The organism is Nonomuraea salmonea, assembly GCF_042428605.1.
Taxonomy (GTDB): domain Bacteria; phylum Actinomycetota; class Actinomycetes; order Streptosporangiales; family Streptosporangiaceae; genus Nonomuraea; species Nonomuraea salmonea.
Genome location: NZ_JBHMCF010000056.1, coordinates 1 through 54,386 on the forward strand (window position 1 = coordinate 1; position 54,386 = coordinate 54,386).

The window sequence follows — 54,386 nt, forward strand, 5'->3', positions numbered from 1 at the left end:
CGACCGGCTGTGAAGCAGGAAGCCTCACGGGCGACCGTGGGAATCCCCCTCGTTCACGAGGGGGAGGAGGTCAATGCAGGCTCACCTTGCCGCTCGCGGGGCGGGAGCTGACCAGGTCGTACAGCGCCGCCGCCACCTTGGCCGGGTCGGCGGCGCCCGCGGCCTCGTGGGCGCCGACGGCGTCGGCCAGCATGCGGGTGTTCATCTCGCCGGGATCGACCCACCAGACGCGCAGGCCGGGCTCCTCGGCGGCCAGCACGTTGGACAGCTGCTCCAGCGCGGCCTTGGTGGCGCCGTAGCCGCCCCAGCCCTCGTACGCGCCGGTGGCGGCGTCGGAGGTGACGTTCACGATCGAGCCGCCGGACGCCCGCAGCGCCGGCAGCGTGGCCTGGATGAGCGCGAGCGGCGCGGTGACGTTCGTCTCCAGCAGCCCTCTGAACGCCTCCAGCGGGTGGTCCGCGAGGTGCGGCAGCGGCGTCACGCCGAGGTCGCTCGCGTTGTTGACCAGCAGGTCCAGCGAGGGCGCCGCGGCGGCCAGACGGGCCACGTGCGCGGGGTCGGTCACGTCGCCGGCGATCGCGGTCGCGCCCAGCTCGGCGGCGGCCCTGTCGAGGTCCTCGGCGCCGCGCGCGGTGAGGACGAGGCGCCAGCCCGCCGCGCCGAGCGCCCTGGCCAGGGCCAGGCCGAGACCTCGTGAAGCTCCGGTGATGAGTGCGGTGTTCGTCATGACACCGACGCTAGGAACGGACGGCCGCGCGGACATCGGGCCGAGGACCGGCCGGTGCCTGGGCACTTCGTCCTAGGACCATAGAGTGGGTCGCGTGCCCTCCGACGTGCCTTCCGATCGAGACGAGATCATGCAGGCGGTGAGCTCGGCCGTGCTCGCGGTCACCCGCCACCTGTCGGTGCGCGAGGTGCTGCAGGTCATCGTACGCTCGGCGCAGCGCCTGCTCGACGCCCGCTACGCCGCGCTCGGCGTGCCCGACGACGACGGCTCGTTCGCCGAGTTCGTCGCCGAGGGCCTGACCGACAAGCAGTGGGACGCGATCGGCCCGCTGCCCCGCCAGCACGGCATGCTCGGCGCGATGCTGCGCGACGGCACCCCGGTCAGGCTGCCCGACCTGCGCAAGGACGAGCGGTTCGAGTGGTGGCCGAAGGCCCACCCGGTGATGAAGGACTTCCTCGGGGTGCCGATCCGCGACGGCGACCGGGTGCTCGGCATCATCTTCCTGGCCAACAAGCGGCGCGGCGGCGGGTTCACCGACGCCGACCAGGAGTTGCTCACGCTGTTCGCCGCGCACGCGGCCATCGCGCTGACCAACGCCAGGCTCTATGAGCACAGCCGCGAGCTGGCCATGCTGGAGGAGCGCAACCGCATGGCGAGGGAGCTGCACGACGCGGTCAGCCAGAAGCTGTTCTCGCTGCGGCTGTCCGCGCAGGCCGCCGGCGCCCTGCTGGACAAGGACACCGGCAAGGCCGCCGCCGAGCTCGACCGGGTGCAGCGGCTGGCCGGCGAGGCGATCTCCGAGCTGCGCGCGGTCATCGTGGAGCTGCGGCCGGCCGAGCTCGACCGCCACGGGCTGACGGAGACGCTGCGCAAGCACGTACGCCTGCTCGACCGGCTGCACCCGCCCCTGGTGGCGTTCGAGTGCGGCGAGCTGCCGGCGCTGGCGCCCGAGACCGAGGTGGCGGTGCTGCGGGTGGCCCAGGAGGCGCTGCACAACGCGCTGCGGCACTCGGGGGCGGCGAACGTGCGGGTGCGGCTGGCGGACGAGGACGGCCGGCTGGTGCTGAGCGTGCACGACGACGGCAAGGGCTTCGACCCGGCGGACCCGCGGCGGGGGCTCGGGCTGGTGTCGATGCGCGACAGGGCCGAATCCGTCGGAGGCGTGATGACAGTGGTGTCGGCCCCCGGTGCGGGGACGACCGTCCGCATGGAGGTGAGCGCGTGATCCGGGTGCTGATCGCCGACGACCATCCGGTGGTGCGGCAGGGGCTGCGCACGTTCCTCGACCTCCAGGACGACATCACGGTCGTCGGCGAGACGGGCGACGGCGCGCAGGCCGTCGAGCTGGTCGGCGAGCTCTCGCCCGACGTGCTGCTGCTCGACCTGAAGATGCCGGTGCTCGACGGGCTCGGCGCGCTCGAACGGCTCACCGGCACGCCCACCCGCGTGGTCGTGCTGACCTCGGTGAGCGACCCGGCCGACGTCGGGCCCGCGATGCGGGCGGGCGCGGCCGGCTTCCTCTACAAGGACGTCGATCCGCAGGCGCTGGTCCAGGCCGTTCGCGCGGTGCACGGCGGTCAGGTGCTGCTCGCGCCGGAGGCGGCAGGGGCGATGCTGGCCATGCCGGGCAACGGACAGGCGCCGGGTCCCGTGCCGCTGACCGAGCGCGAGCGTGAGGTGCTGGCGCTCATCGCCGCGGGCCGGTCCAACAGGGAGATCGCGCGCAGCCTGGCCGTGGCGGAGAAGACGGTGAAGACCCACGTCTCGAACGTGCTGATGAAGCTGGGCGTCCAGGACCGCACCCAGGCGGCGCTCTACGCCGTGCGCCATGGGCTGGGCTGAGCTACTGGTGGCGTACGGGTTCGAAGATCGCGTGGTGGGCGGCGACCAGCGCGCGGCGCACGGCGCGGTCGAGCTCGCGCAGCGCGTTCTCGCGTACGGCGACCTGCCCGGTGGTGAGCCCGCGCGAGTCGGCCAGGCGCAGCACGGCGGCCAGCCGCGTGGCGAGGGTGGAGACCCGGTGGGCCCGCCCCGGGTAGCCGGGCGCCAGCTCGCCGCCGCGCACGGGACGGCCCGGCCGGTCGCCCACGGGGCCGTCGACCGAGGTGAGCGCTTCGGTGGCGGCGCGCATCGCGTCGGACAGGTCACGCTCCGCCTCGGCCAGCGAGGGCAGGTCATGGCGTACGGGGCCGGCGTCGTGCACGTCGAACCGCACGCCGACGTACGACGACCCGCGCCGGTCGAGCGAGGGCACCAGGCCGAGGTTGCGGTCGGCGAGCACCGCGATGACGGCCTGACCGGCGTCGACCGCCGCCGAGTTGAACGCGGGAGGACCCGACAGGCCGAGCGGGTCGCCCGGCGCGGGCAGCGCGAGCCGCAACTCGCGCAGGCCGTCGGAGCGCAGGTTCGCGAGATGCCTTCGCAGCGGCAGCTCGCCCACGACGGCGGGCCCGCCTGCGGCTTCTACGTGGTCAGCCGCCTCGTCGAGGCCCACGTGACCGGACAGCCACGCGTTGCCCCAGGCGACCAGGGATGGGCAGACAGTCGATTCAGGGAGCACCGGTCCACGATAAGCGCTCGCCCTGCAATAGGTTTGTCCCGAGGGTGACTCCTAAGGAGGTATCGGGGATGGGTGGTCAGGTGCTGCGGCTCCAGGACGTCGCCGTCAGGCGCGACGGAGCGGCCCTGCTGCGCGGCATCGACTGGACGGTCAACGAGGACGAGCGGTGGGTCGTCATCGGGCCCAACGGCGCGGGCAAGACGACCTTGCTGCAGGTCGCCGCCACGCTGCTCTATCCGAGTGAGGGCCTGGTCGAGGTGCTGGGCGAGCGGCTGGGGCAGGCCGACGTGTTCGATCTGCGGCCGCGCATCGGCCTGGCGAGCGCCGCGCTGGCCGAGCGCATCCCGCCGGAGGAGAAGGTCATCGACCTCGTGCTGACGGCCTCCTACGCGATCATGGGCCGCTGGACGGAGGAGTACGACTCCAACGACGTGACCAGGGCCGTCGAGCTGATCGACATGATGGGCGCGGCCCACCTGATCAGGCGCAGGTTCGGCACGCTGTCCGAGGGCGAGCGCAAGCGCGTGCAGATCGCCCGCGCGCTCATGCCCGACCCCGAGATGCTGCTGCTCGACGAGCCGGCCGCGGGCCTCGACCTGGGCGGCAGGGAAGACCTCGTGCGCCGGCTCTCGCTGCTCGCCGGCGACTACCGCGCGCCGACGCTGGTGCTGGTGACGCACCACGTGGAGGAGGTGCCCGCCGGCTTCACCCACGGGCTGCTGCTGCGGCACGGCTCGGTGGTGGCGCAGGGGCCGCTCGAGCACGTGATGACGGCCGAGAACCTGTCGGAGACGTTCGGGGTGCCGCTGTCGCTTGAGCGCAGCGCGGAGGGCCGCTGGTACGCCAGAGCCCACTGATCACCGTTTCGTTCGGTAAGGGACGGGCCAAGCGAAGGGCGAATAGGATCTACGGAGTCGGTTCCCTCGGCTTCGGAGCGTCGCCATGTCCGTCGAGCAGCTCGTCGTCGCCATCGTCGTGGTCGCGGCGGTCGGCTTCGGAGTGGCCCGTACGATCCGCATCATCCCGCAGGCCACGGCCGCCATCATCGAGCGGCTCGGCCGCTATCACCGCACGCTCTCGCCGGGGCTCAACCTGGTGGTGCCGTTCATCGACCGGGTTAAGGACATGATCGACCTGCGCGAGCAGGTGGTCTCGTTCCCGCCGCAGCCGGTGATCACCTCCGACAACCTCGTGGTGTCCATCGACACCGTCATCTACTTCCAGGTCACCAATCCCAAGGCGGCCACGTACGAGATCGCGAACTTCCTCATCGGCGTCGAGCAGCTCACGGTCACCACGCTGCGCAACGTCGTCGGCGGCATGGACCTCGAGCGCACGCTGACCTCGCGCGAGGACATCAACACCGCGCTGCGCGGCGTGCTGGACGACGCGACCGGCAAGTGGGGCATCCGGGTCAACCGGGTCGAGCTCAAGGCCATCGACCCGCCCGTCTCCATCCAGGACTCGATGGAGAAGCAGATGCGCGCCGACCGCGACAAGCGGGCCGCCGTGCTGACCGCCGAGGGGCAGCGCCAGGCGGCGATCCTGGCCGCCGAGGGCGAGAAGCAGGCGGCGGTGCTGCGGGCGCGCGGCGAGGCGGAGGCGGCGGTGCTGCGCGCGCAGGCCGAGGCGGAGGCGCAGGCGATGCGGGCCAAGGGGCAGGCCGACGCGATCGGCATGGTGTTCAGGGCCATCCATGAGGGCAACCCGAGCCAGCAGCTGCTCGCCTACCAATATCTGCAGACCCTCCCCGAGATCGCCAAAGGCGACGCCAATAAAATCTGGATCGTCCCATCCGAAATGGGAAAGGTCCTGGAAAGCCTGGGCGGCCTCTTCACCACACCCCCCAAGGGCCCGGACGCCCGGTGAGCGTTCTGACCGGGAGCAAGTGACGGCGGTCTCGGGAGGAACGCGTGACGGGGTGGGAGCTGGCCGTCGTCTGCGGCGTCGGCGTGATCGCCGGTGCCATCAACGCCGTGGTGGGGTCGGGCTCGCTGATCACGTTCCCGACGCTGGTGGCGCTCGGCGTCGATCCCGTCGTGGCGAACGTCTCCAACACCGTCGGCCTGGTGCCCGGCTCCTTCACCGCCGCGTACGGCTACCGCGCGGAGCTGCGCGGCCAGCGTGACCGCCTGCTGCGGCTGGGCATGGCCTCGGCGCTGGGCGCGCTGATCGGCGGGATCCTGCTGCTGTTCCTCGATCCGGCGGTCTTCGAGGTCGTGGTGGTGGCGCTGATCGCGCTGGCCTGCGTGCTGGTCATGGTGCAGCCGCGGCTCAACATATGGATGGCCGCCCGCCGCGACCGGCCGCATCCGCACGGCGGCCCCATGCTGTGGCTGGGCGTGCTGGGCGCGGGCATCTACGGCGGCTACTTCGGCGCGGCGCAGGGCGTGCTGCTGATCGGGCTGCTCGGCATCTTCCTCGACGATGGCCTGCAGCGCGTCAACGCGGCAAAGAACGTGCTCGCGCTGCTGGTCAACGGGGTGGCCGCGGTGCTGTTCCTGTTCGTGGCCGACATCGACTGGCAGGCGGCGGCCGGGGTGGCGCTGGGCGCGATCGTGGGTGGCTTCGCAGGCGCCCGGCTGGGCCGGCGCATCCCGGCGCCGATCCTGCGGGGGGTCATCGTCTGCGTCGGCATTGTCGCGATTATCGTACTGGTGTACGGATAAGTCGTGATGGGTATGACCTGGTCATGAAAGGTGACCGGGTGGAGATCGTCATCGACGCAGGTGGGTCATCACCGCGCATCTACGAGATCACGGCCACCCGCGCCGGCCGGCGGGTCGAGGTGGCCACCCGGCGCGGGTTCGTCGAGGTGAGCGAGGTCACCAGGAGCGGCACGCCGGTGCGTACCGCGAGGTTCATGTCCAGCCGCATCCTCGCGCTGGTCGAGCACCCCGCCGACGCGGCCTAACGGAAGTCCGCCGCGTGGTCCTCGGCCCACTGCCTGAACGTCAGGGCAGGGCGGCCGAGCAGCCGCTGCACGGTGTCGACGGCCCGCTCGGGCGCGGCCACGAAGGAGCCCCAGGCCGTCAGCGCCTGCTCCACGAACGCCGGCTCGCCCCAGGCGGCCAGCAGCTGCTCGCGGGCCTCCTCGATCGGCTGCTCCGCCCAGCGCACCTCGCGGCCGACCACCTCGCCGATCGTGCGGACCTGCTCGATCTGGGTCAGCTCGGCGGGCCCGGTCAGGTGGTACGCGGCGCCGTTGTGCCCCGCCGAGGTGAGTGCGTGCACGGCCACGGCCGCGATGTCCTTCTCGTGGATGAGCGCCCTGGACGCCTGCCCGTACGGCCAGCGCACCACGCCCTGCCTGATCTGCTCCGCCCAGCCCAGGGTGTTGACCGCGAAGCCGCCGGGCCGCAGGAACGTCCAGTTGAGCGGCGTGCGCCGGATCAGCCGCTCGATCGCGGCGTAGTGCGTGTCATCGGCGCCCGGCACGTTCGCCGACAGGTAGACCACCCGCCGCGCGTGCCGGGCGACGGCCTCCACCACCTCCTCCGCGTTGCCCACGGAGAAGCCGGGCCAGAGCAGGAAGACGCTCTCCACGTCCTTCAGCGCGGGCTCCAGGCTCTCAGGGGCCGTCAGGTCTCCCTGAACGGCCTCGACGCCCGCCGGCGCCCGCTCGGGCCGCCTCGCGAACGCGCGTACGTCCAGCCCCGCCTCGGCGAGCCGGGACACCACATGACTGCCGACATTGCCGGTCGCACCGGTCACCAGGATCTTTCCCATGCCTGCGACCGTAGGACCTCAAGCAAACTTCAGGTCAACCCAGGACGCACCTGGACGGTGCCGTCCCTCCTGATCCGCGTCTCGAACACCGGCGCGGGCGCCGTCGCGGGCCCGTGCTTGACCGAGCCGTCCGACAGCCGGAACGTGCTGCTGTGCCACGGGCACACCACGCACGCCTCGCCGTCCTGCATGACCAGGCGGCCCTGGTGCAGCGGGCCCGCCAGGTGCGGGCAGCGGTCGCCGAGCACGGTGACGCCCTCGCCCTGGCGAAGCACGAAGAGCTGGATGTAGCCGAGCCGCCGCGCGACAGGCCGGCCCTCCGGCAGGTCCTTGATCGGGCACAGGTCGTGCCAGCCCAGCGGCACCAGGTGCGTCACCTGCGGCGCGTGGTTGGCGCCGGCCGCCTGCCGGTGCGCGAGATGCCCGCCGAGGTACGCCCCGAGCCCGCCGACGGCGAGCCCCGCGTACGACAGCAGCCGTCCTGGCCGCTCGCGCCCGCGCAGCCGGGCCAGCAGGGACGCGCTGAACAGGCCGAGCGCGGCCGTGTTGGCCACCATGTGGACGAACCCCACCCGCTGCTGCTCCCGATGCAGCATCGACCAGTCGGTCACCCCTGACGCCGCCGTGGGCAGCGCGTTGATGATGCCGGTGGTCAGCAGCAGGCGGGAGGCCCTGGGGTCGGCGTCCGCGAGGTCCAGCACGGCGGTGGAGAGCCAGCAGCCGAGGCTCACCGTGGCCAGCGACGGGTGCACGGGCTCGCCCAGCGGCACGCCGTGCAGCATGTCGCGCAGCCTGCCCTGGCGCAGCCGCCGGCGGACGACCTTGGCGAGCGCCCTGATCGGCCGGTCCATGCCTTTCGATTTCTCGAGCCGATCGGCTAGCGCAACCGGCCCGGCGAACCCCCGCAACTGCCGACGCTTCGCGCGTACTGTCTCTTTCACGACAAGTCCCCTACCCCGGCCATGTGGGGATCACTCGGACAGGTGTCCCCTGGCCACGGAGAGTTCGACCAGCTCCAGGGCGTACGCGCCGAGCGAGGGCGAGCCCTCCTCGATGATCCGCACCTTCTCCCTGACCTGTCCCGCCGTCACTTTGAACAGCGGCCAGGTGCCGCCCTCGGTGTGGTGATTAGCCAGGATCGGGGCGAACCGGTCGAGCGCCTTGGCGAAGCGCGCCTCCGGCGTCTTGCGCTCCTCGAACTCGTCCCACAACTCCCGCAGCCACGCCCCCTGCTCGGCGGGCAGCAGGCCGAAGATGCGGTCGGCGGCGGCCCGCTCGACCTCCGCCTGCGCGGCCACCTCCACCGGGTCGTAGATGAACGTGTCGCCCGCGTCGATCTCCACCAGGTCGTGCACCAGCAGCATGGCGACGACCCGTTGCAGGTCCGTACCGGGTGGGGCGTGCTCGCCGAGGACCATCGCCAGCGTGCCCACGTACCAGGAGTGCTCGGCGGTGTTCTCCCGTCGCGAGCCGTCGATGAGATGGTTGCGGCGGATGATCCGCTTCAACTTGTCGATCTCGATGGCGAAGGCGATCTGGGCGTTCAGGCGGTCCTCTTCTGGCACGATAGTCACGCGCGACACCCTAATGTGCGGTGATCACCCCGGTTGGTGAAATCGTGACCGGAACTCCGTTGAACACTGCGTTACCACTTGGTGCATCGATCGCCGTTTCGTCCGTGAGCGCGTTGGCGCTGACGCCCGCGTGCCCGGCCGCCACGCGCTGCGCGCTCCCCGCGTGTCCCCAGCCGTGCGGCAGGCTGACCACGCCCGGCATGATCGTGTCGGTCGGCTCCAGCGCCACCGTGACCGCGCCCTTCGCCGAACGCACCACCGCCTCGCCGGCCAGCCCGAGCCGGGCCACGTCCTCGGGGTGGATCTGCAGCGTGCACGTGTTGCTGCCGCCCACCAGCGGCTCGACGTTGTGCATCCAGCTGTTGTTGGAGCGCAGGTGGCGCCGGCCAATGAGGACGATCTCCGCCGGCTCGTCCGCGAGCCTGGCGCGCAGCCGCTCGACGTCCTCGACCAGCCGCGGGGGAGCCAGCTCGACCAGCCCGGACGCCGTCCGGAGCACCTCCTCCAGCCGGGGCTGCAGCGGCCCCAGGTCCAGGCCGTGCGGGTTGTCCCGCAGCGTGCGCAGCGACAGGTCGCCCTTTCCCGACCACTCGCCGTACGGGCCGAGCCGCAGCATCATGTCGAGCCGCCGCTCCGCGCCCGTGTCGCCGTCCAGCAGCGCGCGCAGCTCCGCCACGTCCCGCCCCTCGACGCCGGAGCCGGGCGTCTCCGCCGCCTTGCGCAGCGTCTCGTCGATGACGTACGCGTCCAGGTCCCCTTCGAGCCCCGAGGCGATGCCCGCCAGCCTGGCCAGGATCTCCGCCTCCGACGGCCGCCCGTCCAGCGGCAGCAGCGGCGGCGAGTACCGCGCGTAGTTGCGCACCGCGAAGCCGGTCAGCGCGAAGTCGTAGTGTCCCGCCTGCAGGATGCGCGGCGGCGGCAGGATGACGTTCGCGTGCCTGGTGGTCTCGTTCAGGTACGGATCCACGCTCACCATGAAGTCGAGCCGCTCGAACGCCCTGTCCAGCCGGGCCCCGTTGGGCGCCGACAGCACGGGGTTGCCGGCGATGGTCAGCAGGAACCTGACCTGCCCCTCGCCCGGCGTCTCGATCTCGTCGGCCAGCGTGGCGACCGGCAGCTCGCCGTTCGCCTCCGGCAGCCCGCGCACCCGGCTGCGCCAGCGCCCCACCTGGTACGGCCGGCGCCGCCCCGGCGACTCCGTCGCGGCCTTGGGGAACATCACGCCGCCCGGCCTGTCGAGGTTGCCGGTCAGCACGTTGAGCACGTCGACCAGCCACTGGGCCAGCGTGCCGAACTCGGCCGTGCAGGTGCCGATCCTGGCGTACACGGCCGCCCGCGGCGCCGCCGCCAGCTCCCTGGCCAGCCGGGTCACCACCTCGGCGGGCACGCCCGTCCTGCGCGCGACCGCGTCGGGCGGGAAGTGCTTGGCCGCCTCGCGCACCTCGGCCAGCCCGTTCACCTCGTGCCGCAGACTGACCAGGTCCTCGGCGAACAACGTGTGCACGATGCCGAACAGCAGGTACGCGTCCGTGCCCGGCCTGACGAACACGTGCTCGTCGGCCAGCGCCGCGGTCCGCGTACGGCGGGGGTCCACCACGACCAGCCGGCCGCCGCGCCGCCGCAGGGCCTTGAGCCGGCCAGGGAAGTCGGGCGCGGTGCACAGCGAGCCGTTGGACTCCAGCGGGTTGGCGCCCAGCATCAGCAGGTAGCCGGTCCTGTCCAGGTCGGGCACCGGGATCGTCATCGGATGGCCGAACATCAGCCCGGCCGCCACGTGCTTCGGCATCTGGTCGGCGGTGCTGGCGGAGAAGACGTTGCGGGTGCCGAGCGACTTGATGAGCGGGGTGGCGTACAGGGCGCCCGCCATGGTGTGGGCGCTGGGGTTGCCCAGGTAGACGGCCACCTCGCGGCGGTCCGCCACGCGCTCCAGGCCCGCCCGTACGGCGGCGAACGCCTCCTCCCAGCTCGCCTCGCGCCACCGGTCGCCCTCCCTGATGAGCGGCGCGCTCAGCCGGTCGGGGTCCTCGTCGAGCCGGCCGAGGCTGGCGCCCTTCGGGCAGATGAACCCCTTGCTGAACGGGTCGTCCTTGTCGCCGCGCACGCCGGTCACGTGCCCGGTCGCGTCGAGGGTGAGCGTCAGGCCGCAGACGGCTTCGCAGAGGGGGCAGGTCCGGTGCACGGTCGACGTCATCGTCACTCCTGAGTTCGCCAGATGAACTCATCTTCGCGCGGACCGCGCGCATGGGGAAGCCCCCGCGTCCTCCGGCGGCGATCGTCGTCGGGCCCGCACAGGCCGGCCCCCGCCCGTTCGACGGCGGGGGCCGGTGACGATGGTCTCTCAGTCGGCGCAGATGGCGAAGACGCTGATACCGACGTCGTTGTAGCCGATTTGGCGGCCGAGGCCGATCCAGCCGCGTCCGTCGCTGGTGGGGAACGACCCCACCAGGATGGCGGCGTTGCCGCGAGCTTCGGCTCCGCCGCCGAGGACGCGCTTGGAGCCCGGGCAGTACAGCGTACGGCGCTGGAAGTTGGGGACGTTCGCGTTGGGCAGAGTGACGAGTTGGTAGCCGGGGGGCAGCGCGGCGTGGCGGGTTGCCGCCGCGACGGGGGCGGGTGCTTGAAGGGTTACGACGGTGGCCGTCACGCAGGCTGCCGTGGTGAGAGCGGCGATGGAAAGGAGCAGGGACTTCTTGAACCGCATGGTCTCTCCTTGTCCTGTTCCCCTGACAGGCACGATGTCCGGGCGACACGCGCCGGCCGGCGTATGCGTGTTCCGAGGACATGTGACAGGGGAGAAGAGGGCTGACACGAGGAGTATCTGCTCCGTCGCACTCCGTGTCCATATGAGACCTGTGTTCGAGTAGTCACGGATCACCGGCTCCGTTCCGCTGATCCCGGTGACGGGCCTATCGCCGCCGGTCGCATCGCCTTGTCCCAGGTGATGGGGAAGCCCCGGAGCCCCCGCGGTCTCCGGGGCTTCGCCCCCCAGGGAATGTCCCGGTTCCCTAGGTCTTCATGCCGCCCTCGGCAGCACCACCTCGGTGCGCAGATCAGGCGGCTCCTCGAGGTCGGGCCGCAGGGCGACCCAGGAGCGGCGGCCGTACAGGCGGTCCAGGCCGGGGGAGGCCGCGCCGGGCGTCACGTCCCTGCGCACGATCTCCACGATGAGGAACTGGCTGCGGGTGCGGTGCCGGTAGACGTTCACGCCCCGGGCCCAGCAGGCCGCGGCGATCTCCTCGGCGTACGCCTCGAACTCCTCGGCGCTGATGCCCGCCCTGACCATGATCAGGGCCTTCTCGCCGGCCGCCGTCGGCGTGATCCACAGCACCAGCGGGATCCGTCCCGCCCGGGTGTGCATGGTCGTCTCCATGCACACCCGGTGCAGGCGGTGGCGGGAGAACACGCACCAGAAGTGCGCGGCGACCCAGCTGCGGCCCCGCCTGGTGGCGGCCGGCACCGACACGGCGCTGGTCAGCAGGACGACCGGCACCCACTGGCCGTCTCTGGTCGCGCCCAGGAGCGCGAGCACGAACAGCGTCGTGGCGGCGAGCAGCAGCAGCTCGGCCCTGGCCCGCCACAGTCTGACCAGCGGGCCGCCCCCGCGGGCGGCCGGGAGGTCCTCGTAGGCGGGGTAGATCTGGTTACGCGGGTTCCTCGCCATCAGGACACCTCCTCGGTCACCTTGCGTGGGAGGCGGAGCTGGTCGAAGCGCGGGTCGCGGTAGCGACGGGAGCCGAAGCCCGTCCTGGTGACCGTCCAGCCCATCCGGAACGCGAACTCGTCGGGCTCTACGCAGATCTCGTAATCCGCCGAGGCGACGAGGTCCTGAATCCAGGACTTGATTCGGCTGAGTCCCTTGGTACCTTGTGAGTACATAGAAGACCCCTTTCGCGGCATTTTAGAGGTGGCTTCTTGGCCGGTCCGACGGCTGATGACCGGTTTCGCCGCAGGGTGGCAGCCCTTAATGCGGCGTACTGGTGGTCAGCCTCGGCCCGGCTTTTTTCGTGCTCGAACGAGCGAATGCGCGCTACGCGCTTCAGGCGATGACGAAGTCCTTCCGGCAAGTGGCCTCCCTGGGGAAGATGTTCGTTTCCGGGACGGCGACGTTGCCGGGGATGCGCCCGCCGTGCGAGCGCGTGATCATGAGCGAGAGTCCCGATGCGTACGGCCGTGTCGTCATGTCCGGCCTCCTCACCTCTCGAGAACCCTCCTGGTTCTGATCGTCCCCCTCGCTCGGCGATGCTGCAATACCAGGAGCAAGGGAACATTTAATTTTCTTCGCCGGTTGCCCTGCAACTTGCACAGAAACTGTCGTCGTCGGGGTGCGAGGAGGAAGATCTATGCCCGGCTCCGGCGCACTTGCGAAGGTTGTCCTTGCCCCTACGCTCTCCCCGTGAAAGCCTTCTGGCGAGGCTGTGCGGCACTACACATGCAACTTGCAGTGTAAGATTGGGCGAACGGCCCAAAAAGCCGGGCTCCAAACGGTCCCTTCCGGCTACACCTTCATTCCCGAGAAGGAGTGTGGACGGTGCCATCGCAGCAGGGCAGTCCAACAGTACGGCGACTCCGGTTGGGCCAGGAGCTCCGCCTCCTTCGCGAGCGCCGCAAGCTCACCGGCGCCAGGGCGGCCAGAGACCTCGGCTGGAGCGCCAGCAAGGTCAGCCGCATCGAAGCCGCCAAGACCATGCCCAGCACCGACGACATCAAGGCCCTGGCCAAGCTGTACCGGCTCGAGGGTGACAAAGTTGATGAACTCTTCGGCCTGTTGCGTGATGCGGAGCAGCGAGGGTGGTGGGAAGATTACGAAGACGCCCTCCCTGAGGAGTACACGACATTCCTTGGGCTGGAGGCGGAGGCGACATTCCAGCGCGACTGGGAACCCCAGGTCGTGCCTGGCCTGCTACAGACCGAGGACTACGCCAGAGAAGTGATCCTGGCGACCCGGGGCATCGCCCGCATCACGCACAGCGGTGTCAGGAGCCGGGTCGAGGCCCGGCTCGACAGGCAGGAACGCGTGCTGCACAGGCCCGATCCCTGCGTGCTCACCGTGGTGCTCGACGAGTCGGCCCTGACGCGCCGCTTCGGTGAGCCCTCGGTCATGCGTGAGCAGATGGAGCATCTCCTGGAGATGTCCGTCCTGCCGCACGTGAGCGTCCATGTCCTGCCACTGGATGCACTTCATCCGGTTAACACGGGTGCGTTTATTCACCTGAAGTTTTCCGCTTTCGACGATGTTGTGTATCTGGAACAGTTGTATACTGCTCATTTCGTCGATGACCTCGAACGGGTAGCTGGATACGAAATGGCCTTCGACCACATCAAGTCGGAGGCCTTGGATGAGGACGAGTCGCGTGTTCTCATCCAGCGTAAAGCCATGCTCTGGCGTCGATAGCGACGACGGAAAAGCCTCAGAAAGGGGCAACGGTGCCCCTTTACGCATTTGGGGAGAAAATGTACAACCACCTAAAGACGGCAGCCTGGCGGAAGAGCACCTTCTGCAACGGCGCGGCGACGTGCGTCGAGGTTGCCCCTCTGGCCGACGGGAACGTCGCGCTGCGGGACAGCAAGGAGCAGGACGGTCCCGTCCTGGTCTTCACGCCGGAGGAGTGGGCCGCCTTCACCGCCGGGGTGCGCAGCGGCGAGTTCGACCTTGCCACGCCCGTAGGCAGGGGATAAGCGAACGGCCCTGGCACCCATCGGAGACGCAGGGCCGTTCGTGTGGAGGCATGGCAGTGCCTCCCGGCTTTCCGGCTCTCCCCACAGGTCGAGCAGAGAAGACGTGCTCATCATGGCACACCAGCCGCCAACTTGATCAACCTCCGGCGCGCCGTTTCCTGAACCGGCCCAGCCAGGAGATTCCCGCCACGGCGACCGCCGCCGCAGCAGCCACGAGCAGCGCGGCAGGCCGACCGGATCGGGCGGCGGGAACCACGGCATCGGAGGGCGGCGCGGGCCGTTCCTCCAGGCTCCGGCGGTAGGCCAGATCGAGCGCCGCCACGAACCGCACGGCCCGCCGGCTCTTCGCCACCGCCCGGCGGTGCTCACGAGTGCGCACCCAGAACCGCCGGCCGGTCTCCGTACTGAAGATGTCGGCCTGCGCGTATTTCACGAGGACCGGCTCCGGCATGTCGCCGACGTTGAAAAGCATCTCCCAGTAGGAGAGCACCAGATTGAGATAAAGGTGCGTCGCCGGATCGAGCCCGCTGTCCACCCTGCCCAAAGCATTGTGCAGCGCAGGATTTTCGATCTGCAGCTGCATGAGCTGGAAATGATGCGATCGAGAGGCGTCCTCACGCGCGAATCGCATTTCCCTGGCCTGCAGGAAAAGAGAGACCCCGATGGCCACGAGCGCGAAGGCGGACAACACCGCCGACGCGGCGCCGTACGTCTCGCCGACCGCGCTCAATTCCTGCCAGCGCGGGCTCGCGGGCACCAGGAGGTCCAGCAGGAGCGGTGAGAACAGCGTCGCGGCGGCGCACACCGCCGCGATCGTCAGGAGGAGGGGCATCAGCAGGCTCGGCGTGCGCCGGTTGCGGGGGGTCATGTGCCTCACCGTGCCATGCGAGCGGCCCGCGTCCGTGGAAGGACGCGGGTTCACCCGTCATGAGGGGATCGGCTTGGGGCGGCGTACGAGGAAGAGGGAGCTGAGGCCGGCCAGGACGGCGAGGGCGGCCATGGCGGCGGCCGTGGTCATGGAGGCCGTGGAAGAGGATGCGGTGTCCAGGGAGATGAACAGGGTGCCGATGGCGGCGACTCCGATGACCTGGCCGATCTGCATCACCGTCAGGAGGGCGCCGCTGGCGTCCGCCGCGTAGGCGCCGTCCACCTTTTCTGTGGCCATGTTCGTCACCGCGACCTGTACGCCGAGTCCCGCGCCGACGAGGGCGCCCATCAGGGCGTACAGGAAGCCGCCTCCCGCGGCGAGGCCGAGGCCGATGTACGCGGGGGCGGCCAGGACGTAGCCGAACGGGACCAGCGGGCGCTGCAGGCGCAGCGGCAGGCGAGGCCAGGCGAGGCCGACCAGGCCGAAGGCCAGCGCGCACGGCACCAGCATCATGCCGGAGGCGAGCGGCGTCATGTGCAGGTCGCCTTGCAGGTGCAGGGCGGAGGTGAACAGGAACGCGCCCCAGGTGGCGGGGCCGAACAGCAGGACGGCGAGACCGGGACGCATGCCCGGTGCGCGCAGCACCCTGGCGTCCACCAGCGGGCGCCCGCCGCGACCTGTCACCCAGCGCTCGACGCGGACGAACACCGCGAACATCACCACGCTCAGCCCCATCGAGATCCAGCCCCACAACGGCCAGCCCAGGTCGCGGCCGAGCACCAGCGGCACCACGAACAGCAGCACGGCCGCCGACAACGTCACCAGGCCCAAGGGGTCGAGCCCGCCACGGCCGCCGCCGTGGTCGGCGGGCAGCAGGCGGGCGCCGGCGACCAGCAGCAGCAACGCGATCGGCACCACCGCCAGGAACACGACCCGCCAGCCCAGGCCGAGGCCCAGCAGGATGCCGCCGAGCGCCTGACCGGCCACGATGCCGCCGCTGATCATCAGGGACCACAGGCCGATGGCCCGGCCACGGGCAGCGCCCTGGAAGTTGCGCTGGATCAAGGTCAGCACCTGCGGCATCATCATCGCGGCCCCGGCGCCTTGCAGCAGCCGGGCCGCCACCAGCCAGCCCGTCGTGGGCGCGAGGCCGGCGGCGAGCGTGGTCACGGTGAAGGCCGCCAATCCGCCCAGAAACGCTCGGCGGTAGCCGAACAGGTCGCCGATCCTGGCTCCGGTGATCAACAGGACGGCATAGACAATGGTGTAACCAGCAATGATCATCTGCAGCCCGGCGCCCGACGAGTGCAGGTCGGACTCGATGGTCGGGGTGGCCACGTTGACGATGTTGACGTTCAGGATGGCCAGGAACTGCCCCACGAGGATCGTCGCCAGGAGCAGCCCGCCGGCCTTGGGGCTCTCCTGTGAGGTGGTGCCCACAGGGGAGGGAACAGCGGTGGTTTGGGACATGATGAGAAGTCTGCCGCTTTCCCAGTACCAGTAACGAGAGCCCCTTTATCCTGGTATCAGGAGTAACTGGCTGAGCATCACTTTTGTCACGCATAGTGGATGCATGCAGGTGGTTGAGGCAAGACGTACGGATCTGTCAGCGTTCCTGCGCTCCCGGCGTGCGCGCATCACGCCCGAGATGGTCGATCTCCCGCCGGGACCCCGCAGGCGCACCCCCGGGCTGCGACGAGAAGAGGTCGCCCAGCTCGCCGGGGTCGGCGTCACCTGGTACACGTGGCTTGAGCAGGGGCGGCCGATCAACGCCAGCCCGCAGGTGCTCGACGCCATCGCCCGCACGCTGCGCATGGACGGCGCCGAGCGGCAGCACCTCTACCGGCTGGCCGGCCACGTGGCCGATCCGGTGCCGGCCGCGTCCGGGCAGGTGACGCCCGAGATGCAGATCATCCTCGACCGGCTCGGCGAGCTGCCCGCCGTCATCTCCAACGGCCGGTGCGACGCGCTGGCCTGGAACGACGCGTACGCGCGGCTCTTCCCCGAACTGGTCGCCGCGCCCGAGGGGGAGCGCAACCACCTCTGGCAGCTCTGCGTCGGGCCGCAGCCCTCGATGCTGCTGGTCGACCGCGACCAGGAGGTGGCGCGGCTGGTGGCCGTCTTCCGCGGCGCCTACAGCCGGCACTCCGACGACCCGTGCTGGCAGGACTTCCTGCGCCGGCTCAGCGAGGAGAGCCCCGAGTTCGCGCGGCTGTGGGCCCGGCAGGACGTGGCGGAGCCGGGGTCGCGGGTGAAGGCGTACAAGCACCCGGAGTACGGGCTGCTGCGCTTCAGCTCGACCGGTTTCACCGCGATGCCGGAGATCCGGATGGTCGTCTCCACGCCGATGGACGACCCGACTCGTACGGCAATGTCCAAGCTCATGGGGTCTGCCCGGTAAACCGCCCTACATGGCATGCTCGATGGCTGAAAGTCAGGTTTCGAGCGGAAGTGGCGGCATATGAGACTCCCCCATGCCCTCCCGGTTCTCGCTGCGCTCGTATCGGTGGCCGCCTGTTCGGCCCTCCCCGGGCAGGAGCCGGAGCGGCAGCCGCAGCGCAAGGAAGTCCAGCGGCAGGCCGCCGAGGAGCCGACGAGCGAGCCCACCAAGAAGCCGAAGCCGAAGCGCCGGCCGTTCACCATCGCGTTCGGCGGCGACGTGCACTTCGAGGGGATCCTGCGCCCGCGCCTCGCCAACCCGCGCACCGCGCTCGGCCCGATCGCGAGCGTGCTGCGCAAGGCCGACCTCGCGATGGTGAACCTGGAGACCGCCATCACGACGGGCGGGACGCCGGCGCCCGGCAAGCAGTACACGTTCAGGGCGCCGTCCAGCGCGCTCACCGCGCTCAAGGCGGCCGGGGTGGACGTCGCGTCCATGGCCAACAACCACGGCATGGACTACATGGAGAGCGGGCTCGCCGACTCGCTCAAGGCGGTCAAGCGCGCCAAGTTCCCCGTGGTGGGGATCGGGGCGGACGCGGCGCAGGCGTACCGGCCGTACCGCAGGACGGTGAACGGCAACCGCGTCGCGATCATCGGCGCCACGCAGGTGATGGACGCGGAGTTCATCCAGGCGTGGACGGCAACGTCCGGCAAGGGCGGCCTGGCCTCGGCCAAGAACGAGACCGCGCTGCTCAAGGCCGTCCGGCAGGCGCGCAAGAACTCCGACACCGTGATCGTCCACCTGCACTGGGGCACCGAGCTGCAGAAGTGCCCGAACGAGGCGCAGCGCTCGCTCGCGCCGAAGCTGGTCAAGGCAGGCGCCGACGTGGTGGTCGGCGGCCACGCGCACATCCTGCTCGGCTCAGGCTACCTGGACGACGCCTATGTCAACTACGGCATGGGCAACTTCGTCTTCTACAACTCCGACCCGGCCACCACCGGCAGGACCGGGGTGCTGACGCTGACCATCAACGGCCGGCGGATCATCAAGGACACCTGGACGCCGGCCACCATCCAGGGGGGAGTTCCGGTGCCGATGACGGGCTCCGCCAGGACCCGCGCGGTGGCCGACTGGAAGGCGCTGCGCTCCTGCACGGGCCTGACCGCCCGGCCCGACCAGGAGTAGCCTGACGCCGCCCGGCGATCTATTGTTCTGGACAGATCGTCCAATAGGAGGCCGGCATGGGTCGGGTGCGGTCAGGTTTCGGTGGACGGCTGGTCGTGGTGACCGGCGCGGGTGCGGGGATCGGGCGGGCGACCGCGCGGGCGTTCGCGGCGCACGGGGGACGGGTCATCTGCGCGGATATCGACATCGGCGCGGCGAAGCAGACGGCCGACGCTATTGCGAAGGATATTCACGGTACGGCTTACGCCATGCGGGTGGACGTGGCGAATAGCGATCAGGTGGAAGACTTCGCGCGAAATATCATCGCCCAATATGCAGTACCGGACATTGTGGTGAACAATGCCGGGATCGCGGTCGTCGGGCCGTTCCTGGATCACACCGTCGCCGACTGGCGCAGGACCCTCGACGTCAATCTGTGGGGCGTCGTGCACGGCTGCCGCCTCTTCGGGGCCGCCATGGCCGATCGCGGTACGGGCGGGCACATCGTGAACGTGGCGTCGCTTGCGGCGTTCGTGCCGACGCGGCTGCTGCCTGCGTACACGGTGTCCAAGGCGGCGGTGAAGGCGCTCAGCGACTGCCTCAGAGCCGAGCTGGCCGGTCGGGGCATCGGGGTCAGCGTGGTCTGCCCCGGGTTCGTCTCGACGGGGATCGCGGGGCACGCCACGTACACCGATGAGGGGCTGCGCGGTGCTGCCGTACGGGCGCTGGCGCGGCGTGGGTACCCGCCCGAGCGGGTGGCGGCGTACATATTGCGGGCCGTCCATCGAAATCAAGCAGTCGTTCCCGTGAACATGGAGGGAAAAATCGGGTATGCCCTCTCGCGGATTTCGCCTCGCGCCCTGCGCGGGTTCGCCCGCTTGAGCGCTCCTTCGAGGATTCCGGAATTCGGCAGGTAACGATCGCCTCAACGGGAGAAGATGAATCCGTGTCTTCGCCGCAGCAAATGGACGACGTGTGCGTCCAGCCGAAAGCTCTCAGGCGGCAGCCCTCGCAGCGCCGCAGCGCCCGACGTGTCGAGCGGATGCTCGACGCGTGTGCCGAACTGCTCGACGAGCTCGGCTACGAAACCCTGTCGACCACCCGCATCGCCGAACGCGCCGGGGTGGCGATCGGATCGGTCTACCAGTTCTTCCCCGACAAGCGCGCCATCACCCAGGAGCTCACCCGGCGCAACGTCGAGGAGTTCGTCCGCCGAGTCGATCGCAGGTTCCTCGAAGAGGACTACCGCGGTTGGTGGGAGGCCGTCGACGCGATCATCGACATCTACGTCGACATGCACAGGACCGTGGCCGGCTTCAAGAGCCTCCACTTCGGCGACGCCGTCGATCTCAACCTGCTCGACTCCGACTCCGACAACAACGCGGTGATCGCCGGGCGGTTGCGCGGGTTGTTCCTCAAGGAGTTCGGGCTGGCCGACAGCCCGTCGCTCGACCTCGCCGTGCTCGTCGCGGTCGAGGCCGGTGACGCGGTGCTGAAGCTCGCCTTCCGCCGCGACCCCCAGGGCTCACCCGAGATCATCGACGCCGCCAAGCACCTCATCAGAGGATTCCTGTCCCGGCAGCTGAGATCCTGGTCGCCCCCGGTGGCGGCCGGTCAATAGCGGATCATCCCCGGGCGGGCAGGCAGGTCGGGCAGCCGGCGCTCGGCCTCCTCCTGCTCGCCCAGCGCCGTCGCGGGCACGTCCTGGAGGCGGGGCGGGGCCGGCGTGCTCTCGCACGCGCCCGGCAGGGCGGCAGGACGGGCCTCTCTGGCCTCGCGGATCTGCAGCCGGGTCTCCAGGGCCCGCAGGTTGCGTTCGGCCGCCTCGATGGACTCCAGACGGGCCGACAGATAGCCGGCCACACCTGGCCCGAGGGCCGACAACACCACGGCACAGGCCAGCGTGAAGGTCATCTGCTTGGACATGCCCATCACGGTCCCTCCGCTCGCGTGGCGGCTGAGTGCCTCCTATATGCCCTGTGACCTGGGCAGATACGCATTGCGTACACGGGATTGGACGAGACGTTACCGAATTTGCACGTGACCGGCGATGCGGATTGACCGGGCAAACAGCCGGGTGGCTCGGTAGTCTCGCGGTGTGGCGCATGTGACCCGTGAGCACCTTGATCGTCTGCTCGAGCAGGCCCTGCTGGCCGACGACCACGATTCGCTGGCCAGTCGGCTCTACGACGTCGCGCTCGACTATTCGTCCGGCGACGTCTCCAGGGCATCCATCCTGGTCCTCGCCGCCGAGGAATGGCGAGCGGCCGGACAGCCCGCCCGTGCGATGGAGTGTTTCCAGCGCGCGGTCGAGGACGGCGGAGACGCGGGCTTCGACGCGCGTGCCGGCATCGCCGACACGCTCTTCGAGCTCGACCGGCCAGACGAGGCCAGGGAGGTCATCGAGACGATACGCGCGGAAGGCAACGTCTCCACGGCGACCGCTCACACGATCGCCGAGACGCTCGTGGCCTACGGCGACCTGCAAGGGGGGCTCGAATGGGCCACCCAGGCCGCCCTCGGCTGCGATGAGAACGATCCGGAGCAGGTGGCGGTGCTGCGCACGCGCTACCGCATCAGGGTCGATCTCGGGCTGCCGGAAGACGAGCTCGACGAGCTCGTCTCCTGACGACCGCGCGTCCAGAGGAGCCCGCCGCACCGGCAGGGCTCCCTGACCCGTGCCCGCATCCGCCCGACTGACGCGCTCCCACATCTTCGCGCCCCTTCGCGCCTTCGCCCCTTCGCGTCTTCGCGTCTTCGCCCCTTCGCGTCTTCGCGTCTTCGCCCCTTCGCGTCTCCGCGCTTTCCCGTCTTCGCGTCTCCGCGCTTCCCCGTCTTCGCGTCTTCGCGCTTCCCCGTCTTCGCGTGGGTCGGGTGGGCCCCATGGGTCAGGTGGGTCGCGTGGCGCGCTGTGGTGTGCGGCTTGTGTGGTGGTGAGGGGCGGCCGGAGGGCCGGGTGGTCCCGGTCCCTCCGGCCTGGAGGCCGGGCGCGGCAGGCACGACCCACGCCCGGACAAGTGGCCCGGCGCTCTCCGCGGCCCCCGGCTTCGGCTCAGCCGCGCCGCCGCGTCGGCGACGCGGCTGAAGGCGCTGAGGGCGCAAGGCGCCGGTCAGCTCAGGATGCCGGTCAGCCCCAGGGTGCCGGTCAGCCCCAGGGTGCCGGTCAGCCCAGGGGAAGAGGGAGGCCCTGGGTGAGGCCGGACAGGCTGCTGAAGCCGCTGACGATGGAGCCGCCGCCGGGCGCGAACTTCGTGCCCTGCAGAGCCTCGAACGCCTTCGGCAGCACCTCGCTGATGACCTGCGAGCCGACCTGGCGTACCGGCTCCTGGAGCTTCATCGGCGAGTCGAGGCCGGTGCCGGCGATGGTGCCCTGCGGGGGCGCGTTGCGCGCCTTCTTGTTCACGGGCGGCTTGCCCGCCAGCGGCACCTTGGGCAGCTCGGGCAGCGCCGGCACGCCGCGCATGGTGGTGACGTCCTTCATCGTGAGCGGCTCCGGCACCAGGGGAAGCAGCGCGGGCGAGCCCACCAGGGGCGGCATGCCCCACGTCGCCGCCACCCCGCCGAGGTCGCTCATGCCGAGTGCCTGCTTGCCGGTCGCCAGGCCGGTCAGGCCGAGCCGCCTGGCCGTGTCGCCGGCCGCCATGGCCAGCTTGGCCGTCTCCGACGCCACCACTCGGGTGGCGCCGATGCCGGGGTCGTCGAGCTGGATGCCCGTGTGGCCGCCGCATTGGGCCAGGGCGGGCGTCAGGAGCGCCCCTTCTGTGCGGGCGCACGTCCGGGCCGTCGCGGGAACCGCGCACAGCCAGCTGACGCCCACGGCCACCGCGGCCACCGCGATCGTGCTCCGGATCTTCTGGAATGACACCGCACGTCCCCCTCATCGATGTCGGTGCACTGACGAACGCACAACGTAGTCAGCGATCATGAGCGGGGGAGGCGGCTTGTCCGAAGAGTGGGGCGAACCTTACCGAACGCCGGGCCCGATGACCCTGGCATGACACGCCGAAGCCCGGAGATCTCGTGAGATCTCCGGGCTCGAACCTCTGCAGCCCGTCGTGCGCGGCGCCCAGCCGACTTGCCCAGCCGGCCTGCTCGGCCTACGGGAGCGGGTCCAAACGGCCCCCCTGCGGTCCCCGAGCGGTCCCCGAGCGGTCCCCGAGCGGTCCCCGAGCGGGCTCCCGAGCGGGTTCGCGTCATCCGGGTGCGGGCCGCAGGGGTGCGCCGGCCGTGGTCAGGCGGCGCGCTGGATGAGGAGCTCGTCGTCGCCCAGCTCGACCTTGACCTCGTCGCCGTCCACGACCTCGCCCGACAGCACGGCCTTGGCGAGCTTGTCGCCGATGGCCGACTGCACCAGGCGGCGCAGCGGGCGGGCGCCGTAGAGCGGGTCGTAGCCGGTCAGGGCCAGCCACTCGCGGGCGGCGGGCGTGACCTCCAGCCGCAGCCGGCGGTCGGCCAGGCGTCGTGCCAGCCGCTCGACCTGGAGGTCGACGATCTGGGCCAGCTCCTCGGAGCCGAGCGCGTCGAACAGGATCACGTCGTCGAGCCGGTTGAGGAACTCCGGCTTGAACGAGCTGCGCACCGCCCCCATGACGGCCTCGCGCTTGGCGCCGTTCTCCAGGCTGGGATCGACCAGGAACTGCGAGCCGATGTTGGAGGTCAGGATGAGGATGGTGTTGCGGAAGTCGACCGTACGGCCCTGGCCGTCGGTCAGCCGCCCGTCGTCGAGCACCTGCAGCAGGATGTCGAACACCTCGGGATGCGCCTTCTCGACCTCGTCGAGCAGCACCACGGTGTACGGGCGCCGCCTGACGGCCTCGGTGAGCTGGCCGCCCTCCTCATAGCCGACGTAGCCGGGAGGCGCGCCGACGAGCCTGGCCACGCTGTGCTTCTCGGAGTATTCGCTCATGTCGATGCGGGTCATCGCCCGCTCGTCGTCGAACAGGAACTCCGCGAGCGCCTTGGCCAGCTCGGTCTTGCCCACGCCCGTGGGGCCGAGGAACAGGAACGAGCCGGTGGGCCTGTCGGGGTCGGCGATGCCGGCCCTGCTGCGGCGTACGGCGTCGGAGACCGCCTGGACGGCCGGCCGCTGCCCGATGAGCCGCCTGCCCAGCTCCTCCTCCATGCGCAGCAGCTTGGTCGTCTCGGCCTCGAGAAGCCGCCCGGCGGGGATGCCGGTCCACGACGAGATCACTTCGGCGATGTCGTCGGCCCCGACCTCCTCCTTGACCATGGCGTTCTCCGGCGGCGCGGCCTCGGAGGCGGCCTTGAGCGCCTGTTCCAGCCGGGGCACCTCGGCGTACATCAGCCGCGACGCCGCCTCGAAGTCGCCGTCGCGCTGGGCCCGCTCGGCCGCGCCGCGCGCCTCGTCGAGTTGCTTCTTCAGCTCACCGACCTTGTTGAGCCCGGCCTTCTCGTGCTCCCAGCGGCCGACGAGGGCGTTGAGCTCCTCCTGGCGGTCGGCGAGCTCTTGACGCAGGCGTTCGAGCCGCTGGACGGAGGCCTCGTCGGTCTCCTTCGACAGCGCCAGCTCCTCCATCTTCAGCCGGTCGACGCTGCGCTGGAGCTGGTCGATCTCCACGGGACGCGAGTCGATCTCCATGCGCAGCCGCGAGGCGGCCTCGTCGACGAGGTCGATGGCCTTGTCGGGCAGGAAGCGGTTGGTGATGTAGCGGTCGGACAGCGCGGCGGCGGCGACCAGCGCGCTGTCGGCGATCTGGACCTGGTGGTGTGCCTCGTAGCGGCCCTTGAGCCCGCGCAGGATCGCGATGGTGTCCTCGACCGTGGGCTCGCCGACGTAGACCTGCTGGAAGCGGCGCTCCAGCGCCGGGTCCTTCTCGATGCGCTCGCGGTATTCGTCGAGCGTGGTCGCGCCGATCATGCGCAGCTCGCCGCGGGCCAGCATGGGCTTGAGCATGTTGCCGGCGTCCATGGCGCCCTCGCCGGCCCCCGCGCCGACGACGGTGTGCAGCTCGTCGATGAACGTCACGATCTGCCCGTCGCTCTCCTTGATCTCGGAGAGCACGGCCTTGAGCCGCTCCTCGAACTCGCCGCGGTATTTCGCGCCGGCCACCATGGCGCCCAGGTCGAGCGAGATGAGCCGCTTGTTGCGCAGCGACTCGGGCACGTCGCCGGCCACGATGCGCTGGGCCAGGCCCTCGACGACGGCGGTCTTGCCGACGCCGGGCTCGCCGATGAGCACCGGGTTGTTCTTGGTGCGGCGGCTGAGCACCTGGACGACGCGGCGGATCTCGGTGTCGCGGCCGATGACCGGGTCGAGCTTGCCGCCGCGGGCCTGCTCGGTCAGGTCGACGCCGTACTTCTCCAGGGCCTGGTAGGTGTCCTCGGGCGTCTCGCTGGTGACGCGGGCGTGGCCGCGTACCTTCTCGAAGGCGTCGAGCAGCGCCTGCGGGGTCGCACCCTGCGACTTCAGCAGGTCGGCGGTCTGGCCCCCGTCGGCCGCCAGGCCGACCAGCAGGTGCTCGGTCGAGACGTAGAGGTCTTCGAGCCGGTTGGCGTGCTGGGCGGCGGTGTTCATGACGGTCAGCAGGTGGCGTGAGCTCGACGGCGCCCCCACCGTCGCGCCCTGCGCCTTCGGCAGTGCGGCGAGCTGCTCCTCGGTGCGCGAGCGCAGCACCCGCCAGTCGGCCCCCACGGCCTCCAGCAGCGGCACGGCCGTGCCCCCGGTCTGCGAGAGCAGCGTGCTGAGCAGGTGAGCGGGAGCGATCTCGGGGTTGCCCTCAGCGGCGGCACGCCGCATGGCACCCGAGAGCGCTTCCTGGCTCTTCTGGGTGAGCTTGTAGTCCATGGTTCTTACGCCCCCGGTGGCAGCTGGTAGCGGATCAGCGCCTTGACCATCCGCATCTCGGCGCGCAGGCGGTGCACTTCCTCGCGCAGCCGGAGAGCTTCGTTCTCGAGCTCGAGTATCCGCTTGATGCCCGCGAGGTTGATGCCCTCCTCCTGGGAGAGCCGCTGCACCTCGCGGAGCTGGATGATGTCTCTTGTGGAGTAGAGGCGGCCGCGCCCCGCCGTGCGGCCGGGGCTGACCAGGCCGAGCCGGTCATATTGCCGCAGGGTCTGCGGGTGCAGCCCCGACAGCTGCGCGGCCACCGAGATCACGTAGACAGGGGTGTCGTCAGACAGGTCGAAATAGTTGCCGTCCATCCGCTCACTCGCTTCTGGCTCGCTGAATCAGCTCGGCGCGCGGGTCCTCACCCGCGGTCGCGGTGTTGAACTCGGTGAGGAGCTCGCGCGATTTGTCGTCGAGCGTCTTCGGCACGAGCACCTCGACAGTGGCGAGCAGGTCGCCTTTGGTGCCGTCTTTCCTCGTGACACCCCTGCCACGGACGCGGAACGTGCGCCCGTTGGGGGTGCCCGCGGGGATGCGCAGCGTGACCGGCATCCCCTTGAGGATCGGCACCTTGATCTCGGCGCCCAGGGCGGCCTCCGTGAACGTCACCGGCACGGTGATCGTCAGGTTGTCGCCCGACCGGCCGAAGACGGCGTGCGGCTTGACGTGGGTCTGGATGTAGAGGTCGCCCGCCGGGCCGCCGTTCTCGCCCGGCGCGCCCTTGCCCTTGAGCTTGACCCGCTGGCCGTCGGCCACGCCGGCGGGGATGCGCGCCTGGATGGTGCGGGTGCTCTTGGCCCGGCCGCTGCCCTCGCACACGGGGCAGGGGTCGTCGACCAGCAGCCCGCGGCCCTTGCAGTCGCGGCACGGCTCGGAGAAGGCGAAGCTGCCCAGGTTGCGGCTGGCCGCGCCGGTGCCTTCGCAGGTGGGGCAGACCCTGGGGGTCGTGCCCGCCTTGGCGCCGGTGCCGCTGCACGCGGTGCAGGCGGCGGAGCTGGTCAGCCGCAGCGAGACGGTGGTGCCCTCGACGGCTTCGGTGAACGTCAGCGTCACCTCGGACTCGATGTCCTGGCCACGCCGCGCCCTGGTGGTGCCGCCGGTGGTGCGGCCTCCGGCGCCGCCCCGGTTGAACAGCCCGCCGAACAGGTCGCCGAGCCGTTCGCCCGCGCTCCCGCCGGGGCCCTGCTGGCTGGTGCCGCCGAACAGGTCACCGAAGTCGAACGGGAAACCGCCACCGCCGCCGGGACGCTGGGCCCCCACCCCGGATCCGAACAGCGTGCGCGCCTCGTCGTACTCCTTGCGGCGCTTGGCGTCGGACAGGACGTCGTAAGCCTCGGAGACCTCTTTGAACTTGGTCTCTTTGGTGGCGTCGCCCTGGTTGGTGTCGGGGTGGTACTGCCTGGCCAGCTTCCGATACGCCTTTTTGATCTCTTCGGCGGTGGCGGTCTTGGGCACACCAAGGACGGCGTAGTAGTCCTTCTCCAGGTAGTCCTTGGTGCTCATCTACGGCCCTTCGTCCTTGTGGTCAGTTTTCTTCGTCGTCATCGGACGCCGCGGGAGCGTCCTCCGGCTCGGCGACGGCCACCCGCGCGGGGCGCAGCACCCGGTCACCCATCCGGTATCCAGGCTGCAGCACCTCGATCGCGGTCGGCTCGGTCACCTCCGTCGAGTAGCTGTGCATCAGCGCCTCGTGGACGGTCGGGTCGAACGGGTCGCCCTTCTGACCGTAGGCACTGAGGCCCAGCTTCGTCAGCACGGACTCCAGCGACTCGGCGACCTTGGCGAAACCGCCGGTCAGCTCGCCGTGTTCGCGGGCCCTGCCGATGTCGTCGAGGACGGGCAGGAGCTCCGTGAGCGCCCCGGCGACCGCCTGCTCGCGGACCGCCACGCGGTCGCGCTCGACCCTGCGGCGGTAGTTGGTGTACTCCGCCTGGAGACGCTGCAGGTCGGCCGTCCGCTCGGCGAGCTGGGCCGCCAGCTCGCCGTCCTGCGGCTCCAGCATGTCGCCGGGCGCCTCTTGTGGCTGCTCGGCGGGCGGCTGGTCCTTGACCTGGCCCGTCTCAGGGTCGATCTTGCGGTTGTCGCGGATCACCGGCTCTTCGTGCCCGTTGTCACGCGGCGGCATCACTGGTCCTTCTTCGGCTGGTCGTCGTCCACGATCTCGGCTTCGACCACGTCGTCGTCGGCCTTCTGGCCGTCCTGACCGGCCGAGGCGTCCTGCGGGGCGCCCTCGGGGCCGGCCTGCTGGCCCTGGCCGGCGGCGTAGATGGCCGAGCCCATCTTCTGGCTCACGGTGGCGAGCTTCTCCGCCGAGGTGCGGATGACGTCGGTGTCGGTGCCCTCCAGAGCCTTCTTCAGCTCGGCGAGAGCGTCGTTGACCTCGGTCTTGATGTCGCCGGGGACCTTGTCGTCGTTCTCGCGGAGGAACTTCTCCGTCTGGTAGGCCAGACCGTCCGCGTTGTTGCGGACCTCGGCCTCCTCGCGGCGCTTCTTGTCCTCCTCGGCGTACGACTCGGCCTCGCGCATCATCCGCTCGATGTCGTCCTTCGGCAGCGCGGAGCCGCCGGTGATCGTCATCGTCTGCTCCTTGCCCGTGCCCAGGTCCTTGGCGGAGACGTTGACGATGCCGTTGGCGTCGATGTCGAAGGTGACCTCGATCTGCGGGATGCCGCGCGGCGCCGGCGCGATGCCGGTCAGCTCGAACGTGGCCAGCTTCTTGTTGTAGGAAGCGATCTCGCGCTCGCCCTGGTAGACCTGGATCTGCACCGACGGCTGGTTGTCCTCGGCCGTGGTGAAGACCTCGGAGCGCTTGGTCGGGATCGTCGTGTTGCGCTCGATGATCTTGGTGAAGATGCCGCCCTTGGTCTCGATGCCCAGCGACAGCGGGGTCACGTCGAGCAGCAGGACGTCCTTGACCTCACCCTTGAGCACGCCGGCCTGGAGCGCGGCGCCGATGGCCACGACCTCGTCGGGGTTGACGCCCTTGTTGGGCTCCTTGCCGCCGGTCAGCTCCTTGACCAGGTCGGAGACGGCGGGCATGCGGGTCGAGCCGCCGACCAGCACCACGTGGGCGATGTCGGAGACCTTGATGCCGGCGTCCTTGATGACCTGGTTGAACGGGCCCTTGGTGCGCTCGAGCAGGTCGGCCGTGAGCCGCTGGAACTCGGAGCGGGTCAGCTTCTCGTCGAGGTGCAGCGGGCCCTCGGAGGAAGCCGTGATGTAGGGCAGGTTGATGTTGGTCTCGGACTGGCTGGACAGCTCGATCTTGGCCTTCTCGGCCGCCTCGCGCAGGCGCTGGAGCGCCATCTTGTCCTTGGCCAGGTCGACGCCGTGGGCGTTCTGGAAGCGCTTGACGAGCTCGTCGACGATGCGCTGGTCCCAGTCGTCACCACCGAGGTGGTTGTCACCGGAGGTGGCCTTGACCTCGACGAAGCCGTGGCCGTCCTCCTGGCCGACGTCGAGCAGCGACACGTCGAAGGTGCCGCCACCGAGGTCGAAGACCAGGATCGTCTGGTCCTGCTCCTTGTCGAGCCCGTAGGCGAGGGCCGCGGCGGTCGGCTCGTTGATGATGCGGAGCACGTTGAGGCCCGCGATGGTGCCGGCCTCCTTGGTGGCCTGCCGCTGGGCGTCGTTGAAGTAGGCGGGGACGGTGATCACCGCGTCGGTGATCTTCTCGCCGAGGTAGGCCTCCGCGTCCTGCTTGAGCTTCTGCAGGACGAAGGCGCTGATCTGCTGCGGCGAGAACTTCTTGCCGTCGATCTCCTGGGACCAGTTGGTGCCCATCTCGCGCTTGACGGAACGGATCGTCCTGTCGACGTTGGTGACGGCCTGCCGCTTGGCGACCTCTCCGACGAGGACCTCGCCGTTCTTGGCGAAGGCGACCACGGACGGGGTGGTCCGCGAGCCCTGCGCGTTCGCGATGACGGTGGGCTCACCGCCCTCGAGGATCGAGACGACGGAGTTGGTCGTCCCAAGGTCGATACCTACCGCACGTGCCATGAGTACGTCCTTGTAGTCAAAGTTGAGTCGTTTGGACTCAACCTATGGATGGGTGTCGCCTTTGTCAAACGACTTGAGCCTACCTGACTCAACCCCCCTGAGCGCGGATGCATTCCCCCTGACGAGCACGAACAGCGGAGCAGACGCACACCGGGGCCAACGAGACCGGGCCTGCCCGGGTTCCGGGTTCAGGGGCGACTCAGGGACATCTCAGGGACGAAAGAACGGGGCCCGGCGCGTGCCGGACCCCGTTCGGGAAGGATCTACTTCTTGGCGCCGTCGGCCAAGTCGCGCTTGCCGAGCGGCTTCTTGAGCTTGACCGTCGTGGTCTTCTCGACGGCCATCATGATGCAGGCCGTGTTCTTCGCCTTGGGGGCGGTGCCCTCGTACAGGGTGACGGTGACCTTCTTGGCGGTCTCCTTCACCTTGACCCGGTCGAGCACCGTGCACGGCTCCACCCCCGACCACCACGTGAGCTGGACCTTCCGGCCCTTGTCGACCGGCTTCGCCTTGGTCCAGCGGACCTTGCGCACGTTGATCGCGTCGCCCCGGGGCTTGACCACCTGGGGCTTCTTCGTGGGCGCCGTGGTCACCGGCTCCGACACGACCGGTGGTCTGCCGGGGGTCGTGGCGGCCACCCGCTGCTGCTCCGGCGACGGCGCGGCGGCGCAGCCCGTCGCGAGCGCGAGACATCCGGCCAGGAGAGTCGCTGTCATAGTCCGCATACCCCTAGGACGGATTCCGCTCCCCAGCGGTTCAAGCGGAGCGGTCCGAGTGATTAGTGTGGATCTCGTGCTCCGTCAGGCCATGCTCGCCCTCTCCAAGAGCCGGCGCGCCGAACGGCTCGTCACCACCTCGCCGCTGACCGCGGACGTGGTCGATCGCTATGTCGCGGACGACGTCGCCCGCGTGGTCGGCGCGCTGACCGGCGAGGGCTTGCTGGTCAGCGTCGACCACCTCGGCGAGGAGGTCACCGACGAGGCCGCGGCGGGGCAGGCCGTCGCCCACTACCTCGCGCTGCTCGACCTGCTGCCCGCGGGGGCCGACGTGTCGGTCAAGCTCACCGCGCTCGGGCTGCGGCTGTCGCAGCGGCTCGCGCTCGAACACGCCGGCGCCATCTGCGCCGCCGCCGCGCAGCGCGACCTCACGGTGACGCTCGACGCCGAGGAGCACGACACGATCGCCGGGCTGCACGCCGTGCACGCCGCGCTGCGCCGCGAGCATCCCGACGTGGGTGTGGTGGTGCAGTCGTACCTGCCCGACTCGCTCGACCGGTGCGAGAAGCTCGGCGGCGCCCGCGTACGGCTGTGCAAGGGGGCCTACACCGCGCCCGGCGCCTACACCAGGCCGGCCGACATCGACCGCTCCTACGTACGGTGCCTGAAAGTCCTCATGTCCGGCACCGGCTACCCCATGGTCGCCACCCACGACCCCAGGCTGATCCGCATCGCCGCCACGCTCGCCGAGCTGGCCGGCCGCGACGCGACCGGCTTCGAGTACCAGATGCTGTACGGCGTGCGCCCCGACGAGCAGCGCCGCCTGGCCGGGCTGGGCGCGCGGGTGCGCGTCTACGTGCCGTACGGCTCCGACTGGTACCCCTACCTCATGCGCCGCCTCGCCGAGCGGCCGAGGAACCTGACCTTCTTCCTGCGTTCGCTGCTGTCGCGGCGGTAGCCGATAGGCTGCGAGACCTGGATCCGCGTCCGTTCCGCACGAGGGGCTCCGAAGATGATCGCGATTCTGGGCACGGGCAAGATGGGCGAGGCCCTGCTGTCCGGGTTGTTGCGCGCCGGGTTCAAGCCGGGCGACATCCTGGCGACCACGCGCAGGGAGGAGCGGGCCCAGGCGCTGCGCGAGACGTACGGCGTGCGCGTCGTGTCCAACTCCGAGGCCGCCAAGGCCGCCGACACGCTCATCCTCGCCGTCAAGCCCCAGGACATGGGCACCCTGCTGGCCGAGATCGCCTCCTACGTGCCGGCGCAGACGCTGGTGATCAGCGCCGCGGCCGGCATCACGACGTCGTTCGTCGAGCAGCGGCTGGGGGTGGAGGTGCCGGTGGTGCGGGTGATGTCCAACACGCCGATCAAGTTCGACGAGGCGATGAGCGTGATCTCGGCGGGGGCGCACGCCGGCGAAGAGCACCTCCAGCTCGCCGAGGGGCTGCTGCGGCCGGTCGGCAAGGTGCTGCGCATCCCCGAGTCGCAGCAGGACGCCGCGACGGCGCTGTCCGGCAGCGGGCCCGCCTACTTCTTCTACCTGGTCGAGGCCATGGTCGACGCGGGCATCCTGCTGGGCATGCCGCGCGCGGCGGCCCTCGACATGGTCACCCAGTCGATCGTGGGGGCGGCGGTGATGCTGCGCGACTCGGGCGAGCACCCGGTCATCCTGCGCGAGGCCGTCACCTCGCCGGGCGGCACGACCATCGCGGCCATCGCGGAGCTGGAGCGCCACAGCGTACGCGCGGCCTTCCTCGCCGCCATCGAGGCCGCCCGCGACCGCGGCCGCGAACTCGCCTCCGGCTGACCTCCGGGCGATCAGGTCACATCGACGGTCTCGTGCAGGTGCTGGCGGCGGTTGAAGGCGCCGGCGATGCGGGCGACGGCCGTGCGGGGCAGCAGGCGGGCGGGCCAGGTCATCATCCGGTTGACGGGGCTGCCCGGGTAGGAGACCGGGCGGCGCCTGGCGTAGTCGTCCAGCGTGCGGGCCGCGACGGCGGCCGGGGTGTCGGCCCGGGGGTCGATCGTGGCGGAGGTGCCGTCGAAGAAGCCGGTCGCGATCGCGCCGGGGTGCGCGGCCATGACGTGCACGCCGGTGCCGCGCAGCTCCTCGGCCAGTGCCTCGGTGAAGGAGAGCACGAACGCCTTGGTCGCGGCGTAGCTGGCCTGGTAGGGCATGGGCTGGAAGGCGGCGGTGGACGACACGTTGATGACGCCGCCCGAGCCGCGCGCGACCATCTCGGCCCCGATCGCGTGGGTCAGCGCGAGCAGGCCGCCGACGTTGAGGCTGACCGACCGCAGCTGCGGCCCCAGCGGGCGGTCGAGGAACGGGCCCGCGCTGCCGGCGCCGGCGTTGTTGAGCAGGAGGTCGACGGTCAGGCCGCGGTCGTGCAGCTCGCGCAGGATGCGGTCAGGGCCGTCGGGGGCGGCGAGGTCGCCGACGACCACCTCGGTGTCCTGCCTGCCGTGCCGCTCGTGGAGCTGCGCGGCGAGTTCGCGCAGGTCGCCCTCCGATCGCGCCAGCAGGATCACCCGGGCGCCCCGGCGGGCCAGCTCCATCGCGTACGCCCGCCCCAGCCCCTTGGACGCGCCGGTGACCAGCGCGGTGACGCCTCGATAGCCGTCGCTCATTCGCGCCTCCTTTGTTTCGAGTCTCGAAGTAAAGGTAGCACCATTACTTCGAGACTCGAAACGTCATAGGATGGCGGTCATGTCCGCACACGAGCTCACGGCAGTGGTCACGGCGACCTACGAGATCTGGATGCGGACCAACGCGCTGATCATGGATGCGCTGGCCGGGCACCGGTTGACGCCGGCGACGTTCCAGGCGCTGTGGGCCATCGATCCGGCCGAGCCGCCGCCGTCGATGAAGGTGATGGCGGAGCGGCTGCACTGCAACGCTCCCAACCTGACGTTCATCACCAACCAGCTCACCGAGCGAGGGCTGGTCGAGCGCGCCGTCGATCCGTACGATCGGCGCTCGCGCGTCCTGGTCCTGACCGACCGGGGACGTCAGATCCGCGAGGAGCTGCTTGAGACGACGCTGGAGAAGACTCCGCTGAAGGTGCTGACGGACGCGGAGTTGCGGCAGCTCATTGGGCTGCTGAGCCGCGTCGTCGAGGCTTAGGACGACCGGTCCTGCCGCCCCGGCCGGACGCGGGGCGGCAGGTCACCGCAGGAACGGTGGTTCTACCACTTGCTGGAGCAGACCGAGATGCGCTTGGTCGAGAAGTTGCCGATCCTGAACGACTTGGTCTTCGGCGCGATCCGGCCGTTGGACAGGCGCTCCAGCTTGAAGGTGCCGGGCCGGCCGCGCCAGTAGCCCGTGCCGGTCGACTTGCGGGCGGAGGACGCGACGCCGGGGCCCTTGAGGGTGATCGTCACATCGCCCACCTTCGAGCAGTTCCAGGTCAGCTTCACCAGCGCGTACGGCGGGGTGGCCGAGGCAGAGGCAGGGGCGATGCCGACGGCCGCCATGGCGAGGCCCGTCGCGAGCGCGCCGGTGAGGACGGAACGCCGGAGAATGCGCAGCATAGTGATCCTTTCCCGTTGATCGCGGCCACCATAGCGGCATCGCAACGGGGGTGTCGTCCTGAAAACCGGCTCTGACCTTTTGGTTTTCACCGAAATAAGGCCGCTTACCTGCTCCTGTCGCGCTACGTGAGGACCCGGCGCCCAGCACCCGGAGCCCCAGGTTCGGCGTGCGCCGGTCGCGCCGGCGCGCAGGGCGGGCCGGATGGATCCGGTCGTCACCCTGCGCGCCGAGTGAGAGGTTCTAGGCGTCGCGCCGCCGCATCAGTACGGCCCCCGCCAGCACCGTCACGGCGATCCACCCGAGATAGACGCCGAACCCGCTCCACGCCCCCAGCGACTCGCTGGACTGCCCGAAGACCACCAGGGACCCGGCGTTGGTGGTGAAGTAGTCGGACACGGTCTGGCCCCACGCGCCCGGGAGCATGTTCGTGAGCTGCGGCAGCACCAGCATCAGCGCGACGGCCGACAGCAGCGCACCCGGCGTGTGCCGGACGAGCGTGCCCAGCCCCAGCCCGAACAGCCCGCACGCGGTCAGGTAGAGCGTGCTGCCGAGGCCCGCGCGTACGGCGTCGCCGATCTCCAGCCCGGCGGGCTGCGTGATGGCCACGCCGATGGCGAGCGCGGCGGCCGAGGAGACCGCGCTGACCACGAGCGCCGTCGCGGTGAACACGACCAGCTTGCCGGTCAGCAGCTTGTACCGCTGAGGCACGGCCATCAGCGACGTCCTGATGCCTCCGGTGCGGTATTCGCTGGAGATCACCAGCACGCCCAGCGTGGCCAGGGCGAGCGTGGCGAAGAGCGCACCGGCGAGGCTCATGGACAGCGCCTCCTCGGCCGGGATCGGCCCGCTGCCGCTGGCGGTGGCGGCGACGCCCAGCAACGTGCCGAAGCCGGCCATGAGCAGGAAGGTGACGCCGAGCGTCCACATGGTGGAGCGCACCGAGCGGATCTTGGTCCACTCTGATCGCAGGATGTCGGTCATGACGAGTACTCCAGGCTGTCCTTGGTGAGCTCCATGTACGCGGCTTCGAGCGAGGGCTGCACGAACGTCAGCTCCTCCAGCGGCAGCCCCGCCCGCGCGGTGAGCGTGCCGATCTCGAGGGTGGTCATCGCGGTCACCCGCAGGTGGTCGGGGTGCAGCTCGCCCACCTTGACCAGCTCGGCGACCTCGGCCAGGCGGGGCGAGCGGACCCGGACGTAGCCCTGGGAGCTGCGCCCGATGAACTCCGGCACGCTGGTGTCGGCGATGAGCCGCCCCTTGCCGATCACGATGAGGTGGTCGGCGGTCTGCGCCATCTCGCTCATGAGGTGGCTGGAGACGAACACGGTCCGCCCCTCGGCGGCCAGCCGGCGCATGAAGGTGCGGATCCACAGGATGCCGTCGGGGTCGAGCCCGTTGACCGGCTCGTCGAACAGCAGGATCTCGGGATCGCCCAGCAGCGCCGCGGCGATGCCCAGGCGCTGCGCCATGCCGAGGGAGAACCCGCCGACGCGCCGCTTCGCCACGCCGCTCAGCCCGACGATCTCCAGGACCTCGTCGATGCGGCTCGCGGGGATGCCGTTGCTCTGGGCGATGGCCAGCAGGTGGTTGCGCGCGCTGCGCCCGCCGTGCACGGCCTTGGCGTCCAGCAGCGCGCCGACCTTGCGGAGGGGGTGCTTCAGCTCCGCGTACGGCTTGCCGTCCACGAGCACGGAGCCGCCGGAGGGGTGGTCGAGTCCGAGGATCATGCGCATGGTGGTCGACTTGCCCGCCCCGTTGGGGCCGAGGAAGCCGGTCACCCTGCCGGGCTCGACGTCGAACGACAGGTCGTCGACGGCCACGGTGCCGCCGTAACGCTTGCTCAGGTTGGTTGCCCGAATCGCGGTCATGACTCAAGCGTGCCGTCGCGCGCCCCCGATCACCTCCTGCCCGCGAACCGTTCGCACGGCGGCGTTCTGGGACCCTGGTCCTACTCTCCGGGTCGGACGAGACCCGCCTCGTACGCGGCGATCACCGCCTGCGCCCGGTCCCTGACGCCGATCTTGGCGAACAGGCTCGTCACGTGGTTCTTGACGGTCGAGGGGGAGACGGACAGCTCGGCGGCGATCTCGGTGTTGGAGCGGCCGCGGGCGATCAGCACGAGGATCTCCTGCTCGCGCACGGTCAGCCCGGCCAGCTCGGCGGGGGTGGATCGCGGCGGCGTGGTGCGGACGTACGTGCCGATCAGCCGGGTCAGCAGCCGGGGCGCGACGGCCGACTCGCCGCGGTGCACGACGCGGACGCCCTCGATCAGCTCCTCGGGGGAGACGTCCTTGGGCAGGAAGCCGTCGGCGCCCGCGCGCAGCGCCGCCACCACGTTCTCGTCCAGGTCGAACGTGCTCAGCGCGAGCACCCGCACCTGCGGCAGCTCGGCGGTGATCAGCTCGGTGGCGCGCACGCCGTCCATGCCGGGCATGTGCAGGTCCATGAGCACCACGTGGGGCCGCAGCCGCCGGCTCAGCTCCACCGCCTGCTCGCCGTCGGCCGCCTCGCCGACCACGCCGAGGTCGGGCTGGGCGTCCAGCATCAGCTTGAAGCCCCTGCGCACGAGTGCGTGGTCGTCGGCGAGCAGCACCCTGATCGCGGCCGTCATGCGCTCTCCAGCGGGATGCGGGCGTGCACGCGGAATCCTCCTTCTGGCCTGGGCCCCGTCGAGAGCCGGCCGCCGCACAGGGCCACCCGCTCCGCCATGCCGCCGAGCCCGAAGCCCGGCGGCGTGCCGTCGTTCTTGGCCACGCCGTCGTCGAGCACCTCGACCTCCACGGCCTCCGGATCATAGGTCAGCAGCACGCTGGCCCTGGCGCCGACGGCGTGCTTGCGGGTGTTCGTCAGCGCCTCCTGGACGATCCGGTAGACGGCGTGGTCCACGGCGGCGGGCAGCTCGACGGGCTCGCCCGTCACGGTCAGGGTGGCCGGCAGGCCCGCCGACCCCGCCTCCTTGATGAGGGCGGGCAACCGGTCCGTGCCGACCCCCGTCGCCGCGTCCGCGCCCTCCCCGCCCTCGGCCCTCAGCACGTCGAGCAGCCGCCGCATCTCCGACATGGCCTGGCGGGCGGTCTGCTCGGCGCTCGCCAGCGCATCCCTGGTGACCAGCTGCTCGGGCGGCAGCGTGGCCCTGGCGCCGCCGACCAGCGCGTTGATCACGGTGATGTGGTGGGCCACCACGTCGTGCAGTTCCCTGGCGATGCGTCGGCGCTCGGCGCGTACGGCGGCGTCGGCGGCCTCGCGGGTGGTGCGCTCCCTCAGCTCGGTCCTGAGCCGGACGAACTGGCCGGTACCCACGAACACGCCGACCAGGAACAGGGCGCTCAGCCAGCTGTTGACGCCTGGCCTGTCCACCTCCATGGCGACGGCGTACACGGCGAAGGCGGCTCCGGTGGCGATCGCGGTCGGACGGCCTCCCGTGTAGCGGCCCAGGCTGTAGAGCGCGACGGCACTGTGCACGTTCGAGCTGGTCACCAGGCCGGTCGCGATCGAGACGGCGTCCACGACGACCACCGCGCCGGTCGTGAGGAGCGGCCGGTTGCGGCGCATGAGCAGGAACGGCGTGCTCACCAGGTACGCGACGGCGCTCGGCAGCATCTCCGTCATGCCCAGCACGCCCGTCACGAGGCTGATCAGTGCGGGCAGGCACAGCACGATCACCAGCGTGCGGTCGTACACCGTGGGCCGCCGGAAGAACCGCACGATGGTCATGAACGTCCGCGCTAAGCGCACGCTAAGACCCTAAATCACAAGATTCCGAGATCGGCGTGATCTTTCCGGCCGCCTGAGGCCGGGCTACAACCAGCGGTCTGCGCTGCGGTAACGTCGGCGCAAGGCGAGGGCACGCGGCAGAGGGGTTGGCATGAGCCGTTCGGCACGGGTGATCTGGGACGACGCTCTGACCACCTACGACTTCGGCCCGAGCCATCCGCTGGCCCCCGTGCGCGTCGAGCTCACCATGGCGCTGGCCCGCGAGATGGGCGTGCTCGACAAGGTCGAGCTGGCCGGCTGCGTCCCGGCGAGCGACGACGAGCTGGCGCTGGTCCACCACCGCGGCTACATCGAGGCCGTCAAGCGCGTCTCCGCCTCCGGCCTGCCCGACATGAGCGCCGGGCTCGGCACCACCGACAACCCGGCCTTCGCGGGCGTCCACGAGGCCAGCGCGCTCATCGCCGGCGCCTCGCTGGCCGCCGCCCGCTCGGTCTGGGAGGGCACCGCCGAGCACGCCGTCAACGTCGCGGGCGGGCTGCACCACGCGATGCCGGCCCTGGCGAGCGGCTTCTGCGTCTACAACGACCCCGCGCTGGCGATCGCGTGGCTGCTGGAGCAGGGAGTGGGGCGCGTCGCGTACGTGGACGTCGACGTCCATCACGGCGACGGCGTACAGACGGTCTTCTACGCCGACCCCAGGGTGCTGACGATCAGCCTGCACGAGAGCCCGCGCACGCTGTTCCCCGGCACCGGCTTCCCGCACGAGACCGGCGCCGCCGGCACGGCGGTCAACGTCGCGCTGCCGGCCGGCACCGGCGACGCGGGCTGGCTGCGGGCCTTCCACGCGGTGGTGCCGCCGCTGCTGCACGAGTTCGGGCCGGAGATCCTGGTGACCCAGCACGGCTGCGACAGCCACGCGCTCGACCCCCTCGCCAACCTGATGCTGAGCGTCGACGGCCAGCGGGCCGCCTACGAGGCCCTGCACCGCCTGGCCCACGAGACGGCGGGCGGGCGCTGGATCGCGACCGGCGGCGGCGGCTACGAGCTGGTGCAGGTGGTGCCGCGGGTGTGGACGCACCTGATGGCCGAGCTGGCCGGGCACCCGATCGATCCGGCCACGCCGACGCCCGAGGAGTGGCGCAGGTTCGTCCGTGAGCGTACGGGGGAGACACCACCCCTCACCATGACAGACGGCCGCCATCCGGAATTCAGCGACCTATCTGGTGGTTATGATCCTGCGGACCCCATTGACCGTGCGGTCATGGCGACCCGGCAAGCGGTGTTCCCCCTGCACGGCCTCGATCCGATGCCCTGACGAGGAATGAAGCAGTGCTGAGCCGCGACGAACTTAGAGATCACCTTGTTCACAGCCGCATCGCCGGCGATGTCGCGACCTCTCGCGAGAACAACCTCGACCACTACAGCTCGCTGGCCAACGGCGACCCCTACTACGCGCTCGGCCTGACCTTCGACCAGCCGTGGTCCTACCGCGACATCCTGGCCCTCATGGCCAAGTCCGCGGGCGTCGTCGCCGACCCCGACCACCGCTACGGCCAGGACACCATCGACCCCGACCTGACCATCGACGCGCTCGACGCGATGGCCGAGCGCATCGCCGCCGTGCTGGCGCGGCCCGAGCCCCGCATCCTGTTCGCCACCGGACACCCCACGGGCCTGCTCGCCGTGCACCTGCCGCTGGCCGCCTTCTGCGTGGCCCACGGCGCGCGGCTGCTGACCCCTGGGGAGGGCTGGTCGTACGCGGGCTCCGGCTTCGGCCGGCCGCGCAGGATCCGCTACCTCCAGGACGTCGCGATGCTCGACGACAGGGGCGCGCTGGTGCACACCCACGACGCGATCCCGATGCGCCACATGCTGGACGAGCTGGGCGGCGACCTGCCCGACCTGGTGATCGCCGACCACGGCTGGGCCGGAGCGGCGGGCGAGGCGGGCGTGCCGACGGTGGCCTTCGCCGACTGCAACGACCCCGGGCTGTTCCTCGGGGAGGCGGAGGGCAAGCTTGAGGTGGTCGTGCCACTTGACGACAACGTGCTACCCCGCTATTACTCTCCGTTGACGGAGCGGCTAGTCACAGAAGTCTCACGAGCCCTTTGAGTCGATAACGGCCCTCCCCATACCGTCTTTTCGCGCCTGCATTCCAAGGGGCTCGCTGTCCCTTTGCCAACTTTTGGCAGGGCTCCGGCGACTCTTATGTGTGGCAGCTTGGACAGTTCCAGCGTCCAGGCGAGGTGCTTGGCCAGGCGGTTGGCCAGCGATTTCGCTGGTTCGGCTGACAGGTGGCTCCGTCGGCTGGAAAAATAGGGGGTTTGCGCACTCGGAGTCCCGACTTACGCTGACGGCAGTACACGTGCGTGAGCAATGGCACCAGTGGGGATAACCCGGAAACACGTGCGGAAGAGGCGTCCGATGGGTGCAGGCGAAAGACCTCTCAGCGAGGTGAAGTTCCTGACCGTGGCAGAAGTGGCGACGGTCATGAGGGTGTCCAAGATGACGGTGTACCGGCTCGTCCACTCCGGCGAGCTGCCGGCCATCCGAGTCGGCCGCTCGTTCAGGGTGCCTGAGCAGGCGGTACACGATTATCTCCGGGAGGCCTACATCGAGGCAGGATGACGTAGCGACACGCCCGAACGTGTCGTGAGTGTGTCGCGGGAGAGGCCCGGCCGCCCGCTGGTACGGCCGGGCGCTCACCCCCCGAGGGGCGATCTACCGTGGATCGCCGGTAGTCTGTGAGCCGGTGTGCGCTCGCACTCCGATTCAAACGTGCTATCAGTACCTGGGGGTCCCGTGGGCTCTGTGATCAAGAAGCGCCGCAAGCGGATGGCTAAGAAGAAGCACCGTAAGCTGCTCAAGAAGACGCGCATCCAGCGGCGCAACAAGAAGTAACCGACGCAGCTGCGAGGCGCTGATGACCCACACCGTGCTTGTCACCGGGGTCTCGCGCCACATCGGCGCCCGGGTGGCGAGCGTTCTGGCGGCGGACCCGGACATCAGCCGTGTCATCGGAGTGGACACCGTGCCGCCCCCCTCGCTCACGCGAGACGGCGGCATCTCACTCGGCCGGACCGAGTTCGTCCGGGTGGATCTGCGCAGCCCCGACATCGCCCAGGTGATCGCGGCCGCGGACATCGACACCGTTGTGCACATGAGCCTGGTCAGCGCTCCCTCACGCAATGGGGGCAGGGCTGCCATGAAAGAGCACAACGTCATCGGCACCATGCAGTTGCTCGGTGCCTGCCAGCGGTCGGCGACCGTGCGGCGCGTGGTGGTGCGATCCACCACCGCCGTCTACGGCTCGTCTCCCCGCGATCCGGCGGTGTTCACCGAGGACCTGGAGCCGCATGACGGCCCCGTCCACGGCTATGCCAAGGACGCGGCCGAGGTCGAGGGCTACGTCCGCGGTTTCGCGCGGCGGCGTCCCGACGTCACCGTGTCGCTGCTGCGCTTCGCCAACTTCATGGGCCCAGGCGTCGACTCGCCGCTGACGCGTTACTTCACCCAGCCGGTGCTGCCGAGCGTGCTCGGCTTCGACCCGCGGCTGCAGTTCGTCCACGAGGACGACGCGGTCGAGGTGCTGCGCCGGATGGCGACCGAGGATCACCCCGGCACGTACAACGTGGCCGGGGCAGGCGTGTTGCTGCTGTCGCAGTGCGCGCGCCGGGCGGGGCGGCCCTCGCTGCCGCTGATCTCGCCCGCCTTCACCGTGCTCGGCGGTGCCGCGCGCCGGCTCGGCCTGGTCGAATACTCGCCCGAGCAGCTGCGGCTGATGAGCCACGGCCGCGCGGTCGACATCGCCCACCTGGAGGCCGAGCTGGGCTGGAAGCCCAAGTTCAGCACCGGTGCGGCGTTCGACGACTTCCTGCGCTCGCGCGGGCTGCGTCCGCTGGGAAGTTTCCGCGCATGAGCGTTCCGCGCCCAGCGCCAGATGAGGAAGGCCGGGTGATCCCCATCACCGCGGCGCCGTCGTACGACGAGCCCGACCCCGTGGCCAAGGCGCTCGCCTTCATCAGGCGGCGGGTCACCGGCGACTACGAGGTCGACGAGTTCGGCTACGACGCCGAGCTGACCGACAAGGTCGTGCTCGAGCTGCTCAGGCCGCTCTACCGCCACTGGTTCAGGGTCGAGACGCTCGAGCTGAAGAACATCCCCGACGACAGCGGCGCGCTCATCGTGGCCAACCACTCGGGCACGCTGCCCGTTGACGCGCTGATGCTGCAGGTGGCGCTGCACGACGAGGCCGCCAGGCCGCTGCGGCTGCTCGGCGCCGACCTGGTCTACCAGCTTCCGCTGCTCAGCCATCTGGCCCGCAAGACCGGCCACACGCTGGCCTGCCGCGAGGACGCCGACCGGCTGCTGCGCAAGGGCGAGCTGGTCGGGGTGTTCCCCGAGGGCTTCAAGGGCGTCGGCAAGCCCTTCTCCGAGCGCTACAAGTTGCAGCGCTTCGGCCGCGGCGGCTTCGTGGCCTCCGCGATCCGCGCGGGCGTGCCGATCGTGCCCACCGCGATCGTCGGCGCCGAGGAGATCTACCCCAAGATCGGCGACCTCAAGTCGCTGGCCCGGCTGCTGGGGCTGCCCTATCTGCCGATCACCCCGTTCTTCCCGCTGCTCGGGCCGCTCGGCCTGGTGCCGCTGCCGTCGAAGTGGATGATCGAGTTCGGGGAGCCGATCCGCACCGACGAGTACGACCCGTCGGCCGCCGACGACCCCATGCTGGTCTTCAACATCACCGACCACGTGCGCGAGGTCATCCAGCAGCTGCTCAACGAGCTGCGCCTGCGCAGGGGACACGCCTTTCCCCCGCTCCTCTGACGCCGCCGGCGCGACGATCCCTGAACCCTGACGGCGGGTTGTGGCAAGACATCCGTGACCCATTCCCCGCAGAAGGGCGGAGATGATCACGCAACCCGCCGTCAGGGGTGCGGACGCCGAACTCGTGAGCGCCTCGCTGACAGAACCCGAGGTGTTCGCCGAGCTCTTCGACCGCTACTCCGCGATGCTCTTCAGATACGCCTCCAGACGCCTCGGCCCCGAACCCGCCGAGGACCTCGTCGGCGAGACGTTCCTGGTCGCCTTCTCCCGCAGGAAGAGCTACGACCTGGCCTACCCGGACGCCAGGCCGTGGCTCTTCGGCATCCTCACCAAGCTCATCTCCCGCCACCACCGCACGGAGGCGGCCCGCTACCGTGCGCTCCTGCGCGCCCCCGTCGACCACGAGGTGGAGTCGCCCGCCGACCGGGTGGCGGCCGGGGTGTCCGCCCGTGCCGTCCGCGCGGAGCTGGCCGGCGCCCTGGCCGCGCTGCCCGCCAGGGACCGCGACGTGCTGCTGCTGATCGCCTGGGGCGACCTCACGTACGAGGAGGCCGCGCGAGCGCTCGGCATCCCTGTCGGAACCGTGCGCTCCCGCCTCAACAGGGGCAGGCGGAAGGTACGCACGGCGCTCGGCGACACCAACCCCCTGGAGGAGGAGTGACGATGGACGACCTGAAGCTGCTCCGCGACCTCGGGGCCGAGCTGGAGCACCAGCCACCCGCCACCCTGGTCCGCCACCGCACGGGCTTCCTGCGCGGCCGTCCCCGGCGCAGGTGGCCGACGGCCGCGCTGGTCGCCGCGGGCACGGCCGCCGTCGTGGCGGTGACGACGGCGTTCATCACCGGCTTCCCCGTGGCCGCGCCGTCCGCCGGCGGGCGGGTGGACATGAGCGGCGCCATGAACGTGCTGCTGATCGGCTCCGACACCCGGGACGGTCCTGGCAACGCGAAGTACGGGCCGCAGTCGCGGGGCTCGGGCCAGCGCTCCGACACCATCATCATCGTCCACCTGCCGGCCGACAGAGGCAGGGCCACCGTGGTCAGCGTCCCGCGCGACTCGATGGTGCGGGTCCCGTGCGGGTCGGCGCCGGATCGGGTCGCCATGATCAATTCCGCGTACGACGACGGTGGCGCCACGTGCCTCAGGTCGACGCTGGAGAAGCTGACGGGGCTGCGCCTGGACCACACGGTCGAGGTGGACTTCGCCGGCTTCGAGACCATGGTGGACGCGCTCGGCGGCGTGCGGATCAAGGTGCCGAGGCCCGTGGACGACCGCGCCTCGAAGCTCAGGCTGCCCGCGGGCGAGCAACTGCTCGACGGCGAGAAGGCGCTCGGCTACGCCCGGCTGCGTCACTACGGCGACGGCTCGGACGTCGCGCGGATCAAGCGGCAGCAGGGGCTCGCGCGGGCCATGCTGGACAAGGCCCAGCGGCAGCTCGTCTCCGATCCCGCCGAGCTCAGAGTTTTCCTGTCGGCGGTGCGCGGGGCGGTGAAGACGGATCTCGGCGTCGAGGAGATGTACGAGCTGGCCACCCAGCTCGCCAGGACCACGATGACCACGGTGTCGGTGCCCTCGGAGCCCTATCCGCAGGACCCGAACCGGCTCCGGTGGAAGCAGCCGGAGGCGGCCAGGCTGTTCGGCACGCTGCAGTGAGTCAGCTGCAGTGAGTCAGCCTGGAGTGAGTCAGCCTGGAGTGAGTCGGCTGCGGTGATTCAGGGGCGGCCGCGGTAGAGGCGGCGCAGGGCGATGCCCGCCGCGACGCCGCCCGCGACCGCGCCCACGCCGGCCGCGAACGGCAGCGCCGTCATCGTGGCCTTGCGCCCGGTGCGGAAGTCCTTGACCGGCCAGTCGTGCTTGCGCGCGTATTCGCGCAGCTCGCTGTCGGGGTTGATGGCCACCGCGTTGCCGACCAGCGACAACATCGGCAGGTCGTTGGCCGAGTCGCTGTAGGCGGTGCAGAGGCTGAGGTCGAGGCCCTCCCTGCGGGCCAGGGCGCGCACCGCCTCGGCCTTGGCCGGGCCGTGGAGCAGGTCGCCGACCAGCCGGCCGGTGTAGACGCCGTTGCTGGTCTCGGCGACCGTGCCGAGCGCGCCGGTCAGGCCGAGCCGCTGGGCGATGACCCTGGCCAGCTCGATGGGGGTGGCGGTGACCAGCCAGACGCGCTGGCCGGCGTCGAGGTGGCTCTGGGCGAGCGCGCGGGTGCCGCCCCAGATGCGGTCTGCCATGACCTCGTCGTAGATCTCCTCGCCGAGGCGTACGACGTCGTCGACCTTGGCGCCCGCGACGAACGCCAGCGCGGTCTCCCTGGCCACCGCGATGTGCTCGGGGTTCTCGTTGCCGCGCAGCCGGAAGACGGCCTGCCCGACGGCGAACTTGACCAGGTCGGAGGTGGTGAACAGGCCGCGCGTGGCCAGTCCGCGGGCGAAGTGGTAGATCGACGCGCCGCGCATCATGGTGTTGTCGACGTCGAAGAAGGCCGCGGACTCGAGATCGGGCTGGGCAGGCGCGACGGTCACCGCCGCCTGTGCGGCCACCTCACCTGCGACCTCCGGCCGCACTTCCTGTCGTCGTCGCTTGAGCCGCCACATGGGCTTCAGCTTAGCTACCTACTCGGGGGCGGCCAGACCTTCGATGTAGCTGAGGTACCCCTCCGCCTGGGCCAGTTGATCCTCGTCGAGCTGCTGAAGCATCGGCTTGACGGCCTCCTTCTGGTCCCGCGCGAATTTCTTGATCTTCGGCGAGCGCGGCTCCGCGCGTTCGAGCCGGCTGATGCCCGCGCGGGTGGACTCCTCCATGTCCTTGAGCGTCTCGTCCACGAGCGGGCCGTCGACCGACGAGCCGAGGAGGGTGGCGACCTCCTTGGCGCGCGCCTTGGCCGAGTCGAGCTCGCGCGCGGCGCGTTCCGCGTCGTCGGACGTGAGGCGGACGAGCGTGGTCTCCGCGGCGCGCTTGAGGGGGTAGAGCGAGTCGCCGGGCACCGCGCGGTAGGTGGCGAAGGAGGACACCATGAGCGCGGCCACCAGGCCCACGGTGGCGAGCTGGGACAGCAGGGGCCGCCCTCTGGACCGGCGGCGGCGTCCGCGCCGGCCCAGGAGGCCGCCCAGGAGCGGCTGCGGCCTCCGGGTGGCCCGCTTCTCGGGCGCGTCGGGTTCGGCGGCGGTCAGGGCGCCCGACATCAGCTCGGCGCGCAGCCGTTCCTTGAACGCGGGCTCGGGCAGGCCGCCGAGCGGCAGCTCGCTCAGCTCGGTGAGGTGCACGAGCACGCGTACCCGCCGCTCGCGCGCGCCCCTCATGACGGCTCTCCCACCGACACGGTCATGACACCTGGTCTAACGAGGGGCCGATGACGGAGGTTACGCCAGGTCGTGCTTGAGAGCCCTGGCCAGCGCGCGGACGGCACGGAACTGCAGCGCTTTGATCGCTCCACTCTTCTTCCCCATGATCAGCGCGGTTTCCGCGAGCGAGAGGCCGTGCAGGAAGCGCAGGACGACGCATTCCTGTTGTTCGGGATTGAGATCTCGTACGGCACGCAGCACCCGATCGTTGATGATGGCCGTGACCACGGCGTTCTCGGGAATGTGGGAGCCGTCGAGCGGAACGTCGATCACCTCGCCCGTGGGGATCTCCAGCCGGTAGCGCCCCGACTTGAAATGGTCGGTCACCAGGTTTCTCGCGATCGTCACGAGCCAGGCTCCGAAGTCGCGCCCCTGCCAGGTGAAGTCGCCGATCCTGCGCAGCGCGCGCAGGAAGGTCTCGCTGGTGAGGTCCTCCGCCAGCGGGTGCGAGCCCACCCGGAAGTAGATGTAGCGGTAGACCAGGTCGACATAACGGTCGTAGAGCGTGCCAAAGGATTGCGTGCATCCGTTCTTGGCGTGCATCACCAGCGTACGGAGGTCGTCGGGCACGTCTTCGCGCACGGCGAGCTCGCCCGTCCGGGCAGGGCCGCCCACAGCTGGCGCCAGCAGCCCGGCGAACGGCGACGAGTCAGGCATCCGGTATCCCTAGGGGTAAGGGGTGCGGCGTGCTCGAACACTCTAGAAATCAACCGGAAAATCCACAATCCACGGAAGTCATGCATGACTAGGCGTAATCGGCCTATACCGTGGTGGACCGACCCGTTCCCTCTTCGGCTACCGGCTGGGAGGCATCGTCCGGCAGCATTGGAGTCACCATGGAGATCCTCGTTGCTGTCATAGCTCTCGCCGGTGCGATCCTGTCCGCGATCGCCGCGGCCGCCCTGATCCAACGCCTGCGCGACGAGCCTGAGGGATGGTTGGTCGCCTGGACCGTTGCAGTCGCCGGGCTCTGCCTGTCACTCGCCGTGATCGCACTCGGGTCCTTCATGGGCTTCGGCTCCGTCACGTTCCGGATCTACCAGGTGACGGGATCGATGCTGGCGCCCCTGTGGCTGGCCGTCGGGCTCGTGCAGCTGCTGGCCGAGAAGGTGCCGCCGAGGTTCCTCGCGTGGCTGCTCGGCATCGCCCTGACCGTCGTCGCCACCGTCATCATGGTCTGGGACCCGCTGAAGACCGACGACATGGGCAAGTCGCTGCCCACCGCCGCGGCCCACTGGAACATCGTCCCCGGCTACCTGCTCACCGGCGTGCACGCCGTCGCCGTGCTGATCATGCTGGCGATGCTGGTCGTGGCCGGGCTGCGCTGGCGCAACGGCGACGAGTACGACACCGACAACCTCCACGCCACCGTGGTCATCGTGCCGTCGGGGCTGGCGCTGGTGGGCGCGATGCGCTTCTCCGTGCCGGCCCTGTTCACCACCGCGCTGCTCGCCGTCGCGGGGGCGGCGGTCTGGTACACCGTGCTGCGGCCGCTGGCGCCGTACGAGGACGACGACGAGGACGACTTCGACGACCACGACGACCGCGACGAGCGGGCGGCGCGCCGCGACGAGCGGGCCCAGCGCCGCGAGGAGTTCGCCGCGCGCCGCGCCGATCGCGCGCTGGCCGGAGAGGACGGTCCCGACGAGCGCCCGATGTTCCGCGACGAGGTGCCGGGGCACCACGGCATGCCGGAGCCGGTGCCGGCCGCCGACCTGCCGCCGCAGCCGCCGCGCAGGTCGTCGGGGCTCGGCGACCTGGTGGCCGAGTATCGTGCGGGCGACCGCGAGGTCGACTACGCCTCCCGCATGGCGCCGCCGCCGCCCGACGACGGCCCCTCCACCGGCTACATCATGAACGGCGCACCGCCCCAGCGCCCCGACTACAACCTGGCGCCACCGGCGCCCGCCACCGGCGCGGTCTTCCCCGGCGCCGACCTGTTCTCGCCCGCCCAGCAGCAGGGCGGCTCGGGCAAGCTCTCGCCGACGATCTACGGCATGCTCACCGTCTTCACGCTCATGGACGGCGCGGGCGACGCCTTCGACCGGCTGGCCGAGGCCACGGTCGAGGCCGTGCGCAGGGGCGAGCCCGACACGCTCGTCTACGCCTGCCACTCCGTGAAGTCGGCCCCGCTGCAGCGCATCGTCTACGAGCTCTATCGCGACGAGGTGGCCTACCGTGACCACCTGCGCCAGCCGCACGTCGAGCGGTTCGTCAACGACCGTCAGGCGATGGTGCTGGCCACCAACGTGATCGAGCTCGACGTCAACGCCGCCAAGGTGGTGCCGCTGCCCACCGTCATGTACTGAGCCCTCATGTGCTGAGCCGTCACGTGCTGAGGGCCGCGCGCAGCCTCGCCTCGTCGACCCGCCAGAAGTCGTGCTGCACGCCGTCGATCAGCGTGACCGGGATCATCTCCCAGTATTTCTCCTTGAGCTCGTCGGAGGAGTCGATGCTGACCTCCTCCCACGGGACGCCGAGCTCGCCCGCGACCCTGGCGATGATCTCGCGGGCGTCGTCACAGAGGTGACAGCCGGGTTTGCCGAGCAAGGTGATGCGGTGCATGACGCAACCGTACCCCTGCTGACTTTGTGCATCGGTTCACAAAGGGATTAACCTGAAAGACGGTCCCATTCCGATCACGCGGTCCCCAAGCCGCCCGTTCCCTGGAGCACCGGCACGTGAAGAGCCCGTCCCAGCCCCGTGACCGCGGCATCCCCGAGGCGACGGTCGCCAGGCTGCCGCTTTACCTCAGGGCGCTGCACGGGATGGCCGAGCGGGGCATCGCCACCGTCAGCTCGGAAGACCTGGCGGGCGCGGCAGGGGTCAACTCCGCCAAGCTCCGCAAGGACCTCTCGCACCTCGGCTCCTACGGCACCCGCGGCGTAGGCTATGAGGTCGAATACCTCGTCTATCAGATCTCCCGTGAGCTCGGTCTGACCCAAGACTGGGCCGTCGCGATCGTCGGAGTCGGCAACCTCGGCCGCGCGCTCGCCAACTACGGCGGTTTCGTCTCCCGGGGCTTCCGGGTCGCGGCGCTCATCGACGCCGACCCCGAAATCGTGGGCGACACCATCGCGGGGTTGAATGTTGAACACATCGACGAACTGGAAGCCGTGATCAAACGGCGTGGAGTCTCGATCGTGGTACTGGCGATACCGGCGGCAGCGGCGCAGCAGGTGTGCGATCGCGTGGTCGCCGTGGGCGTGACCAGCATCCTCAATTTCGCGCCGGTCGTACTCTCTGTGCCGGAAAGCGTCGATGTCCGTAAAGTCGACCTATCAATCGAACTGCAGATTCTCGCGTTCCACGAGCAACGCAAGGCTGGGGGGCCACTCATGGCGGTGGACGGTCAATGAGTGTTCTGGCTGTCGGGCTCAGCCACCGGACCGCACCGGTGGGCCTGCTCGAGCGCGTCTCCGTCAGCGGTGACGCCCTCGTCAAGCTCCTGCACGACGTTCAGCACGATCCGTGCGTGGCGGAGGCCATGGTGGTCTCGACCTGCAACAGGGTCGAGGTCTACGTCACGGTCGACCGCTTCCACGCGGCCGTCACGTCGATCAGCGAGCTGCTCGGCGTGCACTCGGGCGTCCCGGTGGACGAGCTCATCCCGCACCTCTACGTCCACTACGAGGAGCGGGCGGTCGAGCACCTGTTCTCCGTGGTGTGCGGCCTCGACTCCATGGTCGTCGGCGAGCAGCAGATACTCGGGCAGGTCCGTCAGGCGCTCAAGCTGGCCCAGCGCCAGGGCACGGTCGGCGCCACGCTCAACGACCTGGTGCAGCAGGCGCTGCGGGTGGGCAAGCGCGCCCACCACGACACCGGCATCGACAAGCACGGCGCCTCCCTCGTCACCGCCGGGCTCGCGCTGGCGGGCGAGCTGCCGGGGCGGCGGGCGCTGGTGATCGGCGCCGGCTCCATGAGCTCGCTGGCCGCCGCGACGCTGGCGCGCGCCGGGGTCACCGACATCGTCGTGGCCAACCGCACGTACGAGCGGGGCGCCAGGCTCGCCGCCACCGTCGGCGGCCGGGCGGTCGGATTCGCCGCCGTGCCGGAAGAGGTGGCCGCGGCCGACATCGTGATCACCTGCACCGGCGCGGGCCGGCACATCGTCACGCCGGATATGCTGGGCAAACCGGTGTTCCTGCTGGACCTGGCGCTGCCGCACGACATCGACCCGGCCGTGCGCGGAGTGCCGGGTGTCACGCTGGTCGACCTGGAGACCATCCAGGAGTCCGGCATCGGCTCCCGCGAGGGCGACGCGGTGCCCACCGTGCGCCGTCTGGTGGCCGAGGAGCTGCGCGCCTACCTCGACGCCGAGCGGGCCTCCAGGGTCACGCCGACCGTGGTGGCGCTGCGCAGCAAGGCGGCCGGCGTCGTCGAGTCGGAGCTGGGCCGCCTGCTGATGCGGGTGCCCGACCTCGACGAGCGGGCGCGCGACGAGGTCGCCATGACCGTCCAGCGGGTGGTGGACAAACTGCTCCACGAGCCGACTGTGCGTGTCAAGCAGCTCGCCACCTGCCCAGGAGGCGATCATTATGCGGAAGCCCTGCGCGAATTGTTCAACCTGGATCCGAAGATGCCCGAGGCCGTGAGGGAGGTGGAGCTGTGACGAGGCCCGCTCTGCGGCTCGGCACCCGGCGCAGCCTTCTCGCGACCACGCAGTCCCAGATGGTGGCCGACGCCTACACCGCGCGCACCGGAGGGCCCGTCGAGCTGGTCGGCATCACCACGTACGGCGACGTCACCAAGGCCCATCTGGCGCAGCTCGGCGGCACCGGCGTGTTCGTCAGCGCGCTGCGCGACGAGCTGCTCGACGGCGAGATCGACTTCGCCGTCCACTCGCTGAAGGACCTGCCGACCGCCCAGGACCCGCGCTTCACGCTGGCCGCGCTGCCGGCCCGCCACGACCACCGCGACGCCCTCGTCGGCCCGCACAAGTTCGCCGACCTCGCGCCCGGCGCCAGGGTCGGCACCGGCTCGCCGCGCCGCGTCGCCATGCTCAGCGCCCTGCGCCCCGACCTCGAATACGTGCCGATCCGCGGCAACGCCGACACGCGCATCGGCAAGGTCACCTCGGGCGAGCTCGACGCGATCGTGCTCGCCGCCGCCGGCCTCGGCAGGATCGGCAGGGACGCCGAGATCGCGCAGATCTTCGAGACCGACGAGCTGCTGCCCGCCCCGGGCCAGGGCGCGCTGGCCGTGGAGTGCCGCACCGACAGGACCGACATCGTCGAGGCCCTGTCCGTGCTCGACGACCCCGCCACCCGCTCGGCCGTGACCGCGGAACGCGCCCTGCTCAACGCCCTCGAAGCCGGATGCTCGGCTCCGGTGGGTGCTTTCGCGTTCGATGACGGGCACACTCTGAACCTGACCGCTGTTGTCGTCTCCATCGACGGCCGCGAAGCGGTCCGCAAGTCCGCCGCCGGCTCTCCTTCGGAGGCAGCGAACCTGGGCCGCCTCCTCGCGGCCGAGATGATCGCCGAAGGGGCCGACAGATTGATGGGGGAGCATTCCCATTGAGCTCCGATAGTCCAACCTCCGGTTTCGTCGCGTTCGTGGGCGCGGGTCCCGGCGATCCCAACCTGCTCACGCTCCGCGCCGCCGAGCTGCTCGGCAAGGCCGACGCGGTGGTGCTCGACGCCGAGACCCAGACCCCGCTGCTGCACCACTGCCGCGAGGGCGTCGAGGTCGCCGAGGGCGACTTCGTGCAGCGCGCCGCGCGCGGCCAGCTCGTGGTGCGCCTGTGCGCGGGCGACCCCATGCTGTTCTCCTCGATCAGCGAGGAGGTCGCGGCCTGTGTCGCCGCGGAGGTGGACTTCGAGATCGTGCCAGGCGTGCCGCCCGCGACCGCCGTGCTCACCTACGCCGGCATCCCGCCGGCGAGCGCCGTGCCCGAGTTCAGGGTCGTCGACGCCGCCCAGGAGCAGGACTGGTCCGTGCACGCCGGCTGCAAGGGCACGCTGGTCATCTACAACGGCGTCGCCGACGCGGTGCCCATCGGCAAGGCGCTGATCTCCGGCGGCAAGCCCGACACCACGCCCGTCGCGGTCAGCAGCGGCGGCACCACCACCGAGCAGTACACCGTGGTGTCCACACTGGGCCGGCTGCAGGCCGACCTCAAGCACGCCGGGTTCACCGAGCCCGCGCTGATCGTGGTCGGCGAGGCCGTCGCGCAGCGCGACAAGCTGTCGTGGTTCGAGACCAAGCCGCTGTTCGGCTGGCGGGTGCTCGTCCCGCGCACGAAGGAGCAGTCGCGCAGCCTGTCCGAGCAGCTCGTGTCCTACGGCGCGGTGCCCGAGGAGGTGCCGACCATCTCGGTCGAGCCGCCGCGCACCCCGCAGCAGATGGACCGCGCGATCAAGGGCCTGGTCACGGGCCGCTACGAGTGGGTGGCCTTCACCAGCGCCAACGCCGTCAAGGCGGTGCGCGAGAAGTTCGAGGAGTACGGACTCGACGCCCGCGCCTTCGCCGGCCTCAAGGTCGCGGCGGTGGGCGAGGCGACCTCGCAGGCGCTGGTCGAGTTCGGGGTCAAGCCCGACCTGCTGCCGTCGGGCGAGCAGTCGTCGGAGGGGCTGGTGGCCGAGTGGCCGCCGTACGACTCCATGCTCGACCCGATCAACCGGGTGCTGCTGCCCAGGGCCGACATCTCCACCGACACGCTGGTGGCCGGGCTCACCGAGCTGGGCTGGGAGTGCGACGACGTCACCGCCTACCGCACGGTGCGCGCCGCGCCGCCGCCCGCGCCGATCCGCGAGGCCATCAAGGGCGGCGGCTTCGACGCCGTGCTCTTCACCTCGTCCTCGACCGTGCGCAACCTCGTGGGCATCGCCGGCAAGCCCCACAACGTCACCGTGATCGCGGTCATCGGGCCGCAGACGGCCAAGACGGCCGAGGAGTTCGGGCTCCGGGTCGACGTCATGGCCGACAAGCCATCCGCCTCCGCCTTGGCCGCCGCGGTGGCCGAGTTCGGGGCCAAGCAGCGCCAGGCGGCGCTGGCGGCCGGCGACACGCCGCGCCGTCCCTCACAGAACCGCCGTGGCGCGAGGAGGAGAGCCAGATGAGCGCGCAGTTCCCCGTCGCCCGCCCGCGCAGGCTCCGCAACAGCGCGGCGATGCGCCGGATGGTGTCGGGCACCAGGCTCGACCCGGCGGAGCTGATCCTGCCGATGTTCGCCAAGGAGGGCATCTCGGAGCCGCAGCCCGTGGCCTCGATGCCGGGCGTCTTCCAGCACACCCGCGACTCGCTGCGCAAGGCCGCCCGCGAGGCCGCCGAGGCCGGCGTGGGCGGCGTCATCCTGTTCGGCATCCCTGCGGTGAAGGACGCGCGCGGCTCGGCCGCCGACGACCCCGACGGCGTGCTCCAGGTGGCGCTGCGCGACGTGGTGTCGGAGGTCGGCGACGCGCTCGTGGTGATGGCCGACACCTGCCTCGACGAGTTCACCGACCACGGCCACTGCGGCATACTCACGCCGTCGGGCGAGGTCGACAACGACGCCACCCTTGAGCGGTACGCCTCCGTCGCCGTCGCCCAGGTCGAGGCCGGCTCCCAGATGGTGGCGCCGAGCGGCATGATGGACGGCCAGGTGGGCGCCATCAGGAGCGCGCTCGACCAGGCGGGCCACGCCGGCGTGCCGATCCTCTCCTACTCCGTCAAATACGCCTCCGCCTTCTACGGTCCGTTCCGTGACGCCGCCGAGTGCGCGCCGCAGTTCGGCGACCGCAGCACCCACCAGCAGGACCCCGCGGGGCCGCTGGAGGAGGCGCTGCGCGAGGTCAGGCTCGACCTGGCCGAGGGCGCCGACGCCGTCATGGTCAAGCCCGCGGGGGCCTACCTCGACGTCATCGGCCGCGTCCGCGCCGAGGTGGACGTGCCGGTGGCCGCCTACCAGGTCAGCGGCGAATACGCGATGATCGAGGCCGCCGCGGCCAACGGCTGGATCGACCGCGAGCGGACGATCAACGAGTCGCTGGTCGCGATCAAGCGCGCGGGGGCCGACATGATCCTCACGTACTGGGCGACGGAAGTGGCGCGCACGCTCTAACCAAGGGGTTTCCCGTCAACTGCTGGGGCCTGTGGGTTAGAGTTGCATGAAAGTGCTGGTGTGTCCCGCGTGTGATGCAGGCGCAAGACCTTTGCTGCCCTGCGGGAGGCCGCCGACAGCGGCCCGCCTACCACCCGGATCCGGGACCTCCTCAGGCGCTGTGACTCGACGGGAGACACCATGGTGGGGGTACCACTGGCTCGGCGTACCAAAAAGCGGTCCCGGCCGACGCGCATCGAGACCGTGCTCGAATACGCCGCCCTGGGCTGGCCCGTGGTGCCCGGCGCCTTCCCGCTGCGTCAGGGGCCGCGTGCGTGCTCCTGTGACCGGCTCGGCTGTCCCGACCCCGGCGCCCATCCGCTCTCGCCCGCCTGGCACATGCAGGCCACGACCGACGCGGCCCAGCTCACGCGCTGGTGGCAGGCCGAGCCCGAGGCCAATGTGATCCTGCCCACGGGCCGCGTGTTCGACGTCTTCGACGTACCGCTCGCCGCCGGCCTGTCCGCGCTCACCCGGATCGACGCCGCCGGGGCACACCCGGGCCCGGTCGCCGCCAACGGCGACCGGGTCTTGTTTTATGTCGCCACCCGCGGCAACCCCGAGGACGAGGACGAGTGGTGGTCCTGCCACCTCGACTGCGACCCGGCCACCATCGACGACACGCCGGGGCTGCGCTGGCACTGCCGCGACA

Annotated in this window: 60 protein-coding genes and 1 pseudogene (1 of these 61 running past the window's edge); 31 read left to right on the forward strand and 30 right to left on the reverse strand. The window is 70.5% G+C overall.

Going from position 1 to position 54,386, the window contains the following annotated elements; all coding sequences use genetic code 11:
* Positions 1-70 precede the first annotated feature (70 nt).
* Complete coding sequence (locus ACFFR3_RS45155) at positions 71-727, reverse strand: SDR family oxidoreductase (protein WP_345394183.1); 657 nt, start codon at positions 725-727, stop codon at positions 71-73.
* Positions 728-821: 94 nt separating this feature from the next.
* On the opposite strand from ACFFR3_RS45155, the gene ACFFR3_RS45160 reads away from it, so the two are divergent.
* Together ACFFR3_RS45160 and ACFFR3_RS45165 are read left to right on the forward strand one after the other, a co-directional pair.
* Positions 822-1,952: a GAF domain-containing sensor histidine kinase gene (locus ACFFR3_RS45160; protein WP_379485164.1), complete on the forward strand. Its 1,131-nt coding sequence runs from the start codon at positions 822-824 to the stop codon at positions 1,950-1,952.
* A complete protein-coding gene (locus tag ACFFR3_RS45165; protein ID WP_345394189.1) occupies positions 1,949-2,569 on the forward strand; it encodes a response regulator in 621 nt (206 codons plus the stop codon). The genes ACFFR3_RS45160 and ACFFR3_RS45165 overlap by 4 nt, the downstream gene beginning before the upstream one ends.
* Position 2,570: 1 nt before the next feature.
* Here ACFFR3_RS45165 and ACFFR3_RS45170 read toward each other — a convergent pair whose 3' ends face one another.
* The gene (locus ACFFR3_RS45170; protein WP_345394192.1) at positions 2,571-3,287 is read right to left on the reverse strand and encodes an Rv1486c family protein; all 717 of its coding nucleotides are present in this window, start codon (positions 3,285-3,287) and stop codon (positions 2,571-2,573) included.
* Positions 3,288-3,355: 68 nt separating this feature from the next.
* On the opposite strand from ACFFR3_RS45170, the gene ACFFR3_RS45175 reads away from it, so the two are divergent.
* The 4 genes from ACFFR3_RS45175 to ACFFR3_RS45190 all read left to right on the forward strand — a co-directional run bounded on the left by ACFFR3_RS45175 (position 3,356) and on the right by ACFFR3_RS45190 (position 6,201).
* On the forward strand, positions 3,356-4,144 hold the full coding sequence (locus ACFFR3_RS45175) for an ABC transporter ATP-binding protein (RefSeq protein WP_345394195.1): 789 nt from the start codon (positions 3,356-3,358) through the stop codon (positions 4,142-4,144).
* Between the two features lie 85 nt (positions 4,145-4,229).
* Positions 4,230-5,156: an SPFH domain-containing protein gene (locus ACFFR3_RS45180; RefSeq protein WP_345394198.1), complete on the forward strand. Its 927-nt coding sequence runs from the start codon at positions 4,230-4,232 to the stop codon at positions 5,154-5,156.
* A 44-nt stretch (positions 5,157-5,200) separates the two neighbouring features.
* Positions 5,201-5,956 carry a sulfite exporter TauE/SafE family protein gene (locus tag ACFFR3_RS45185; protein ID WP_345394201.1) on the forward strand — a complete coding sequence of 252 codons (756 nt, stop codon included), beginning with the start codon at positions 5,201-5,203 and terminating at the stop codon, positions 5,954-5,956.
* Between the two features lie 23 nt (positions 5,957-5,979).
* Positions 5,980-6,201: a DUF8836 family protein gene (locus tag ACFFR3_RS45190; protein ID WP_345394204.1), complete on the forward strand. Its 222-nt coding sequence runs from the start codon at positions 5,980-5,982 to the stop codon at positions 6,199-6,201.
* Here the strand turns inward: ACFFR3_RS45190 and ACFFR3_RS45195 are convergent.
* The 8 genes from ACFFR3_RS45195 to ACFFR3_RS45230 form a co-directional block, all read right to left on the reverse strand.
* Positions 6,198-7,016: an NAD(P)H-binding protein gene (locus ACFFR3_RS45195; protein WP_345394207.1), complete on the reverse strand. Its 819-nt coding sequence runs from the start codon at positions 7,014-7,016 to the stop codon at positions 6,198-6,200. The two genes, ACFFR3_RS45190 and ACFFR3_RS45195, sit on opposite strands and share 4 nt — an antisense overlap.
* A 29-nt stretch (positions 7,017-7,045) precedes the next feature.
* A complete protein-coding gene (locus ACFFR3_RS45200; protein ID WP_345394210.1) occupies positions 7,046-7,867 on the reverse strand; it encodes a Rieske 2Fe-2S domain-containing protein in 822 nt (273 codons plus the stop codon).
* 120 nt (positions 7,868-7,987) lie between these two features.
* Positions 7,988-8,599 carry an HD domain-containing protein gene (locus tag ACFFR3_RS45205; RefSeq protein ID WP_364368050.1) on the reverse strand — a complete coding sequence of 204 codons (612 nt, stop codon included), beginning with the start codon at positions 8,597-8,599 and terminating at the stop codon, positions 7,988-7,990.
* Position 8,600: 1 nt separating this feature from the next.
* A complete protein-coding gene (locus ACFFR3_RS45210) occupies positions 8,601-10,781 on the reverse strand; it encodes a molybdopterin-dependent oxidoreductase (RefSeq protein ID WP_345394212.1) in 2,181 nt (726 codons plus the stop codon).
* A 147-nt stretch (positions 10,782-10,928) separates the two neighbouring features.
* Positions 10,929-11,291, reverse strand: a complete 363-nt coding sequence (locus tag ACFFR3_RS45215; RefSeq protein ID WP_379485165.1) for a hypothetical protein — start codon at positions 11,289-11,291, stop codon at positions 10,929-10,931.
* Positions 11,292-11,603: 312 nt separating this feature from the next.
* Positions 11,604-12,251: a hypothetical protein gene (locus tag ACFFR3_RS45220; protein ID WP_379485166.1), complete on the reverse strand. Its 648-nt coding sequence runs from the start codon at positions 12,249-12,251 to the stop codon at positions 11,604-11,606.
* On the reverse strand, positions 12,251-12,466 hold the full coding sequence (locus ACFFR3_RS45225) for a hypothetical protein (RefSeq protein ID WP_345394216.1): 216 nt from the start codon (positions 12,464-12,466) through the stop codon (positions 12,251-12,253). Before ACFFR3_RS45225 ends, ACFFR3_RS45220 begins: the two co-directional genes overlap by 1 nt.
* A 160-nt stretch (positions 12,467-12,626) precedes the next feature.
* A complete protein-coding gene (locus ACFFR3_RS45230) occupies positions 12,627-12,770 on the reverse strand; it encodes a hypothetical protein (protein ID WP_345394219.1) in 144 nt (47 codons plus the stop codon).
* Positions 12,771-13,118: 348 nt separating this feature from the next.
* Here ACFFR3_RS45230 and ACFFR3_RS45235 point away from each other — a divergent pair, with 348 nt between their 5' ends.
* Entirely contained in the window at positions 13,119-13,982 is an 864-nt protein-coding gene (locus tag ACFFR3_RS45235) for a helix-turn-helix domain-containing protein (RefSeq protein WP_364383833.1), read from the forward strand.
* 59 nt (positions 13,983-14,041) lie between these two features.
* Positions 14,042-14,266, forward strand: coding sequence for a DUF397 domain-containing protein (locus tag ACFFR3_RS45240; protein WP_345394225.1), 225 nt, complete (start codon positions 14,042-14,044; stop codon positions 14,264-14,266).
* 136 nt (positions 14,267-14,402) lie between these two features.
* Here the strand turns inward: ACFFR3_RS45240 and ACFFR3_RS45245 are convergent, their stop codons facing one another.
* Entirely contained in the window at positions 14,403-15,134 is a 732-nt protein-coding gene (locus tag ACFFR3_RS45245; RefSeq protein ID WP_364383835.1) for a DUF6082 family protein, read from the reverse strand.
* Positions 15,135-15,191: 57 nt separating this feature from the next.
* On the reverse strand, positions 15,192-16,604 hold the full coding sequence (locus ACFFR3_RS45250) for an MFS transporter (RefSeq protein ID WP_364383838.1): 1,413 nt from the start codon (positions 16,602-16,604) through the stop codon (positions 15,192-15,194).
* A gap of 103 nt (positions 16,605-16,707) precedes the next feature.
* On the opposite strand from ACFFR3_RS45250, the gene ACFFR3_RS45255 reads away from it, so the two are divergent.
* The 4 genes from ACFFR3_RS45255 to ACFFR3_RS45270 all read left to right on the forward strand — a co-directional run bounded on the left by ACFFR3_RS45255 (position 16,708) and on the right by ACFFR3_RS45270 (position 20,302).
* On the forward strand, positions 16,708-17,535 hold the full coding sequence (locus ACFFR3_RS45255; RefSeq protein ID WP_345394234.1) for a helix-turn-helix transcriptional regulator: 828 nt from the start codon (positions 16,708-16,710) through the stop codon (positions 17,533-17,535).
* A gap of 60 nt (positions 17,536-17,595) precedes the next feature.
* Positions 17,596-18,702 carry a CapA family protein gene (locus ACFFR3_RS45260; RefSeq protein WP_379485167.1) on the forward strand — a complete coding sequence of 369 codons (1,107 nt, stop codon included), beginning with the start codon at positions 17,596-17,598 and terminating at the stop codon, positions 18,700-18,702.
* Between the two features lie 56 nt (positions 18,703-18,758).
* A complete protein-coding gene (locus ACFFR3_RS45265) occupies positions 18,759-19,598 on the forward strand; it encodes an SDR family NAD(P)-dependent oxidoreductase (protein WP_379485168.1) in 840 nt (279 codons plus the stop codon).
* A 125-nt stretch (positions 19,599-19,723) separates the two neighbouring features.
* A complete protein-coding gene (locus ACFFR3_RS45270; protein ID WP_355415448.1) occupies positions 19,724-20,302 on the forward strand; it encodes a TetR/AcrR family transcriptional regulator in 579 nt (192 codons plus the stop codon).
* Here the strand turns inward: ACFFR3_RS45270 and ACFFR3_RS45275 are convergent.
* Entirely contained in the window at positions 20,296-20,607 is a 312-nt protein-coding gene (locus ACFFR3_RS45275) for a hypothetical protein (RefSeq protein ID WP_345409990.1), read from the reverse strand. The genes ACFFR3_RS45270 and ACFFR3_RS45275 overlap by 7 nt on opposite strands.
* A gap of 172 nt (positions 20,608-20,779) precedes the next feature.
* Between ACFFR3_RS45275 and ACFFR3_RS45280 the strand changes: the two genes are divergently transcribed.
* Positions 20,780-21,310: a tetratricopeptide repeat protein gene (locus tag ACFFR3_RS45280; protein WP_355415452.1), complete on the forward strand. Its 531-nt coding sequence runs from the start codon at positions 20,780-20,782 to the stop codon at positions 21,308-21,310.
* Positions 21,311-21,844: 534 nt separating this feature from the next.
* On the opposite strand, the gene ACFFR3_RS45285 is transcribed toward ACFFR3_RS45280, so the two are convergent.
* The 7 genes and pseudogenes from ACFFR3_RS45285 to ACFFR3_RS45315 all read right to left on the reverse strand — a co-directional run bounded on the left by ACFFR3_RS45285 (position 21,845) and on the right by ACFFR3_RS45315 (position 30,243).
* Positions 21,845-22,546, reverse strand: coding sequence for a hypothetical protein (locus tag ACFFR3_RS45285; RefSeq protein ID WP_345394247.1), 702 nt, complete (start codon positions 22,544-22,546; stop codon positions 21,845-21,847).
* Between the two features lie 366 nt (positions 22,547-22,912).
* On the reverse strand, positions 22,913-25,486 hold the full coding sequence (gene clpB / locus ACFFR3_RS45290; protein ID WP_364383857.1) for an ATP-dependent chaperone ClpB: 2,574 nt from the start codon (positions 25,484-25,486) through the stop codon (positions 22,913-22,915).
* Between the two features lie 32 nt (positions 25,487-25,518).
* A pseudogene (locus ACFFR3_RS45295) lies at positions 25,519-25,842 on the reverse strand (heat shock protein transcriptional repressor HspR); the annotation flags it as partial.
* A gap of 4 nt (positions 25,843-25,846) precedes the next feature.
* Positions 25,847-27,031 (reverse strand): molecular chaperone DnaJ, encoded by a 1,185-nt coding sequence (gene dnaJ, locus ACFFR3_RS45300; RefSeq protein WP_364383860.1) that lies wholly within the window; start codon positions 27,029-27,031, stop codon positions 25,847-25,849.
* A 22-nt stretch (positions 27,032-27,053) separates the two neighbouring features.
* Positions 27,054-27,653, reverse strand: coding sequence for a nucleotide exchange factor GrpE (gene grpE, locus ACFFR3_RS45305; RefSeq protein WP_379485169.1), 600 nt, complete (start codon positions 27,651-27,653; stop codon positions 27,054-27,056).
* Entirely contained in the window at positions 27,653-29,527 is a 1,875-nt protein-coding gene (gene dnaK, locus ACFFR3_RS45310) for a molecular chaperone DnaK (RefSeq protein ID WP_345394253.1), read from the reverse strand. Before dnaK ends, grpE begins: the two co-directional genes overlap by 1 nt.
* A gap of 263 nt (positions 29,528-29,790) precedes the next feature.
* Positions 29,791-30,243 (reverse strand): hypothetical protein, encoded by a 453-nt coding sequence (locus ACFFR3_RS45315; RefSeq protein WP_364383866.1) that lies wholly within the window; start codon positions 30,241-30,243, stop codon positions 29,791-29,793.
* Between the two features lie 76 nt (positions 30,244-30,319).
* On the opposite strand from ACFFR3_RS45315, the gene ACFFR3_RS45320 reads away from it, so the two are divergent.
* A complete protein-coding gene (locus tag ACFFR3_RS45320; protein ID WP_379485170.1) occupies positions 30,320-31,201 on the forward strand; it encodes a proline dehydrogenase family protein in 882 nt (293 codons plus the stop codon).
* A 54-nt stretch (positions 31,202-31,255) separates the two neighbouring features.
* Positions 31,256-32,050 (forward strand): pyrroline-5-carboxylate reductase, encoded by a 795-nt coding sequence (proC, locus tag ACFFR3_RS45325; protein WP_364383872.1) that lies wholly within the window; start codon positions 31,256-31,258, stop codon positions 32,048-32,050.
* A gap of 11 nt (positions 32,051-32,061) precedes the next feature.
* On the opposite strand, the gene ACFFR3_RS45330 is transcribed toward proC, so the two are convergent.
* Positions 32,062-32,874, reverse strand: a complete 813-nt coding sequence (locus ACFFR3_RS45330) for an SDR family NAD(P)-dependent oxidoreductase (RefSeq protein ID WP_379485171.1) — start codon at positions 32,872-32,874, stop codon at positions 32,062-32,064.
* Positions 32,875-32,953: 79 nt separating this feature from the next.
* Between ACFFR3_RS45330 and ACFFR3_RS45335 the strand changes: the two genes are divergently transcribed.
* Positions 32,954-33,370 (forward strand): MarR family winged helix-turn-helix transcriptional regulator, encoded by a 417-nt coding sequence (locus ACFFR3_RS45335; RefSeq protein ID WP_345394268.1) that lies wholly within the window; start codon positions 32,954-32,956, stop codon positions 33,368-33,370.
* Between the two features lie 62 nt (positions 33,371-33,432).
* Here the strand turns inward: ACFFR3_RS45335 and ACFFR3_RS45340 are convergent, their stop codons facing one another.
* The 5 genes from ACFFR3_RS45340 to ACFFR3_RS45360 all read right to left on the reverse strand — a co-directional run bounded on the left by ACFFR3_RS45340 (position 33,433) and on the right by ACFFR3_RS45360 (position 37,513).
* Entirely contained in the window at positions 33,433-33,777 is a 345-nt protein-coding gene (locus tag ACFFR3_RS45340; RefSeq protein ID WP_345394271.1) for a hypothetical protein, read from the reverse strand.
* Between the two features lie 241 nt (positions 33,778-34,018).
* A complete protein-coding gene (locus tag ACFFR3_RS45345; RefSeq protein ID WP_364383881.1) occupies positions 34,019-34,759 on the reverse strand; it encodes an ABC transporter permease in 741 nt (246 codons plus the stop codon).
* Positions 34,756-35,646: an ABC transporter ATP-binding protein gene (locus ACFFR3_RS45350; protein ID WP_379485172.1), complete on the reverse strand. Its 891-nt coding sequence runs from the start codon at positions 35,644-35,646 to the stop codon at positions 34,756-34,758. The genes ACFFR3_RS45345 and ACFFR3_RS45350 overlap by 4 nt, the downstream gene beginning before the upstream one ends.
* An 80-nt stretch (positions 35,647-35,726) precedes the next feature.
* Positions 35,727-36,389, reverse strand: coding sequence for a response regulator (locus tag ACFFR3_RS45355; RefSeq protein ID WP_355415472.1), 663 nt, complete (start codon positions 36,387-36,389; stop codon positions 35,727-35,729).
* Positions 36,386-37,513 (reverse strand): sensor histidine kinase, encoded by a 1,128-nt coding sequence (locus ACFFR3_RS45360; protein WP_379485173.1) that lies wholly within the window; start codon positions 37,511-37,513, stop codon positions 36,386-36,388. Before ACFFR3_RS45360 ends, ACFFR3_RS45355 begins: the two co-directional genes overlap by 4 nt.
* 130 nt (positions 37,514-37,643) lie before the next feature.
* On the opposite strand from ACFFR3_RS45360, the gene ACFFR3_RS45365 reads away from it, so the two are divergent.
* The 8 genes from ACFFR3_RS45365 to ACFFR3_RS45400 all read left to right on the forward strand — a co-directional run bounded on the left by ACFFR3_RS45365 (position 37,644) and on the right by ACFFR3_RS45400 (position 43,969).
* The gene (locus ACFFR3_RS45365) at positions 37,644-38,807 is read left to right on the forward strand and encodes an acetoin utilization protein AcuC (protein ID WP_379485174.1); all 1,164 of its coding nucleotides are present in this window, start codon (positions 37,644-37,646) and stop codon (positions 38,805-38,807) included.
* Positions 38,808-38,821: 14 nt separating this feature from the next.
* Positions 38,822-39,604, forward strand: coding sequence for a phosphatase (locus ACFFR3_RS45370; RefSeq protein ID WP_345394283.1), 783 nt, complete (start codon positions 38,822-38,824; stop codon positions 39,602-39,604).
* Positions 39,605-39,916: 312 nt separating this feature from the next.
* Positions 39,917-40,120: a helix-turn-helix domain-containing protein gene (locus ACFFR3_RS45375; protein WP_026214222.1), complete on the forward strand. Its 204-nt coding sequence runs from the start codon at positions 39,917-39,919 to the stop codon at positions 40,118-40,120.
* 174 nt (positions 40,121-40,294) lie between these two features.
* Positions 40,295-40,393, forward strand: a complete 99-nt coding sequence (locus ACFFR3_RS45380; protein WP_018654693.1) for a 30S ribosomal protein bS22 — start codon at positions 40,295-40,297, stop codon at positions 40,391-40,393.
* Between the two features lie 22 nt (positions 40,394-40,415).
* Positions 40,416-41,411 carry an NAD-dependent epimerase/dehydratase family protein gene (locus ACFFR3_RS45385; RefSeq protein ID WP_364383894.1) on the forward strand — a complete coding sequence of 332 codons (996 nt, stop codon included), beginning with the start codon at positions 40,416-40,418 and terminating at the stop codon, positions 41,409-41,411.
* Between the two features lie 35 nt (positions 41,412-41,446).
* Positions 41,447-42,316, forward strand: a complete 870-nt coding sequence (locus tag ACFFR3_RS45390) for a lysophospholipid acyltransferase family protein (RefSeq protein ID WP_345394289.1) — start codon at positions 41,447-41,449, stop codon at positions 42,314-42,316.
* An 82-nt stretch (positions 42,317-42,398) separates the two neighbouring features.
* Positions 42,399-42,977: an RNA polymerase sigma factor gene (locus ACFFR3_RS45395; protein WP_364383897.1), complete on the forward strand. Its 579-nt coding sequence runs from the start codon at positions 42,399-42,401 to the stop codon at positions 42,975-42,977.
* 2 nt (positions 42,978-42,979) lie between these two features.
* On the forward strand, positions 42,980-43,969 hold the full coding sequence (locus ACFFR3_RS45400; RefSeq protein WP_345409484.1) for an LCP family protein: 990 nt from the start codon (positions 42,980-42,982) through the stop codon (positions 43,967-43,969).
* 59 nt (positions 43,970-44,028) lie between these two features.
* On the opposite strand, the gene ACFFR3_RS45405 is transcribed toward ACFFR3_RS45400, so the two are convergent.
* Genes ACFFR3_RS45405 through ACFFR3_RS45415 form a run of 3 tightly spaced genes read right to left on the reverse strand, consistent with a single transcriptional unit; the run spans position 44,029 to position 46,308 of the window.
* Positions 44,029-44,904 (reverse strand): HAD family hydrolase, encoded by an 876-nt coding sequence (locus tag ACFFR3_RS45405; RefSeq protein ID WP_364383903.1) that lies wholly within the window; start codon positions 44,902-44,904, stop codon positions 44,029-44,031.
* 18 nt (positions 44,905-44,922) lie between these two features.
* A complete protein-coding gene (locus tag ACFFR3_RS45410; RefSeq protein WP_345394292.1) occupies positions 44,923-45,609 on the reverse strand; it encodes a DUF5667 domain-containing protein in 687 nt (228 codons plus the stop codon).
* 60 nt (positions 45,610-45,669) lie between these two features.
* Positions 45,670-46,308 carry a sigma-70 family RNA polymerase sigma factor gene (locus tag ACFFR3_RS45415; protein WP_379485175.1) on the reverse strand — a complete coding sequence of 213 codons (639 nt, stop codon included), beginning with the start codon at positions 46,306-46,308 and terminating at the stop codon, positions 45,670-45,672.
* Positions 46,309-46,487: 179 nt separating this feature from the next.
* On the opposite strand from ACFFR3_RS45415, the gene ACFFR3_RS45420 reads away from it, so the two are divergent.
* Complete coding sequence (locus ACFFR3_RS45420) at positions 46,488-47,960, forward strand: putative quinol monooxygenase (RefSeq protein WP_379485176.1); 1,473 nt, start codon at positions 46,488-46,490, stop codon at positions 47,958-47,960.
* A gap of 19 nt (positions 47,961-47,979) precedes the next feature.
* Here ACFFR3_RS45420 and ACFFR3_RS45425 read toward each other — a convergent pair whose 3' ends face one another.
* Positions 47,980-48,216 (reverse strand): glutaredoxin family protein, encoded by a 237-nt coding sequence (locus ACFFR3_RS45425; RefSeq protein WP_345394304.1) that lies wholly within the window; start codon positions 48,214-48,216, stop codon positions 47,980-47,982.
* A gap of 116 nt (positions 48,217-48,332) precedes the next feature.
* Here ACFFR3_RS45425 and ACFFR3_RS45430 point away from each other — a divergent pair, with 116 nt between their 5' ends.
* From ACFFR3_RS45430 to ACFFR3_RS45455, 6 genes are all read left to right on the forward strand, one after another.
* Positions 48,333-49,010, forward strand: coding sequence for a redox-sensing transcriptional repressor Rex (locus ACFFR3_RS45430; RefSeq protein WP_355415497.1), 678 nt, complete (start codon positions 48,333-48,335; stop codon positions 49,008-49,010).
* Positions 49,007-50,263 (forward strand): glutamyl-tRNA reductase, encoded by a 1,257-nt coding sequence (locus ACFFR3_RS45435; RefSeq protein WP_345394310.1) that lies wholly within the window; start codon positions 49,007-49,009, stop codon positions 50,261-50,263. The genes ACFFR3_RS45430 and ACFFR3_RS45435 overlap by 4 nt, the downstream gene beginning before the upstream one ends.
* A complete protein-coding gene (gene hemC / locus ACFFR3_RS45440; RefSeq protein WP_345394313.1) occupies positions 50,260-51,174 on the forward strand; it encodes a hydroxymethylbilane synthase in 915 nt (304 codons plus the stop codon). The genes ACFFR3_RS45435 and hemC overlap by 4 nt, the downstream gene beginning before the upstream one ends.
* A gap of 35 nt (positions 51,175-51,209) precedes the next feature.
* Complete coding sequence (locus ACFFR3_RS45445) at positions 51,210-52,715, forward strand: bifunctional uroporphyrinogen-III C-methyltransferase/uroporphyrinogen-III synthase (RefSeq protein WP_345394316.1); 1,506 nt, start codon at positions 51,210-51,212, stop codon at positions 52,713-52,715.
* Positions 52,712-53,695, forward strand: coding sequence for a porphobilinogen synthase (gene hemB, locus ACFFR3_RS45450; protein WP_379485177.1), 984 nt, complete (start codon positions 52,712-52,714; stop codon positions 53,693-53,695). The genes ACFFR3_RS45445 and hemB overlap by 4 nt, the downstream gene beginning before the upstream one ends.
* A 180-nt stretch (positions 53,696-53,875) precedes the next feature.
* Positions 53,876-54,386: the 5' portion of a bifunctional DNA primase/polymerase gene (locus ACFFR3_RS45455; RefSeq protein WP_364383919.1), read on the forward strand. Its footprint extends 119 nt past the window's final position; only the first 511 of its 630 coding nucleotides appear in the window; it begins with the start codon at positions 53,876-53,878; the stop codon falls past the right edge of the window.

Coding starts and splice junctions, on each gene's coding strand:
- ACFFR3_RS45155 (WP_345394183.1), bottom strand. CDS start 727: ATGACGAACACCGCACTCATCACCGGAGCTTCACGAGGTCTCGGCCTG.
- ACFFR3_RS45175 (WP_345394195.1), top strand. CDS start 3,356: ATGGGTGGTCAGGTGCTGCGGCTCCAGGACGTCGCCGTCAGGCGCGAC.
- ACFFR3_RS45180 (WP_345394198.1), top strand. CDS start 4,230: ATGTCCGTCGAGCAGCTCGTCGTCGCCATCGTCGTGGTCGCGGCGGTC.
- ACFFR3_RS45190 (WP_345394204.1), top strand. CDS start 5,980: ATGAAAGGTGACCGGGTGGAGATCGTCATCGACGCAGGTGGGTCATCA.
- ACFFR3_RS45195 (WP_345394207.1), bottom strand. CDS start 7,016: ATGGGAAAGATCCTGGTGACCGGTGCGACCGGCAATGTCGGCAGTCAT.
- ACFFR3_RS45200 (WP_345394210.1), bottom strand. CDS start 7,867: ATGGACCGGCCGATCAGGGCGCTCGCCAAGGTCGTCCGCCGGCGGCTG.
- ACFFR3_RS45210 (WP_345394212.1), bottom strand. CDS start 10,781: ATGACGTCGACCGTGCACCGGACCTGCCCCCTCTGCGAAGCCGTCTGC.
- ACFFR3_RS45215 (WP_379485165.1), bottom strand. CDS start 11,291: ATGCGGTTCAAGAAGTCCCTGCTCCTTTCCATCGCCGCTCTCACCACG.
- ACFFR3_RS45220 (WP_379485166.1), bottom strand. CDS start 12,251: ATGGCGAGGAACCCGCGTAACCAGATCTACCCCGCCTACGAGGACCTC.
- ACFFR3_RS45225 (WP_345394216.1), bottom strand. CDS start 12,466: ATGTACTCACAAGGTACCAAGGGACTCAGCCGAATCAAGTCCTGGATT.
- ACFFR3_RS45230 (WP_345394219.1), bottom strand. CDS start 12,770: ATGACGACACGGCCGTACGCATCGGGACTCTCGCTCATGATCACGCGC.
- ACFFR3_RS45240 (WP_345394225.1), top strand. CDS start 14,042: ATGTACAACCACCTAAAGACGGCAGCCTGGCGGAAGAGCACCTTCTGC.
- ACFFR3_RS45245 (WP_364383835.1), bottom strand. CDS start 15,134: ATGACCCCCCGCAACCGGCGCACGCCGAGCCTGCTGATGCCCCTCCTC.
- ACFFR3_RS45250 (WP_364383838.1), bottom strand. CDS start 16,604: ATGTCCCAAACCACCGCTGTTCCCTCCCCTGTGGGCACCACCTCACAG.
- ACFFR3_RS45255 (WP_345394234.1), top strand. CDS start 16,708: ATGCAGGTGGTTGAGGCAAGACGTACGGATCTGTCAGCGTTCCTGCGC.
- ACFFR3_RS45260 (WP_379485167.1), top strand. CDS start 17,596: ATGAGACTCCCCCATGCCCTCCCGGTTCTCGCTGCGCTCGTATCGGTG.
- ACFFR3_RS45265 (WP_379485168.1), top strand. CDS start 18,759: ATGGGTCGGGTGCGGTCAGGTTTCGGTGGACGGCTGGTCGTGGTGACC.
- ACFFR3_RS45270 (WP_355415448.1), top strand. CDS start 19,724: ATGCTCGACGCGTGTGCCGAACTGCTCGACGAGCTCGGCTACGAAACC.
- ACFFR3_RS45275 (WP_345409990.1), bottom strand. CDS start 20,607: ATGTCCAAGCAGATGACCTTCACGCTGGCCTGTGCCGTGGTGTTGTCG.
- clpB (WP_364383857.1), bottom strand. CDS start 25,486: ATGGACTACAAGCTCACCCAGAAGAGCCAGGAAGCGCTCTCGGGTGCC.
- dnaJ (WP_364383860.1), bottom strand. CDS start 27,031: ATGAGCACCAAGGACTACCTGGAGAAGGACTACTACGCCGTCCTTGGT.
- grpE (WP_379485169.1), bottom strand. CDS start 27,653: ATGCCGCCGCGTGACAACGGGCACGAAGAGCCGGTGATCCGCGACAAC.
- dnaK (WP_345394253.1), bottom strand. CDS start 29,527: ATGGCACGTGCGGTAGGTATCGACCTTGGGACGACCAACTCCGTCGTC.
- ACFFR3_RS45315 (WP_364383866.1), bottom strand. CDS start 30,243: ATGACAGCGACTCTCCTGGCCGGATGTCTCGCGCTCGCGACGGGCTGC.
- proC (WP_364383872.1), top strand. CDS start 31,256: ATGATCGCGATTCTGGGCACGGGCAAGATGGGCGAGGCCCTGCTGTCC.
- ACFFR3_RS45330 (WP_379485171.1), bottom strand. CDS start 32,874: ATGAGCGACGGCTATCGAGGCGTCACCGCGCTGGTCACCGGCGCGTCC.
- ACFFR3_RS45335 (WP_345394268.1), top strand. CDS start 32,954: ATGTCCGCACACGAGCTCACGGCAGTGGTCACGGCGACCTACGAGATC.
- ACFFR3_RS45340 (WP_345394271.1), bottom strand. CDS start 33,777: ATGCTGCGCATTCTCCGGCGTTCCGTCCTCACCGGCGCGCTCGCGACG.
- ACFFR3_RS45345 (WP_364383881.1), bottom strand. CDS start 34,759: ATGACCGACATCCTGCGATCAGAGTGGACCAAGATCCGCTCGGTGCGC.
- ACFFR3_RS45350 (WP_379485172.1), bottom strand. CDS start 35,646: ATGACCGCGATTCGGGCAACCAACCTGAGCAAGCGTTACGGCGGCACC.
- ACFFR3_RS45355 (WP_355415472.1), bottom strand. CDS start 36,389: ATGACGGCCGCGATCAGGGTGCTGCTCGCCGACGACCACGCACTCGTG.
- ACFFR3_RS45365 (WP_379485174.1), top strand. CDS start 37,644: ATGAGCCGTTCGGCACGGGTGATCTGGGACGACGCTCTGACCACCTAC.
- ACFFR3_RS45375 (WP_026214222.1), top strand. CDS start 39,917: ATGGGTGCAGGCGAAAGACCTCTCAGCGAGGTGAAGTTCCTGACCGTG.
- ACFFR3_RS45385 (WP_364383894.1), top strand. CDS start 40,416: ATGACCCACACCGTGCTTGTCACCGGGGTCTCGCGCCACATCGGCGCC.
- ACFFR3_RS45395 (WP_364383897.1), top strand. CDS start 42,399: ATGATCACGCAACCCGCCGTCAGGGGTGCGGACGCCGAACTCGTGAGC.
- ACFFR3_RS45400 (WP_345409484.1), top strand. CDS start 42,980: ATGGACGACCTGAAGCTGCTCCGCGACCTCGGGGCCGAGCTGGAGCAC.
- ACFFR3_RS45405 (WP_364383903.1), bottom strand. CDS start 44,904: ATGTGGCGGCTCAAGCGACGACGACAGGAAGTGCGGCCGGAGGTCGCA.
- ACFFR3_RS45410 (WP_345394292.1), bottom strand. CDS start 45,609: ATGAGGGGCGCGCGCGAGCGGCGGGTACGCGTGCTCGTGCACCTCACC.
- ACFFR3_RS45415 (WP_379485175.1), bottom strand. CDS start 46,308: ATGCCTGACTCGTCGCCGTTCGCCGGGCTGCTGGCGCCAGCTGTGGGC.
- ACFFR3_RS45420 (WP_379485176.1), top strand. CDS start 46,488: ATGGAGATCCTCGTTGCTGTCATAGCTCTCGCCGGTGCGATCCTGTCC.
- ACFFR3_RS45425 (WP_345394304.1), bottom strand. CDS start 48,216: ATGCACCGCATCACCTTGCTCGGCAAACCCGGCTGTCACCTCTGTGAC.
- ACFFR3_RS45435 (WP_345394310.1), top strand. CDS start 49,007: ATGAGTGTTCTGGCTGTCGGGCTCAGCCACCGGACCGCACCGGTGGGC.
- hemB (WP_379485177.1), top strand. CDS start 52,712: ATGAGCGCGCAGTTCCCCGTCGCCCGCCCGCGCAGGCTCCGCAACAGC.